The following is a 57671-nucleotide window of genomic DNA, read 5'->3' as shown; positions in this document are numbered from 1 at the left end:
ATCGGTTTTCATTTCCAAATTATATTTAGTCGATTTGTCTGCTGTAGAAACAATTAATATCGAAACTCCTGGAAAAGATTCTTTGATTTTGTTTACGGTTTTTGTCATTCCTTTTTCATACCATGAATAATTTTTGGTACCGTAATTCAAAACGTTTGTTCCGTAGTGCAGAATAATTAAATCGTATTTCAGATTGTTATTAAATGCTCTCATCACATCGGCATTGAACATTGAAATTGGAAGTCCTGAATTTCCTCTTTGTGAAAAATTATCTACGTGAACTCCTATTCCGTTATCAAAATTGAAACCGTAAATCGGAATTGAATCGGCATGCACAAAATTTGCTTTGAATGCCTTTAAACTTCCCGAAGAAACTTTTAAAGTATTCACTAAACTATTTGGTGAAAGACTTTTCTTTAAGGTATCTTTTCCGATAATAAAATTCACTTTCCCTGTTTTAGACGAACGTCCGTAAAACAAAGTAGCATTATCTAAAGTGGTACAATTTTTATTCAATCCTGCTTCGTACTGAACCCAAGTGTTGTTTGATGCATCGTTTGCAAAAAACACATGTCCGTTAACTCCAAAAGGACTGATCGGTTTTTTGACATTTAAATACGATTGCGTTTTCCAGTTTTTAGAATAAGTAGATTTTACAGAACCTCTTGAAGCAGCAGATTCTGAAGTAATCGAAACAAAGCCAACTCCATTACCACCAAAACGCTCCTGATAATTGGCACGAACATCCTGAACGATCAAATCTCCATCGGTCATAGAATCTCCATAATAAGCAATTCTGACTTTGCTCTGCGGATTTTTCTCTAACTGATATAATTTTTCATAGAAAGAAATCAGGTATTGATATCCTTTATAATTTTCGAATGATTCGGCTGGAAACTCAATCCCTTCAGTTTCATCAAAAACAATTTTCTTATTGTTTAAATTTCTTTCACTTGTGGCTATACTATCATCATCCGCAGCAAGCGAATCTTTAGCTACAGATTCTAAAAGCAGACTATCGATTAATATGTTTTTAGAATCTAACTTACTTTCTGAAAATATTTTGTCTGGAAGGATTTGTTTAAATCCAATAAAAGCAACCAATGCCAAAGCAACGATCGAAAAAGACTGAAAAAAATAAGATTTTGTATTCACCTAAATAATTATAAAAGTATAAAACACTGCATTCAAAAATTAAACCAATTAAGTTATTGTTAATTTATTACAGTAAAAATTTGTGCAAAGATAGAATAACATTTTGTTTCTAATTCATTTTAACAAGAAACTAAATAAAAAAAGAGGTTAGAAAAATTCTAACCTCCTTATCAAAAAAAAAATAAAAAAAACAAAGCTAGTGATTAACTAAATCATTGATGCTGTTTAATTGAATATAAGTTTTCCAGATTTTACTTCTTTATTCTCTGAAAGGATTTTATAAAAATAAATTCCTTTTTGGTAGTTGGTTGGAATACTCCAGTTTATTACCTGGTTTGGCGCAACTTTTCCTTTATAAACCGATTTTTCATTTCCTAACTTTTCAGAATATAATATAATCTCAATATTTTTATCTGTCGTGAAATTGGTTGCGAAGTTTATCGATTCTGATGTTGGGTTTGGATAAACTGTTAAATCTGAAGCAAAACTTTCCTTATTTATTTCTTTTGAAGCAATTCTATTACTCTTCATAGAAGGAATAGTTAATACATTACTTGACGAAGGTCTATTTCTAGATTTTACTACTCTGTTAACAGTCATTCCATTATAAACATTTATAGGCAAATTTGAATTATACACCCATGCAGGAAGTACTAAATTTTGCCCAGTCTCTCCTACAAATTCAAATGTTCCTATTTCTTCACTAGTATACTTCCAAACATATTCATAAGTTCCATCTCCACCAGATGGCAAACTACCTGTAATAGTAGATCCGTTTATTGCAATCGTATTATTTACTGTTTCTGGATAAGGTAGAATTGTCACCGTATTACTTGATACCATTCCATTTCTAGATTTTACAACTCTGATAACAGTCATACCATTATAAACATTTATTGGATAATTAGGATTATATACCCATGCAGGAAGTACTAAATTTTGCCCAGTCTCTCCTACAAATTCAAATGTTCCTATTTCTTCACTAGTATACTTCCAAAGATACTCATAAGTCCCATCTCCACCAGATGGCAAACTACCTGTAATAGTAGATCCGTTTATAGCAATTGTATTATTTACTATACCTGGAAGAGGTTGAATTGTCAATATATTACTCGACGAAATACGATTTCCAGATTTTACAGTTCTAGTAACTGTTACACCTTGATAAACATTAATAGGTAAATTGGCATTATATACCCAAGAAGGAAGTACTAAATTTTGTCCTGTCTCTCCTACAAACTCAAATGTTCCTATCTCTTCACTTGTATATTTCCAAACATATTCATAAGTTCCATTTCCGCCTGATGGCAAACTACCTGTAATAGTAGATCCGTTTATAGCAATTGTATTATTTTGTAGAGATTCGGAACGAAAAATCGTTACAACATTACTGTTAGAATACTGATTAGCACTTACGTTACCCGATTCATCCTTTACCCTTCTGTACATAAAAGCTTTTTCTGCCCCTGCATCTTCGATAAATTGATAAACATTAGCTGGAATGGTTAGACTTTTAGTTGTTTCCTGTATCATTAAAGGTTCTTCGCCTTCTAAAATATAAGCATACCAATTATATTCGTATACATTTCGCGCCCCTGTTGGCGTACTTCCTTCAATTACCGAACCTGATAAATTAATCGTATTATTTTCAAGTCTTGGATAAACATAGCAGAAAAGTACATTACTTATATTATAACTCCCTGTTGAGGCTCTGACAATTCTCCTTACATAAAATGACTTTGTCCTATTTTGTATGTGAATATACCGTTCCGTCTCATTAGGTATTGTAATCCATTCACCATTTAAAACATTGTCTTGTATTTGCCATTCGTTAGTATAACCTGACAGTTCACTCCCTATAAACGATACTGCTTGTTCACTACCAACATAAGTTTCAATTGAACCACCATACATAGGGCGTATTGAATTACCTATATTTCCAGGTGGATTTGTCGGATTTGTTGTTGATGTTCCTTTATAATTAACAGTAATTTTAATCATTTTACTTTCGTCCTGAAAACAGCTTCCATTTGTAGAAAACTTATAAACTATCTGTGTATCTGTAGCAACAGTTTTTTTAAATTTGTATCTAATAGTCGTATTTTGTCCTGGAGTAAGTATACTTCCATTAGTATAACTCGAAGATATAACCCCATCATTGTTTCCACAAGATTGCAATGCATCAAGAAAAATAGGATTACTACTAGATCCATAGCAATTCACCAAAACATCTACGGTTCCTTCAACTCCAGAATTAATATTTAAAGTGTTAGTTAACGAGGTATATGTTACTGTGTTTTGAGCAAAAGCTATCTTTGTACAAAAAAGCATCAATATTGATAATAGTAATTTTATTTTCATATTTATGATTGATTACTTTAACATGAAATAATTATTTCGATTTTAAATTAAGAAATTTAATGCAATAAATTTTATCTTAGACCCATATCTGAATTACATGGACTTAAAACAAAACTTACAATAAAACAAAAATATTTCTCTTCATGTTAAAATTAATTATTGATTAAAAATTAACCTCGAATAATAAATTATCCGAGGTTAATTAAGTATTTCTTATTTCAACATAGCATACTCCAAAGTCACATTTCCTCTTTCACTTGCTTCATTAAGCATAGTAAGGAATTTTACTTTATAGTAATTTCCTGCTGCATCTTTTACAACATAAAAACGATCTGTTCTAATACTTGGCAATGTTGTTTGACTACCACCATTTCTCCAGTTTGCACCTATTATCCTTTGGTCTGTTTCTGAAGCTTTAAAACTATCTTCAACAATTTTTGCTTTTGTAAAATCTGCATAAGATCCTCCTGTAGAAACTAAAACTTGATACACTTTAGCTCCTCCTCTTGAATTTGTAGTAATAAAGTCAGAATAACCATAAGTTACTTCACCAGAACCCATGTTCAGATAGTTAGTAAACACTGTAAAATTCAAATCCCATTTAGCTTTTTCTGGCTCAACAGAAACAGTATTTCCTGAAGTTAGACTAAAGAATGTAAAATTAAGAGCTGTATCTTTAGAAACTGTTTTTTCTGTAAAAGTTGTAGAAGTTAAATCTGCATATTGAATTTTATATCCACTACCATTTCTTAAAATTCTAACTTTTTTCCATCCTCTTGGATCCCCGTCAACTTCAACTGCTCCTGTTCCTGCAACTTTAGTACTAACCAAAGCTCCCATATTAACAAGATATACTTTGTTATCAGCATCTGTAGCTGAGATTTCAGCAATAGCAGTACCAAATCCCGCTCCTGCACCAGTTAAAACTCCAGTTGGGTTATCAACAAAACCATTTGAAGCCAATGTTGTTCCTGCACCTACAGTTACGTTAGCATCAATTTCCTGAGGTAAAGTAATATCTGATGTTTCTAATTTTTTAACAGCCATTTTAAGAGATCCATTTATTATAACTCTAAAATCACTTCCTGAATAGAATCCAAAATCCCAAGCAGCTCTATTTACAGATTTAGATGTACCTGAACTTAAATCAAGGTAAAGCTGATTTGGCTGATTTGGTCCACCAACACTTGCAGATACTACACCACCTGTGTAAGCTGTCTCATTAAAGTTAACTTGTACTGTTTTATTTTCACCCAAAATAGCATTGATACTATTAGTAGAAATTGTAAAAACAACATTTTTTACTTCTCCTTCGATAGCTTCTTTTAATTTCTTAAAAGTAAAAGATACTGACGAAACACCTTTTTCAAAAGGCACAACAATTTTTCCAGCAGCAGATGCTGGCAAAGTAGTATAATCAATTCCATTAGCAACTGCTGTTTCAGTATATGTAACTGTTACTGATCCAGCTGAAGCAGTAGCTGCAGCAAAATTAATCACAACAGGGGTTTCTACAGCTGTTAAATTCAATGAAGTAGTTGCAAAAGCCACTCCATTAACTTCAGCCGTATTATTATCATCGCTTGAACAAGATGCCAGTGATAATACGAAAAGTGATAAAAATAATAGTTTTTTCATTTGTATTCTAGTTTATGTTTAAAGATTAAGATTATATGAAAGTCTGACAAAATAAGATCTTCCGTACGCAAGCATAACTTGTGAATCTCCCGCATGGCCCGCAGACTGATTCGTATTTGTTTGGGTTACATTTGTAACATTACAAATGTTTCTGGCTCCTAAAGTAACATCAAGCTGATTCTTGAAAAATGATTTTCTAATACTAGCATCTAGCCAATGGCTTGGATCAATATCAGATATAATATACTCTGAGGATGTTTCAATAAACTGCTGTGATTTTCCGTTATATTTATAATAAGCTGAAAATATTGTACCCCATTTTTGTAGAAAGTAAGAAACACTACTGTTGATATTAAATGAGTATAAAAATTTATCATCTGATGAAAATACCTGATTTTCTATTTTCCTTGAAACACCAACAACTGCAACACCAACATTAAATGTTAAGTCTCTATATCTAAATTGATTCATTGAAGAGAAATTCCACATTTTGTATTTACTAATATTAATATATTGGTATTCCGGATTTCCTGTATCAGGATTAAATCGGGTTAATGCCATATCAATTCTATCATTAACATCCAGATAACTTGCTGCAAATGTGTTAGCAACATTTAAGTCGGAACCTATTAAAGAAGATTTTTTTAAACTGGCTTCAAATGAAGTGCTCGTCTCTGGAATAAGATTTTCATTTCCCACAAAAAAATGTCCATCAAATATTAATTTTGAATATAATTCTTCGAAAGTTGGAGTTCTAAAAGATGAACCATATGAACCTCTTAATTCTAATCCAGAATCAAACAAATATCTTAAATTAAGAGAAGATGCATATTGATCTTTGAATTTAGACTGCGCAGAAAATCTTAACCCTGGACGAATTGAAAATCTTTCTGTTGCCATAATTTCTGAAGAAGCAAAGAAATCATAATTCTCAAGCGTTTTTCTAACAGGATAAAAAAGATTATTTCCTTCCTGAACTAAAGAATATCCCTGATTATTTACAAACTCATAACCTATTTGAAGATCATATTTTTTATTTGTAAAAAAGTTACTTAAAGTCCCTGTTGAATAAAGAACTTCCATTGACTGATCTTTTACAGTAGTATTTTCTTTTTCATTTTTATTTTGAAAATAATATTTAAAACTTTCAACATCACGCTCTTGCTTTTGATGAGAAAGAGAAACATTATAGTTTAATCTAGTAAAAAGTTTTCCCGTTGCATTTAAATTGTGAAAATATCTATTAGTAAAATATCTCATATCATCAGCATATGTATAGGATCCTAATACTGGATTATAACCTGATTGTACTGTAGCATTATAATAATCGACATCTTCATCTAAATATTCAAACTTATAGAAAACTTTAAACGAACCTTTATTGTAAGCAATTAAAGCATTTCCGTTTAACTGTTCTTTTGGTAACCATCTATATCCTCGAGTCTGATCATTAAGATCATAATTCTTTCCGTTTTTACCATCTAAAAAACCCTGAAAATCATTCCTATTAGCCCCAACACTAACAAACCAATTATCGTTAATGGTATGAGCAACTCTTAATGATTGTATATGACGACCTTTATCAAAGAGAGCATATTCATCTTTTATTGTTTCTTCCTGAATAGCCACATTAATATTCCATTTATGCGTTGATGATTTCTTTGTAATAATATTTAAAACTCCGCTTACTGCATTAGCTCCGTAAACCACTCCCATTGAACCTTCTACAATTTCAATTCTCTCCACATCATCAAGATTTATTTGAGATAAATCTATGTTGTTACCTAAACCCGCTTCATTTACCAATGGAATATTATCAACAAGGATTTTAAAATATTGAGCATCCAATCCAAACAAAGAAACAGTAGATCTGCCACTTGTCCCACTGGGTCTAACTGTAATATTTAAATATTGATTTAACACATCAGACAAATTATTAGCAGCCAAATTTTTAATATCCTTATTTGAAATCACTCGAACATTAAAAACTGACTTTTTAATTGACTGAGGCTCAAACTGTCCTGTAACTACAACTTCTGATAATTTTTCCTGCGAGTTTATAGTATCTCTTTGCTGGGCAAAAGAATAAGTACTAAATAACAGCACAGCAAAAAAGGTAATTTTAATTTTCATTATTTTTATTAAGTCTTAATAATCGATGCAAATATATGATTATTTTTAATTGTTCTAAATTAAATTTATATATTTGCAAAAAATTTAAAAACAAAACAATAAGTTATGATTTCCAAAAGTCTTTTAATGTCAGCCGCTTTGGCTTTAACATGCAGTCTTGGTTTTAGTCAGGACAAGAAACAACAAGATATTAAGTCTATTAAATCAATGTGCGGTTGTTATGAAGTGAAATTTAATTTCACCGAAACATTCTCATACCCAAAAGACTCTCTTACTTACAAACCATCTGAGACAAAACACGAGTCGGCTTTGGAATGGGTACAATTATTAGAAGATACTCCTAACAAAATTGTGATGCAGCATTTGCTTATTGTAAGCCCTGATATGATTATCAAACACTGGAGACAAGACTGGCTATACGAAAACACAGACTTATATTCTTTTGACAAAGGAAATTCTTGGAAATACAAAAAATTAGACAAAAAAGCGGTTAAAGGACAGTGGACTCAAAAAGTATATCAAGTAGATGATAGTCCAAGATATGAAGGTTCTTCAACTTGGGTACATGTTGACGGAAAAGATTACTGGGCAAACGTTGCAGATGCTCCACTTCCTAGAAGAGAGCAGACAAAACGTAACGATTACAATGTTTTAAAAAGAAGAAACATTCACGAAATCACAGCTACAGGATGGAATCATGAGCAAGATAACGACAAATTGGTTCGTGACGATGCTGGAAACGATGTTTTGTTAGCACAAGAAAAAGGATTTGACGTTTATACTAAAGTAGATGATTCTAAATGTATCGCTGGACAAAAATGGTGGGCAGCAAACAATGCGCTTTGGAAAAACGTTCGCGATAAATGGCAGACTCTTTTTGACAGACATAAAGACTTAAACTTAGAAGCTAAAGTAGACAGAAAAGCACTTTACTCTTTATTGTTTGATTTAAAACCAGACACTGCAAAAGCAGAAACAGATAAAATCATTGACAAATTTGTTAAGTAATTAGAATTAGTTGTTATAAAAAGGCCGGAAGTTTTGAGACTTCCGGCCTTTTTTTTTGAGTTTATTGCTTTACCATCTTTTACAATACAAAATATCTAAATTCAACAAAAAGTATTCATTTAAGAGCTTACATAAACTAAAAAAAACCGTCTGAAAATTAATTTCAAACGGTTTTCTCAATTTAAGAACTTTATTACTATAAAACTGGATTATTTAAAACCTCAGCTTGAGGAATTACAAATGTCAATCTAGGATCATCATATTGGAAACTTTCTCCTGCCATGAATAAGTGATTAGATCCCCTTGTAGTTGTAGCTTTATTACGCTTCATTGCTAAATAGCTTTTTCCTTCACCCCAAAATTCTATTCGGGTTTGAAGATAAATCTCTTTCTGAAGTGCTGTTCCCGACAATGCATCTAAATATGCAGAGTCTACTTTCCTAATTGCAAACAACTGTTTTAAAATAGTTTTTGCCCCTAAATCATCACCAAGCATTGCTTTAGCCTCAGCATTTAAAAGATACATTTCTTCTATCCTCATATATACATAATCCGTGGTAATAATTCTTTGTCCTCCTGGCACCCTATTTGTGTCAAAAAATTTACCTAAAGGTCGACCCGTTGAATTGAATTGCCCTTTTCTAATATCAGAAGCTGTAATTTTACTTTGAAGTCCACTATCCATAGTTTTAGGATCTCCTGCGTAAGCATAACTATAAGTATAATAATCAATTTGTCCCCACCACGATATTAAATCCAAATCTGTAGCTGTTGTTAAATCAACTCCCCACATCCAGCTTGGTGTAGCAACATTGTTAAATCCAGATTCAGGATTAGTAAGTTTACCTGTTCCATCCAACTTAGCAACTAATTGATTTTCTGTTGTTAGAGGAAAATTATTTTGAGCAATAATATCTGATGTAATATCTCTAACTTTCTGATAGTTTCCTTGAGCACCATATGTATAAGCTAACAATCCCTGAGCAACAGCTTTATTAATACTGCTTTTATTATCTCTATTATATGTTTCTAATAAACTAATAGAATCTGTCAAATCTTTTATGATTAAATCATAAACTTTTGAGGCCGCACTTTTGGGTTGATTAGGTACTTTTGTATCTGTATAAATTGGAAGTATTAATTCATCAGCATTATACCCTTTTTGAAATAACTGTGCTAAATAAAAATATCCATAAGCTCTTAATGCTTTAGCTTGTCCTAGAATATGTTTTCCTTCTTCATTTTCTGGAATTACATCGTTTCCTCCAAAAGCTTCAATAATTTGATTTGCCGAAAAAATCACTCTGTAATAATATCTCCATGGTTTATAATTGTTAAGGTCTGTAAAGTTTACAGTTGATTGATATCTTACAATTGCAGTATAATAACCATAATTAGTTCCTGCTAAAACCATATCTGAACATAACATGTCAGTATAGATATCAAAGCCTTTTTGTCCAAAATCATCGTGACTGGTAGTACCTCCCATTCCTGGAGTATACATTGTAGTATAAATCCCTGATAGAATTGCGTTTAATGCCTCAGGTTTAATCTTTACTATTTCTGCTATTTTACTATCTGTAACAACCTCTGTTGGCTGGCTTTCAAGAAAATCACTGCTACACCCAAAGAATGTAAATACAGTAATTACCCCTAATATTAAATTTAAATTCTTCATTTTTTTTGCATTTTATAATTAAAAATTAGCTTTAACTCCTAATGAAATAGTTGACATTGGGGCATATGTGTAAGTACTTGATTGTCCAGAAAGAGCACCTGCAGGATTAAATCCTTTTCTAGCAGAAAATAACATTAAATTATCACCAGAAGCATAAATATCTAATGAGTTCATACTAATAGTATGAAGAAACTCCTTTGGTAAAGAATATCCAAGTCTAATATTATTTAGCGACAAGTAATTTGCCTTAGTAACAAAACGTGAAGATGTTCCATTAGCGCTAATATCAGAAGTATTAGACAAGCGAGGTACATCGGTAATATCTCCAGGATTCTGCCATCTATTTTTAATATCTGTACTCCAGTTGTTAGAACCAATGTAGCCATTGTGCATTAGAGATTGATAAGCGGAATCATAAGCGTACCCCCCTAAGCTATACAAAAACTGTGTACTCAAGCTAAAAGCTTTATATTTTGTACTCAAGGTAAATGCCCCTCTTACTTTAGGAATAGAAGATTTACCAATAAATTTATTAGCTGCGTTAGCATAAGTAGTCGTTATAGTTTCCACAACATTTCCTACTTTATCAGGATTTTGTTTTTGCCACTCATACAAGGATTTAATGTAAGTTTCTGTACCATCTAATTGTCCATTACCATTTGCATCATAATAATATGCTTTCCATTGAGCAACCCCTGTTTGAGAATCTACACCTACATATTCTGGAACATAGAAATCATAAAGAGAATGCCCATCAGCTCTTCCATATATAGTTGCTATATCAATAATCTTTTCTTGTCCTGTGGCAGGATCAATTGGCATTTTTAACATTTCATTTTTCGGCAACTCTCCATTGACATTAAAATCAACAAAATAATTTTTCCCTTTTAATAAATGAGCAGTAACATCAAACTCCAAACCACTATTTAACAATTGTCCATCATTAACCTTCATAATTGCATACCCTAAAGATGGTCCTACTCTTCGGTCAAAAAGTAAATTAGAAGTGTTCTTCGAATAATAATCTATTGTAGCATCTATATAACTTCCTAAACTAAATTCAACACCCACCTGAAATTGTTTTGATTTTTCCCAAGTTAAATCTGGATTTCCTTTTGTTAAAAATGCTAGCGAAACATCATCATTTAAATTATTAATAGAATATTTATCAACCCCAGGATAATAATCTAAATTTCCATTCGAGTCAGTCACACCTTGTTCTCCTGTGACACCATAACTTGTTTTTAATTTCAATGAACTAAATATCTTTTGATTTTGCATAAATGATTCATTCGAAATTACCCATGAAGCTCCAACAGAACCAAATGTTCCCCATTTATTATTTATAAATTTAGAGCTACCATCTCGTCTCACTGTACCTGATAGAAAATAGGTATCTTTATAATTGTAATTTAATTGACTGAAATAACTTTCTAAAGAGAACCCATATGTATATGAAGATGATGGAGAAGACACTACAGCATTATTTAATTCTAAACCATTAGGATCAAACAAATTATGTCCAGATGCATACATATATGCTTGACTAAATTTATTACTTTCATGAGCCACTAAAGCTTCAATTGAATGAGATCCAATATCTTTTTTAAAACGTAATAGATTTAAAATATTATAGGACAATCTTTCGTTTTTAGTTTTATCAAGACTTCCATTTTGTTGTGCTGAAGAGCCATAAAATGAGTCACCTTTTAAATCACGAGATGAATTAAAATACTGAGACCCTACTCTAGTTTCTAAGTTTAATCCCTTTGTAAATTGTAAATCAAAAGAAACATTAAGATTAAGTTCATGACGACCTGTCCTATCAACTGTCTTGTATGCATCAGAAATAGCATTAGTCAAAGAGCCAAATCTTCTGTTTTGTCCATAATCATATAACCCTCCTCCATAGATTGGATCCTGTAAAATATTACCTTTTGAATCTCTTTGGAAAAGTGGATAAATTGGCGCCATATTGTCAACAAACCAAAATACACTATTGGAGTCAGATGTTTGTCCGTTATTATTAGATTTAGAATAAGTGTATCCCATATTCACAGACCCTTTTAACCAAGTCCTGATTTGATGATTAACATTTAAACGAGTTGACAAACGCTTAAAATCAGAATTTATTGAATATCCTTTATCTTCAAGATAGCCGAAAGATGAATAATAATTTGTTTTTCCTTCTCCTCCACCCATAGTTAAGTTAGTTTCTGATCTTAGAGAAGCTTGGAAAGCATAATCTTCCCAATTTTCTGGAGTGTATTTTTTTGTTACACCTGATCTAACTGTTCTGGTAACAGGATCAATCAACTCGCCGCCATTAGCAACATTCCAAGAATTATAAGCAGGATTTACACCAACAGTCGCATTAAACAAATTTTGATTTGCATAAGCAACAGGATCAGCTTTCTTTGTTATAACTCCTTGATTATATAAACCTTCCCAACCTAATGCTATATACTCATCTGCAGATTTAATAACACTATATCTTGGAATTAATGAAATATTATTACCAATTTTTGTTTCCACCTGAATGTAAGATTTGCTAGACTTACCAGACTTAGTATTAATAATAATAACTCCATTAGCACCTCTGGAACCATAAATAGCTGTAGCTGAAGCATCTTTTAAAACGGTTGTAGATTCAATATCAGAAAAATTAATCGAGCTAATATTACCACTAAACGGAACTCCATCGACAACATATAGAGGATCAGCACTAGCGTTTACTGTTCCTATTCCACGTATACGAATAGTTGCATCTTTTCCCGGCTGTCCAGAAGTATTAATTACTCGAACTCCTGCAATTTCTCCTGCTAGAGCCTGAGATACATTTGTTACATTTTTACGTTCTAAAACATCAGCTTTGATCTGCTTAAATGTTCCTGTAAATGATTTATTTGTTGTAGTACCATAACCAACCACAACAACTTCATTTAAATTAACGCCGTCTTGCATTGATACATTTATTGTATTTGAATTTCCAATTTTAACAACAGAATTTTCCATTCCAACAAAAGAAAAAACTAATACATCTCCTTCTTTTGCATTAATAGAATATTTTCCATCAAAATCAGTTTGAACGCCATTAGCCGTTCCTTTAACAATCACATTCACGCCTGGAATAGGTCCTGTCGTACCAGAAACCGTACCTACTATTTTTTTCACTTGTGCAAATGACAATTGCATTCCAAGTACAAAAAAAAGTACAATCAATCTTTTTAAGTTTTGTTTCATTATTTTTTTGTTTTGAGTTATTAAGGGCGAACTTAAAAATTTAAAATAATTTTAACAAGATTTTTATATACTTTAACATTATTATTTGAAATATTTATACTACAAAAATTAAAGATAAATTATAAAAAAGAAATAAATAACTTACAAATAAGTTAAAATGAGAAGAAAAAGTAACAAAAACGAAAAATCGTTTAACATTCCCATAATTTTTCACGAGTCAATTTCCTGCAACTTAAAAGATGAAAAAAAACCGTCTAAATAAATTTTAGACGGCTTCTTAATCCCTTACCATTTTAGACTAAACAGGGTACTAATTCAAAATAGTTAAAAATGAATATAAGGAAGATATTTTCAGCTGATAGTATTACTTAAAGAAGATAGCTATTATCAATTTTGAAATAGTTTCGAGAATGAATGACTAAAACATCAAAATTGGAAGAAATATACTTTACAATATTTTTTAGGAGTGGTATATTGTTTTCAGAATTCTTAGACAAACCTAAACAAAACAAATGTAGTTTCCTACAAAAAAAAGTCTTAGAACTAAAATATGTCTTATATTGATACTTCTCAATCTTTTAGAGGTAATTTCTAAAAACAAAAAAGCCTGACAATTTCAAAACTGTCAGGCTCTTATATATTGGTTTTAATGAGATTACATTCTCTCGGGAACTGCAATTCCTAATAACTGGAATGCAGATTTTATAACTTCGGCTACTTTTTGAGAAAGCTGTACTCTGAATATTTTTTTAGTCAAATCAACTTCACCTAAAATATGTACCGATTGATAAAATGAGTTATACTCTTTTACCAAATCGTACGTATAATTAGCAATCAAAGCTGGGCTGTGATTTTGTGCCGCATTCTGAATTACTTCTGGGAAAAGCTCGATTTGTTTTACCAATTCTTTTTCTTTTTCGTGAAGTTCTTCAATTTCAATTTTAGCAGAAAAATCAAAATCGGCTTTACGAATTATTGACTGAATTCTGGCATACGTATATTGAATAAATGGACCTGTATTTCCAGCAAAATCAACAGATTCTTCTGGATTAAATAAGATACGCTTTTTAGGATCTACTTTTAAAATGTAATATTTTAAAGCTCCTAAACCAATCGTCTTATATAATTTTGCTTTTTCGTCGTCAGAATAGCTGTCTAGTTTTCCTAAATCTTCAGAGATTTGTTTCGCAGTGTCTGTCATATCCTGCATTAAATCATCTGCGTCTACAACAGTTCCTTCACGGCTTTTCATTTTTCCAGAAGGCAAATCTACCATTCCGTATGACAAATGATATAAACTTGAAGCCCAGTCAAAACCTAATTTTTTAAGAATTAAGAACAACACTTTAAAGTGATAATCCTGTTCATTTCCAACGGTGTAAACCATACCTCCAACATCCGGCATATCTTTTACACGTTGAATTGCAGTTCCAATATCTTGTGTCATGTAAACCGCAGTTCCATCAGAACGTAAAACGATTTTACGATCAAGACCTTCATCAGTTAAATCAATCCAAACAGAACCGTCAGGATCTTTTTCGAAAACCCCTCTATCTAAACCTACCTGAACAACATCTTTTCCTAATAGGTACGTATTGCTTTCGTAATAATATCTGTCAAAATCAACTCCAAGATTGGTGTATGTTGTAGCAAAACCATCATAAACCCATTGGTTCATTTTTTTCCAAAGTGCAATTACTTTTTCGTCTCCGGCTTCCCATTTTTTCAGCATATCCTGCGCTTCTATAATAATCGGCGCTTGTTTTTTAGCTTCTTCTTCTGTTTTACCAGTTTCAATTAAACCGTTAATTTCGTTTTTGTAAGCTTTATCAAACTCTACATAGTATTTACCAACCAATTTATCTCCTTTTAAACCAGAAGTTTCAGGAGTTTCTCCGTCTCCGAATTTCTCCCAAGCCAGCATTGATTTACAGATATGAATTCCTCTATCGTTTATGATTTGTGTCTTATACACTTTTTTACCTGAAGCTTTTAAAATCTCTGCTACAGAATATCCTAATAAATTATTACGAACGTGTCCTAAATGCAAAGGTTTATTGGTGTTTGGAGAAGAATATTCTACCATTACTGCTTTTTCAGCAGGATTTGGCTGAACAAAGCCAAATTGTTTACCGTCTCTTATTTCGTTAAAGAAATTGACATAATAACTATCCGAAATTACAATATTCAAGAAACCAGATACTACATTAAAGCGTGCTACCTCCGAAACATTCTCTACTAAATAGTTTCCTATTTTGTTTCCTAATTCTGCTGGATTGCTTTTTATCACTTTTAACAATGGAAAAATTACCATTGTAATATCGCCTTCAAACTCTTTTCTGGTAGTCTGAAACTCGATTTTTTCAACAGTAACATCAAATAATGCCTGTATTGCTTGTTGTATAGAAGGTGTTAGAATTTGTGCTAATGACATGTAAACTTATTTTAAAGTGAGCAAAGATACTGCTTATTCATCAATTAGAGAAAATCAAAAACATATTAAATTCAAGAAAACAATCTGAATTTGGCAAAAAAGTGGAATTTTTAATTGTTAAAATTATCAAAAAACAAAAAGCCTAATCTCTTATAAAACAAGCAGAGAGAAAGTTTTTATATTTTTTTTTACATTTTATTGTAACATAACAAACACATGAGAGTCTTAATAGAGACATCAATTTTTTATTGAAGCAAGAAAAAAAAATAAAAAGTAACTAACACAATCATCATCAATCAAATCAAAACAATCAATAAGAAAATCATGAAATTAAAATTCTTTCTGTTCGCGTTATTGGGGGTAATCGCGACAGCACAAGCTCAGAATACGGGAACCGTTTCTGGAAAAATTACAGAAAAGTCAAACAGCATGCCGATTTCTTATGCTACTGTTTCTCTTAAAGAAAATGGAAAAGTCGTTTCTGGAGTAAATACAGACGATAATGGAGATTTTTCATTTAAAAATATTGCTTTAAAAAGTTATACCATAGAAATTCAATATATTGGATTTAGAAAATATATTGGTTCTGTTCTTTTAAGCGAAAACAAAAAAAATGCAACCTTAAATATTGCTCTTGAAGAAGAAGCAACACAGCTTAAAGGCGTGAATATTGTGGCAGAACGTTCTACAATCGAACAAAAAATCGATAGAAAAGTAGTAACCGTTGGTAAAGATTTAACCACCGCTGGCGCTTCTGCATCCGATATTATGAACAATATTCCTTCTGTAAATGTGGATCAGGACGGAAAACTTTCGCTTCGCGGCAACGACAATGTTCGTGTATTAATTGACGGACGTCCATCTAATATTGATCCTGCTCAATTATTGAAACAAATTCCGTCAACCTCAATCAAAAAAATTGAGCTGATTACCAATCCAAGTGCCAAATACAATCCGGAAGGAATGTCTGGAATCATTAATATTATTTTGCATAAAAATGCTAATACTGGTTTTAATGGAACATACAGCGGCGGTATCACTTTTGGAGAAACGGCTAAATTTAACCAATCTCTAGATTTAAATTACAAAACCGGAAAAGTGAACTTTTTTGGAAACGCAGGTAATAACTCTGGAAAATATTTTAATGATGGTTTTATCAAAAAATTGGACCAAAGCCTTACTCAAAGATTAGACATTGTCAATGACGATGAATCCTATTTGTACAAAATTGGAATGGATTATTTAATAGACGACCATAATACCTTGTCTATCTATACTAACCAGAATAAATCGACTGGTGTTGGTTTGGTGAATACTGATATTGATTATATCAATTCTCCAGAAAATATCGCTAATATGTATCAAAAATCAAGATACCAGGGACCAAATACGACTGGCACTTACAATTTAGCATACAAACATATCTTTAAAAAAGAGGGACATACTTTAGATTTTGAAGGAAACTACAGCGATACAAAAGAAAGTCAAAATGCCAATTTTGACAATACAATTACAATGACGAACAATGCTGTAAGTTCAGAAATTTATAATGATTTCTTGAGATATGACCGAAAGCTAAGTACTTTGAATGTCGATTATGTTAATCCCTTAAACGAAAAAACGACTCTTGAAGCTGGGGCTGAAGCTCGATTAACAAGAACAGATAACGATTACAATAGAGTAAACGATCAAGATCCTACACAAAATCTAGTTTCTAATTATACCTATGATACTGATATTTATTCTGCTTATGTGACTTTTGGGCAGAAATTCAAAAAAATCAGTTACCAAGTGGGTGCTCGTTTTGAAAGTTATAAAATGCAGGCAGACTTAAATCATGGTGAAGTGAAGTATGATGATGATTATCTTACTTTATATCCGTCAGCTTATTTAACCTATAACTTAAATGATAAAAATACTTTACAATTTAGCTACAGCCGTCGTGTAGATCGTCCTAGTTTAGAACAGACAAAACCAATCCGTGAGTTTTCTACTCCACTGGTAACTTCTTATGGAAATCCAGATTTAAGACCTCAGTTTACCAATTCAGTAGAAGTAAATTATACTAAAACTCTTGAAAAAGGAAGTTTTACTGCTGGTGTTTTTGTGAGAAGTATTAATGATCAAATCAGTAGAATTTTATACCCAGACGACACAGATCCAAGCGGAAATAAACAAATTATGTCTTTCACGAACTTTGATCATAATACAGCTTATGGATTTGAAGTTTCATTGAACTATAAAATTACAAAATGGTGGGATATCCAGCCATCTATTGATTTTTCAAGTATCAACCAAGAAGGAGTTGTGTCTAAATATCATGAGGATAGAAATCAATTTATTTCAGAAAACAGAACCGTTACTGTTGCCGCTTTCAACGGACGTATGAACTCTAACTTTAAAGCAAACAAACGTTTAAGTTTCTTACTTTTTGGTTTCTACAGAGGTGCAGTTGACGGCGTTCAGAACAATAGTCACGAAATGTATAAAATGGATATTGGTTCACGCTATACTTTGCTAGACAACAAAATGAACATCAGTGTACGTTTTAATGACGTTTTCAATACTATGAAATATGCGTTTGATACTAATTATCCTTATCCTCAAGCAGGTCAGTTTACATGGGAGAGCCAAACGGTTTATTTAGGTTTAACTTACAACTTTGGAGGCGGGAAAATCAAAAATTTACAACGTAAACAAAGAGACGATAATACTAATAAAGGCGGAGGCGGTATGTTCTAATCACCGCTTTTATTAGATCTATTTTAATATTTTAAATAAGTTCTTGTAGAAAAAAGCCTGGAGTATGCCAACTCCAGGCTTTTCTATTTTTGGAACTATAGAAAGTTTTTAAGTTCTTTTATTTCTTCTGGATTTGCAGTTTCAGAATTATTTGTAACGGCAGATGAATGATAAAAAGTCAAATTTAATTTATCTTGCAGTAATTTTATATTTGAAGATCGCAGACCTCCTCCAGGCATAATCTCAATTCTATCTCCAGCCAATTCCTGAATTCGCTGCAAAGCCAAAATTCCTTCTTCTACATTTACAGCTTGACCCGAAGTAAGAATTGTTTTGAAACCGCAGTCTATAACATCTTCTAATGATTTTTCGACATCTTTAACCACATCAAAAGCGCGGTGAAAAGTGCAAGAAAGCGGGTGAGCCAAATGCACCAGTTCCTTATTCTGTTTCTTATTTACTTTTCCGTTATCTTTCAAAATTCCGAAAACAAAACCGTCTACACCCAGTTTTTTAAACTGCTTGATATCTTGTTTCATTTCTGTCAATTCTTCATCCGAATAAACAAAATCACCACCTCTAGGCCTTATAATTACGTGCATTTTAATCTTTAAATCTTCACGGACTTTTACCACTAAAATCGAATTTGGCGTTGTACCGCCAAGCTTCATGTTTTCGCAAAGTTCGATTCTGTCCGCTCCATTTTCCTGTGCAATTATTGCCGATTCGTAATTAAAACAAGCTATTTCTAGTTGATTTTTTTTCATTGTGATAAATTCAAAATATTTCAAAACACGAATGTATAAAAAAACCTGCTCAGCAAAAACTGAACAGGTTTAAAAAATATAATGTAAGATGATTATTTTACCATTTGATAATAGCGCTTGCCCAAGTAAATCCGCTACCAAAAGCAGCTAAAACTACTGTATCTCCGGATTTGATTTTTCCTTGTTCCCAAGCTTCTGTCAAAGCAATCGGAATAGAGGCAGCCGTTGTATTTCCGTATTTCTGAATATTGTTATGAACTTGATCATCTGTCAATTTGAATTTGTTTTGAATAAACTGCGAAATCCTCAAGTTGGCTTGATGCGGAATCAGCATATCAATATCTGAAACCTGCAAACCATTTGCTTCTAATCCTTCGTTGATTACTTCTGCAAAACGAACTACAGCATTTTTAAACACAAATTGACCATTCATATACGGATAATAACTTTCATCGTTTGGATCGTTGTCTGCAATAATATCGGTTACCCAGCGTGCTCCCATTCCTGGTGCCTGCAAAGCCAATTCTTCCGCATGTTCTCCTTCAGAATGTAAATGAGTAGAAAGAATTCCTTTAGTCAAATCTTCTTCACGGCTCAAAACTGCCGCTCCTGCCCCATCTCCAAAAATTACGGAAACCCCGCGTCCGCGAGTGGTCATGTCTAATCCTGTAGAATGTACTTCAGAACCGATCACCAAAATATTTTTATACATTCCGGTTTTAATATATTGATCTGCCACTGAAAGTGCATAAACAAATCCAGAACATTGGTTTCTAACATCTAAAGCACCAACAGTTCTTAACCCCAAATCTCTCTGCACCAAAACTCCTGGCCCTGGAAAATAGTAATCTGGGCTCAATGTAGCAAAAACTACAAAATCAATATCTTCTTTGGCAACGCCAGAACGCTCGATTGCAATTTTAGCTGCTTTCACTCCCATTGAAGTTGTGGTATCTTCTCCACGAATAATGTGCCTTCTCTCCTGAATTCCAGTTCTTTCCTGAATCCATTCGTCATTGGTATCCATTATCTTAGACAAATCATCGTTAGTCACCACATTAGAAGGAACATAATATCCTAAACCAGCTATTTTTGAATGATACATACTCTATTATTATTTATTAAAAATTTGGATTGCAAATTTACGCATACTTTAAAATATACGTACACAAAATACTATTTTTTTCGTAATTAGCAATTTAATATCATCTAATTATACATTGCTTTGATTGGTTTTATATTTTGATAAAGCAACATTTTGTGTGATTCTCTGAAAAAAATTAAAAATAAGACCTAAAATGTAACAAGACAAAAGTATTTTAGACAAACATTTTTGAATACCAATTTTTCAAACCCATAAAACTCAAATTATGAAATTAAAGATTACCTTATTCTTACTTTTAAGTTTTGGATCTTATTCTTTCGCTCAAGAAAATCTAACCTATCAAAAACCTTCAAAGTCAATTCTGGATTTAGCCGATTATCAAAGAGCTCCAAGTGTATTTATGGATACAAAAAAAGAGAATATGCTCTTAATGTACCGAAACACATACAAAACATTAGACGATCTAAATCAGGACGAAGTTCGTCTGGCTGGTTTAAGAATTAATCCGGTAACCAACATTTCAAGTACTGCAACTTATTTCAACAATCTTAAACTTAGAAAAGTAACAGGAAAAGAAGAAATTCAGGTTTCAGGTTTACCAAATAATCCAAAAATTGCCAATATCCTTTGGTCTCCAAACGATAAAAAAATTCTTTTTTCTAATACTGCCGCTACAGGTGTAGAACTTTGGGTTATAGATGTTGAATCTGCAAAAGCTACAAAACTTACTGAAGCAAAAGTAAATGCTAATTTAGGAAATCCGTTCAGCTGGTTTTCAGACAATGAAACGATTTTGGTAAAAATGCTTCCCAAAAACAAACCAGCTCTTTTGGATTCTAAAAAAGATTTACCAACAGGACCAATTGTATCCACTACTTCTGGAGAAAAATCTCAAAACAGAACCTATCCTGATATGTTAAAAAACAAAAATGATGAAGTTAATTTTGAAAACAGCATTACTTCTGAATTGTATAAAATTAAATTAAACGGAGATGCTGTTTTGTTTAAAGAAGCTGCAATGTTTGCCGGCGAAAGAATCTCGCCAGATGGTAATTATATCATGCTGACTACAATTCACAAACCATTTTCTTATGTCGTTCCTTTAAACCGTTTTCCGTCTAAAACTGTTGTTTATGATCTTAGAGGAAAAGAAATTAAAACAGTTAATGAAGTACCTTTAAACGAAATCATGCCTAAAGGTTTTATGGCTGTTCGAAAAGGAAAAAGAGAAATGGCTTGGAGAAATGACAAACCTGCAACTCTTTCTTATGTAGTAGCATTAGACGAAGGTGATCCTGCCAATAAAGTTGATTTTAGAGATGAGGTTTTTCTTTGGGATGCTCCTTTCGACAAAGACGCTTCTTCATTAGTAAAAACACCACAGCGTTTTAGTGGTATTACTTGGGGGAATGATAATCTTGCTGTTCTTTCCGACGAATGGTATGACACTAGAAATACTAAAACGTATTTAATAAATCCATCGAATCCAAGTCAGCAGCCAAAATTAATTACGGATAGAAACTCGCAGGATGTTTATTCTGATCCAGGTTTTTTTGAAACCAAAAAAAATGAATACAACAAACCAGTTCTGGCTATCGAAAAAGATAATCTTTACAGAATTGGAGAAGGATATACAAAAGAAGGGCAATTTCCTTTTATAGATGAATTTAACTTTAAAACGTTACAAACCAAACGAATTTATACTTCACCTTACAAAGACAAAAAAGAAGACATTTATGAAATCCAAGATTTTAAAACTGGTAAAGTTTTGGTTTTAATTCAGTCCAAAACGGAGTATCCTAATTACTACTTTAGAAACATTAAAAAGCAGAATAGTTTAACCCCAATTACGACATTTAAAAATCCATTTGAAAGCATTAAAAATGTCAGCAAAGAAGTTATCAAATACAAACGTAAAGACGGATTAGAACTTTCCGGAACATTATATCTTCCTGCTGGTTATGATAAAACGAAAAAAGAAAAACTGCCGCTTTTAATCTGGGCTTATCCAGCGGAATATAAAGACAGAAATAGTGCTTCTCAGTCTACTCAAAACTCAAACGAATTTACATTTCCATATTATGGATCTTTTGTTTATTGGGTCACCAAAGGTTATGTGGTTTTAGATGATGCGGCTTTTCCAATTATCGGAGAAGGAACTACAGAACCAAATGATAATTTTATTTCTCAGTTAGTAGACAATGCCGCAGCTGCAATTGATGCTGTAGATGCTTTAGGCTATATTAACCGTAAAAAAGTGGCTGTGGGAGGACATTCGTATGGTGCTTTTATGACAGCAAACTTGTTAACGCATTCTAATCTTTTTGCCTGTGGAATTGCACGAAGCGGTGCTTATAACAGAACGCTAACGCCATTTGGTTTCCAAACCGAGCAGAGAAATTACTGGGAAGTTCCTGAAGTTTACAATACAATGTCGCCTTTTATGAATGCTGACAAAATGAAAACCCCAATTTTATTGGTTCACGGAGAAGCCGATAATAATCCAGGAACTTTTACACTGCAGACAGAACGTTACTTCCAAGCTTTAAAAGGTTTAGGCGCGCCTGCAAGAATGGTTATTTTACCAAAAGAATCTCATGGTTATGTAGCAAAAGAAAACATCTTACACCTACTTTGGGAGCAAGATCAGTTTTTGGAGAAATATTTGAAAAACTAATTTCAATCACATCCTAAAAAAAACAAACCCGACAGTTTTAGAAATCTGTCGGGTTATTTTTTTATAAATAGTTTAAAGCTAAAAATACTTCTTGTTCAATTGGTAAATCTATTTCGCTTTCAAAAAAGATTAACTGTCTTTTATAAACGGTTTCAATTAAATAATGACTTCCTCTAAAATACGTTCTTCTAATTTTTACCATTAATTTAGATTCTGAAACCATTTTAAACTGGTGAGGATAAACTAATGTCTTATGACTTTCATCTTCGTATGATAATAATAAGTGAGTTGGAATTTCATTTACCTCTCCAAACAGCGAAGCTACGTATTTTATTTTTGGATCTTCGTAAATCTTAGAAGGGTTGTCTTTTACAAGCACTTCTCCATTTCGCATTACAATCGCTTGATCTGCAAAAGACAAAGCATCTGTACTGTCATGCGTTGCAATGATGCATGTAATTCCTTTTTGCTTTAAATAACGGAACAAATTACGACGAAGTGCATTTTTTCTAAAAGCATCAATCTGGCTGAATGGTTCATCTAATAAAATCACTTCCGGCTCTAAGGCTAAAACTCTAACTAATGCCACTCTCTGTTGCTGTCCACCACTTAAAAACTTTGTTTTTACATTAGCGAATTGATCCATTTCGACCATTTCGAGTAATTCTTGAACACGAAGTTTTTTCATATTGGCAAAACCATTCGAAAGAAACTTACCTACGTTTTCTGCCACAGTTTCATACGGAGACAAATCAAAATCCTGCGCCAGATATTTCATATACGGCATTCCGGGAATCAAATTAAACTTTGGCCCAAAAATAGGTTTGCCTTCGTAAGAGATACTCCCTTCATCTAAATCATACAAACCGTATATAAGTTTAAGCAATGTACTTTTTCCACAGCCACTTTCTCCAATAATAGCAATGTTCTGTCCTTTCTCAATAGAAAAAGAAATGTTTTTTATAACGGGGCTGTCGGTATAAGTAAAAGATATATTTTGAATGTCAAGCATGAGTTGTAATATGAGAGGTCAAATTTACAATGTTTAATTTCTAAAGTCAAAAAAAAGCTGCGCCAATACATAGTTTTGTTTTTTGTACTATTATTTCTATATATTTAACAAAAAATTAATCAGTCTTTATCCTAAAAACCATGAATCAATTATTTAAAAAAATTCTAAGCTTTTTATTATTATTTATATTTATTCCTTTCAGCAGCTGTGAGAAAGATTCTGAGCAAGATTCTTCCAAAACAAAAACAAAATACAATTTTACTGTACGTGAGGTTTCATTAAGCAGTTTATCACACGATACAGAACTTTTAAACATAGCTGGTAAAATAAAACCTAAAAAGTCAAATCTTAGCGGTAAACTAATATATGATCCGTTAAATGATTTCTACTTTGATGACACTTCAGGAAAAGAAATTGTAGCTGAGAATGGACAAAAGTCTTACACATTTCAGATAATCACTGATGATGATAACTCTAAGGTAGAAAATTTATTATTTACTCAAAAAGAAAATGGTGAGTATGATGCCTATAGAGTACAATACAATTTTACAGAAGAAGAGTTAAAAACGATGACAATAGAAGATATAGCTGTACAAAAGGCCAACTATACACTTATAACATCTAGCAAACCTAATTTCACTGGAAAACCAACTGCAACATGCTGGTCTATAGAAGTATGGGTAGATATTACTCCTGACCAGGGAGAAAATGTAGGATTCTATCAATCAAACCCCTATTCGGGGGGCTACATATCTATTGCAAAAGTATGCTCACAAACTAGCACAGAAATAGAAACAGGTACAGATCTTGACGGAGGCAATAGTGGCTGGGGAACAGGTACTTTTAGCGGTAATCAAAGTCCAGTATCTGGAAGTGGTATATATACAACACCAGTAGTAACACCTGGAACTAAATTTATAAAAAGTATATATCCAAAAATCTTAAGAAGTGATTTTTTTAATTTATCTGAAAAAGCGCATGAATTAAGTTTTAATTATCTCAACCTGCATAATTTTGATGTAATATCTCAAAGTAAAGTTAGAGGGGCTTTGACTAAACTAAATGTCTTTAATCTTTCTGAACTGCCTTATGAAATTCATACTGGAATTTTTGATAATTTAGTGAAAAATGATTTCTCCTTTGAAAGTATATATTTTGGAAATTATATCATCAGTTTAGGCTATGAGGCAGTAAATCTAGACATTCCAGCTTCATTTAAATCTCCAATGAATATTGATCGAACAGCTATTACAAATGCTACACCTGAGGGAGAAAAATTTAATGCAATTTATGACATTCTAAAAGAATCTCCAGAGTTTAAAGAGTTATTCATTAAAATATTCAATAATAACGAAAGATTTAATGTTAAGTTTGAAATTGGAAATATTGGTGGAGGCGCAAATGGAGATACCAAAACTGACTTACTAAATCCAACAAATAATAAAATTATTATTGATGCTAATTTTATAAAAAACAATAGTAAATTAGTTGTGGCAAAAACCATTCTTCATGAATGTATACATGCTTTTTTAAATGTAAAACTATGTGATGGCGAATTAGGGAATATACCTAACATTAATAATAATGATTTCTATAACATTGTAAATCAAAGTTACGATGGCTTTAATAACAATCAAGCTCAACATAACTTTATCTACAATTACATGTTACCAACTATGGAAAAAGTTCTTGCAGAAATAAAGGATAAATTGGTATCTACTGCCGAATCAACCTTTTTGCAAGATCTTGTTTTCCATCCTGAATCTCCAAGTGTGGATGTGAAATTTACATGGACAGATTTTTATCACAATTTAGCTTTAAGTGGATTACAAGATTGTACGTTTTTTAAAAATGAAATAGCAACATTGATTAAAGATTCACAAACAGGTGAAATAAAATCTATAAATGTAAAAGATCAAGTTAAATTAAATTATTACAACCAATACCAAACCCGTATAAATGGTCTTAGCAAAAATTAAAAAATATTATTTATTTATAATTGTTTTTTGTTTTTCAATAAACATAAGTCGATCTCAAAGTTTTGAAAAAATTCAAAGCACAGATACTTTATATATTTATTTCAAAAATGACAATATCAATCAAATAAAAGCGAGAAATAATGTTGTCAACAGAGATAATTATGACTACTATTTCTATTTTTCAATTGAAACTACTACTGTAAGGCAGTATTATGTCTTATTTAACCATTATTTGATAACTCCTGAGGTAAAATGGGAAAAAAGATCCTTTTTAAAAGAGAAAAAAGACATAATAGTTGATTATGAATTACTTAAAAAATTAGGCTATTACAAAAGTGAAAAACTGCTTTTGCAGAAGAAAAAAATATATATTATAGATCGAGATAATTTTTGCAAATCAAAAATAAAATTGGTCGAAGCAAAAATAACAGAACGTACATTATCTATAGAATAAGGATATTATTACAAACCAAAGATCAAATGAAAAAGCATACAATCATAACATTCTTACTTATAACTCAAATAGGCGCGGCGTCAACATGGTTTACCTCTTTTGAAGAAGCGCAAAAAATCGCTTTGGGAACTAATAAATTGATGATTGTCGATTTTTGGGCATCATGGTGTCGCCCATGTAAGGAAATGGATAAGAGATCTTGGAATAACGAAGAAGTCGAAATGATATTAGAAGATTTTGTAAAAGTCAAAATAAATGTTGATGCCAATAAAGATTTAGCGAATAAATATGGCATTAGAGGAATCCCAAATATGATTATAATGGATGGAAATGGAAAAGTGGTACACAGCTTTACTGGGTATCTTGATCCGAAACCGTTAAGAAATGAATTAGACAGATTTGCGTTATCAACTGAATTTTTATCTTTAGAATTAATCAATTTTTACAAAAACAAGAATTTTTATCCCGCGCTTAAAGTATCGCAAAAATATTATGAATACTCCTTGTTAGTAGATAAAAACATTAAAGGTAAAATATTAAAAACAAGCATTGAATATTTAGAAGAAGCGCAAAACTTACTCAATAAAAAAGATCTCAATTATGAACGAGACAAACAGCGCCTAGAATTGTATAAATTGTATTCACTTGCCTACAGTTTTGATTTTAAAAAACTAAAAGACAAGCTTTCTGAAATTAAATCAGAACAAATAAACACCACAAATGAATATCCGTATTGGTTTCTAGTTTATATTGCAGAAAAAGGACTTGGAAAAGAAACTAAAGAAACGGAAGAAATGTTATTAGGAAAAGATTTAGAAGAGGTCATTACTAAGGGAAACCAATTATATTCTTTTCATGAAAAAGCTGCAAACCAATAATTCATTTGATTTTCTTTCGCACAAAAAAAGCTGCTTCATTTAAGAAACAGCTTTTTTTATATTTTATTTTGGTCTTAAATTATTTTCCAGCTTCTGCTTTTGCGTCATTTACCATTTTGTCGTTTGCAGTAATTGAGAATTCAACACGACGGTTTTGAGCTCTTCCTTCTGGAGTATCATTTGTTGCGATTGGATCTGCAATTCCTAAACCTGAAGTTTTGAAACGGCTAGATTTTAATCCTTTTGCCACCAAATAAGCTTGCACTGAAGCTGCTCTTTGTCCAGAAAGTGTTAAGTTATATTCTGGTTTTCCTGTGTTATCAGTGTAACCAAAAATCTGAATATCAGTATCTCCATATTCATTAAATACTGGAACCAATTTATCTAAATTCGCTTTTGCTGTAGAAGTCAAAGTCGATTTATTAGTATCAAAACGAACTGAATTTTCATTCAGAGTCAAGTGAATACCTTCTCCAACTCTTTCTACAGAAGCACCTGGTAAAGCCTGATCGATTTCGCGAGCTTGCTTATCCATTTTGTTTCCAATAAGTGCTCCAGTTCCACCACCAACGGCGGCACCAATTGCAGCACCCAAAGCCGCGTTTCCACCACGACCAATATTATTTCCTAAAACTGCACCAATTACACCTCCAGCAACAGCACCAATTCCGGCACCTTTTTGAGTATTATTGGCATTCTTTACTGAATCACAACTAGTAAAAAAACTAGTTAATACCAATAAACTACATAAACCTAAAACAGTTATCTTTCTCATCTTTTATCTCTTTAAAATATTAATTAGCTCTTTGAAATTGGTAAACAACATCTTTTACCTGACCACCAACATTGATATTATCAATTAATTGGAATGAACTTTCAGTTACACCAGCAACTTTAAGTAAATAGCCATCTCTTACTTTCTTTGCTTTTTCACCAGCATCAAGAATTTTCAGAATGAACATCCCTTGATTGTTGATACTCCATACAATTGGTGAAGAAAACCCAGTACAACTTGGCGATGTTAAAGCCATTGTTCCTTTATTGTTGTTTGAAATAAAACTCCAAGTACTTCCGATAAAACATTTTGAATCTGCAAGATCAAATGAATTTACTTTGATGTAGTCTGAACCTGGATAAGACACATTGGTAAGCACCCAATTTCCTTTTAACGCTACTTGAGTAGGTCTGTCTAATTTTTTTGAAAGTGTTGTGTCTGTTGAAGACGTTGACGAAGCTGACTTACACGCGAAAAACATCACGGCAATCAAGCATATAAAAATACCCTTCTTCATTTTATACAATTTTTTATAGATTAATATTTTGCCTTTTTAACAATTATTGTACCACAAATATACGATTCGTCGAGATAATTTTCATTCTACAATCTATTTATTTTCTTTCAAAATTAACACTTCCGACATTTTGTCACCCTAAAAACAATTGGTATTTTATTTGAAGAAATGAAAATCATCAAGTTAAATCAAAAAATAAATAAAAATATGACAACAGGTAAAATTAATGTTTCGGTAGAAAACATCTTTCCCTTAATCAAAAAGTTCTTATACAGTGACCACGAAATCTTTCTTAGAGAGTTAATTTCAAATGGAACTGATGCTACTTTAAAATTAAAACACCTTATCAGTATTGGTGAAGCTAAAGTTGAATACGGAAACCCAATTATTGAGGTTAAAGTTGACAAAGAAGGTAAAAAAATCCACATTATCGACCAAGGTTTGGGGATGACTGCTGATGAAGTTGAAAAGTACATCAACCAAGTGGCTTTTTCTGGGGCTGAAGAATTCCTAGACAAATACAAAGATTCTGCAAAAGATTCTGGAATTATTGGTCACTTTGGTCTTGGTTTCTATTCTGCTTTTATGGTGGCTGAAAAAGTAGAAATTATCACTAAATCATACAAAGATGAGCCAGCTGCACATTGGACTTGCGACGGAAGCCCTGAATTTACTTTAGAGCCAGCTGACAAAACTTCACGTGGCACAGAAATCATTCTTCACATTGCAGAAGATTCTCTAGAATTTTTAGAAGATTCTAAAATCAGCGGATTATTGAATAAGTATAATAAATTTATGCCTATTCCAATTAAATTCGGAACAAGAACAGAAACACTTCCAAAACCAGAAGATGCTCCAGAAGATTATGTTAATGAAACTGTTGAAACTGACAATATCATCAACAACCCAAATCCAGCTTGGACAAAACAACCTTCTGAATTATCTGATGAAGATTACAAAAACTTCTACAGAGAATTGTATCCAATGCAATTTGAAGATCCGTTATTCCACATTCACTTAAATGTTGATTATCCGTTTAACTTAACTGGAATTTTATATTTCCCTAAGTTAGGATCTGATATGCAAATTCAGAAAGACAAAATTCAGCTGTACCAAAACCAAGTTTACGTTACTGATAACGTAGAAGGAATTGTTCCTGAATTCTTGACAATGCTAAAAGGTGTTATCGATTCTCCAGATATTCCATTAAACGTTTCTCGTTCTGGTTTACAAGCAGACGGAGCGGTTAAGAAAATATCAAACTATATTACTCGTAAAGTAGCTGATAAATTGAAAGCTTTATTTAACGAAAACCGTGCTGATTTTGAAGCAAAATGGAATGATATTAAAATCGTTCTAGAGTACGGAATGCTTTCTGAAGATAAATTTTACGAAAAAGCAGGTGCATTTGTTTTATACCCAACTGTAGACGATACTTATTTCACTTTAGAGGAATTAAAAGAAAAGCTAAAAGAAAATCAAACAGATAAAGATGGCAAATTAGTTGTTCTTTACGCTGGAAATAAAGATGCACAGCACTCTTACATTGAAGCAGCAAAAGATAAAGGATACGAAGTATTGCTTTTAGATTCTCCAATTATCTCACATTTAATTCAGAAAATTGAAAACGATAATAAAGATGTAACTTTTGTGCGTGTTGACTCTGATCATATTGATAATTTGATCAAAAAAGACGAAAACACGATATCAAAATTATCTGAAGATGAAAAAGCAACTTTAAAAACTTCATTAGAAGCTTATATTCCAAAAGCATACAGCGTACAACTAGAAGCAATGGATTCTCAAGCAGCTCCATTCTTAATCACGCAACCAGAATTTATGCGTAGAATGAAAGAAATGAGCCAGACAGGTGGAGGCATGTTCGGAATGGGCAATATGCCAGAAATGTACAATTTGGTTGTAAACACAAATTCTGATTTAGCTTCAAGCATCTTGAATACTGAAGATAAAGTACATCAAGAGCATTTGGTAAAACAAGCTTTAGACTTGGCTAAATTATCTCAAAACTTATTAAAAGGTGAAGCTTTAACTGCTTTTGTAAAAAGAAGTTTTGAAATGATTAAATAATCATTCAAAAAGAATATTTTTCAAAATCCTGCAAATTCAGTTTTGCAGGATTTTTTTTGTTCTTAAAACACCCTTCAAAAAAAGGGGAATTCTCCCCTATCCTCAAAATAGTAGTTTGTATAATTTTGAAAACCAACAAATTAAAATCAAAATTCTAGAAATCATGGATAAGAAGAAATTTACAGAAAATGGAACAGTTCTAGCAATTATTAACGATTTAAGAGACAATATTAGAAACAAGAAATTCTCAGATATCACAGACAATAATAATTATCAATATGTCGATCTTGTTCAAGAAGGCGGCGGTGTTCTCGGAATTGCCTTAATTGGCTATGTTTACGTTTTAGAAAAAATGGGGATTCGCTTTCTAAGTCTAGCCGGAACTTCTGCAGGAAGCATCAATACCATGCTAATGGCTGCCGCAGGAACTTGTGACATCGAAAAATCAGAATGGATTTTAGACTGCCTCTGCAATAAGAACCTATATGATTTTGTTGATGGCGATCGTGACGCCCGTCAGTTTATCGATGCATTATTAAGTGATGCCGGAAATTTAAAATTGATTATGAGAGGCGTTCAGGTTGTAGACAACTTTAAAGATGATTTAGGCCTGAATCCGGGAAATAATTTTCACCAATGGATGACTAATTTACTTTCGCAGAAAGGAATAAAAAATTATGGCGATTTAAAAGCTTTAAGGAAAAAAGGCGTTTCGGATAAAAATAAATTATTTCGAATAAACGATCAAGGCAAAAGAGAAGAATACAAAAGAGTAGATCATTGGAGCGAAATGGCCATTATCGCGGCGGATATAACTACCGAAAGTAAAATCGTTTTTCCAAAAATGGTCGATTTATTTTACTCGAATCCAGATGTTCAAAATCCAGCCGATTTTGTTAGGGCTTCTATGTCGATTCCATTATTTTTTACCCCCTTCAAAATCAAAAATATTCCTGGCGGAGTAGATTCTTGGAACAGATGGAATGAAGCCACTTGTCTTAGAACCTCAGTCCCATCTGAAGTTATGTTTATGGATGGCGGTATTATCTCTAACTTCCCGATTGATATTTTTCATGAAAACTTAAACGTTCCCGCATCTCCCACTTTTGGAATTAAATTAGGTTATGATAAAAATGAAATCAATACAAATGAAAAATTCTCGAATCTAATCAGCTCTATGTTTGATACAGCAAGATATGGCTATGACGCAGAATTTTTAAGAAAAAATCCCGATTTTAAACACTTGATAGGCTACATCGACACAGGAACGCATAACTGGCTCAATTTTAATCTGACCGAAGATGCTAAAATTGATTTATTTATCCGCGGAGCACAAAACGCTGCCGATTTTTTAAACCGATTTAACTGGGAAGAATACAAGAAAATCCGTAAGGCAAAAAGCGATTATTACAAATCCGTATAAGATTTTCAACAATAAAACAACATTTTATTCGTTACTCATACTTTTTTCTTCAAAAAGACGTTATAATATCCTGTAACAAAAGCTTACAGGATTTTTTATTTAGGATTCATTTTTTTAGTAAATTTGATTGCCTTTTTATCTAACACAAAACCGCAAATACCACTATGAAAAAAACCGCTATATTATTAACTACGATTTGTTTAGCAGCATTTCTATTTTTTTCTTGCTCGAACGATAGCAATGAAGGCGCTGCTTCAACAGATTTAACCAGTATTGGTGCATCAATCGCAATTGACACTTCTAACGAAATGGATCTTAATACTGGCTTAGCAGTGGCAACCTCTACTGCAACAGCAAAAATGACTGAAACTGTTGTTGGAGTCTGTGCCGCTATTACTATAACTACACCAAACGGAGGAGAATACCCTAAAGTAATTTTAATAGATTTCGGAACTGGCTGTAAAGACGACAACAATCTTACACGAAAAGGAAAACTTGAAGTAACCCTTACTGGCCCGCTTACTACAACTGGAAGCAAGATGACAATTAAAAGAGTAGATTATTCTATTAATAATCTTAAATTAGAAGGAACCATTGAATACACAAACACTACAAATGTTGCAACAGTACCACAATGGACCCGAAAAGTAACAAACGGAAAATTAACGGACTTACAAGGAGGCATTTACACCAATTCTGGAACTTACACCACAAAACAAACTGCTGGAGTTGAGACGCCTTACGTATTATCTGACAATGTTTACGAAATAACTGAAGGAACCCACACTGTTACGGCATCAAATGGCACAACGCTTACTTTGACAGTAAAAGAACCCTTAACTAAAAAGTATTCTTGCACTTTCATCTCTAAAGGTCAGTTAAAAATCCAAGGAGGTATTTTAAATGGAATTATAGATTATGGCAATAATGACTGTGACTCCCTTTACACTTATACACACGAAAACGGTGCTTCATTCAATTTATCAATGTAAAACCTTTTCACACTATATTTTAAATCCCAATTTAGAAATAGATTGGGATTTATTTTTTTTACAAAAATAAAACTGCCACCTCTTTACATTTAAACTATTTTCTTTATTTTGCACCCAAATCTAATAAACCACCAATGAAAAAAACATTAATTGCTTTTGTTACGCTTGCCCTGCTGGCATCATGCAGCAAAAAAGAAACTACTGGTAATGTACATATTACCGGAAATGTTAAAGGATTAAAAAAAGGAACGCTGTATATCCAGAAAATCGTTGATACCGCACTTGTTGCAATCGACAGTATTAAAATAGATGGAAATTCAGCATTTGAAAGCAATATCACATTGGATTCACCACAAGTTTTGTATTTATTTTTAGATCGTGGTGTTACAAATTCGTTAGACAATAACATTTTGTTTTTTGCAGAACCTGGAAACATCAACATCCAAACGAATTTAGATCGTTACATTTCTGATGCTAAAATCACTGGTTCAAAAAACCACGAGCTATACGAGCAATATTCAAAAATTAACAGCCGTTTTACAGACGAAAACCTTTCACTGGTAGAACCACGTTTTAGAGCATTAAAAAGACAAGATCAAAAAGCAGTAGACAGTATTACCAAAATACAAGAGTCTAACATCAAAAGAAAATACTTGTATGCTACAAACTTTGCTTTAAACAATAAAGACTACGAAGTTGCTCCATACATTGCATTAGCGGAAATTTACGACATTAATTTAAAGTTTCTAGACACTATTCAAAAATCGATGACTCCTAAAGTAGCCCAATCATTTTACGGAAAGAAACTAACAAAGTATGTTACTGATCTTAAAAAAGAGCAACAGACACCACAAACCGCAGAATAATTTCTGTGCAATCTCAAATAAAAAATGCCCTGAAAATTTCAGGGCATTTTTTATTTATAATTATTGCTTTTAAACGACTATCTCGCCATTAAGCCTCCAAGAATTGCAAAGACAAAGAAAAGCGCGTAAATCGCCAATAAAACCACCATAAGAATTCCAATGAACTTATAATGCGATTTTAAATAACCAAACGAAGATGTTAAAGCTTCTGAATCATTATCTCTAAAAGCTTTTTTTGCGTTTGAACTAAATTTAAACAAATAATAAACAGGAAAGAAGTAAAAAGCTGCCATCAAAAAATAAACAGCTCCCATTGCTGCTCCAAAAGAACCTCCGTAAGCCCCCATTCCTGGCATAGTACTTCCCATTGCTGAAAAAATAGCGCCTGCAAAAACTGCAATAATAAGTAAAAGTCCGATTCCGATAAAACCAAGAATAGATAGGAAATAAGCCCATTTAGCTATTTCTTTAATAAAATCCTTTGCTGTGGTATCCAGCTGTAATTCAAATTTCTCAAATGCAGAAGTTTCTTCCATTAGTAATAGAGTTTATAGGTTATCTAACAAACATAGGAAAAATATTCTTAAATGGAAATACCAATTAAAAAATTCCAAATCCCAACCTGAAACCTTAAACTTGGAATTTGGATTTTTTTGATTGGAATTTGACCAAAAAAAAACCATTCACTTAGTGAATGGTTTTTGAGCCGATAGAGGGACTCGAACCCACGACCTGCTGATTACAAATCAGCTGCTCTAGCCAGCTGAGCTACATCGGCCTATTTTGCGAGTGCAAAGATAAAAATGTTTTTTAATATTCCAAAAAAAAAATCACACTGCCCTCTATAATTAAAAAAACCATCACATTTCTGTGATGGTTTCCGTTTGAGCCGATAGAGGGACTCGAACCCACGACCTGCTGATTACAAATCAGCTGCTCTAGCCAGCTGAGCTACATCGGCCTCATTACGGGTGCAAATATAAAGCGGTTTTTCAATTTCCCAAAATAATTTTGCACTTTTTTACACTTTTTTTTGCTTATAGTGCGTTGATTTTTTCAACCAATTGATTAGCAGTTTGTTCTAATTCAATATTAATTTGCTTGAAATGTGCTTTTTTATTTTCAACGTTCTTTGCGTTCACTTTTGTAATCAAAGTATCGAATGCAGCAATAGCTTCATCGATCAAAGCATTCGTTTCTGGAGTTGGATTTCCTGTTGTTGACATCTCGAACAAGTAAACTGCCTCAATAATATCTCCTAATACGAAGTTGATGTCTTTCTTTAAATTTTTAACGTTTGCCATTTTTATTTATAATTTTAATTTGCGTTTGCAAAAGTACATATTATCTTTAAAATATGTGTTAAGAAATGTAAATTTCTAAAATTGAAGCATTTCCAGTTAAACTAAATGCATTAATCGCAGCTGGAACCAAAACGGTATCTCCTTTTTTATACGAATTTTTAAATCCGTTATATTCAATTTCAAAATTACCTTCAATACACATATACACTGTAAAAGTTTCTCCAGTTTTAGAAACTTCCAATTTATTCTCTAATGGAAGGAAATTAGTTGTAAAATAAGGGCAATCTACGACTGTATTTGAAGTATTGACTTTAGATTCGTATTTCTTCTGTGTATCAACTTTATTATAGTTTATAGCATCAAGTGCTAAATCTACATGCAGTTCTCTTTTATTTCCTTGCGCATCTATACGGTCAAAATCGTATAGTCTATACGTAATATCAGAAGTTTGCTGAATTTCGGCAACAACCAAACCAGCTCCAATTGCATGAACTGTTCCTGTTTCTAAAAAGAAAACATCTCCAGATTTTGCTTTCACATCATCTAAGATCGAAATCAAAGTATTATCATTTAAGTGTTTCAAATATTCTTCTTTACTAGAATCTTCTTTAAAACCTACAATAATTCTTGCGTCTGCATCTGCTTGCATTACATACCACATTTCAGTTTTACCAAATGAATTGTGACGTTCTTTTGCTAATTTATCGTTTGGGTGAACTTGAATCGAAAGATCTTCTCTAGCATCAAGATATTTAAAAAGCAATGGAAACTGTTTCCCAAAACGCTCATAAACTTTAGTTCCTAAAACGGCGTCTGGTGTTTCATCGATAAGTTCCATCAAAGATTTTCCTTTTAGAACTCCATTTGCCACCACACTTACATCTCCTTCTACAGTAGATAATTCCCAGCTTTCGCCAGTAATTTTAGAAACGATTGGTTTGTTCAGAATTGTTTTTAGTTTTTCTCCTCCCCAAATTCTTTCTTTTAAGATTGGTTCAAATTGCAAAGGGTATAAGTTTTGGTTCATGTTTTTAGGCTAATATATTTGTTTAATTAATTTTGTTCTATGTTATTTTATAATACTAATTCTTTGACAGTTTCTAAAGCTTTCGGTATATGTTTAGCAGCATTTACACTGTCAAATATCGAAATCACCAAGCCGTTCTTATCAATAATATAAGTAACACGGCCAGGAAGAAGTCCAAATAAATTATTTCGGACACCGAAAAGCTTTCTTAATTTTTTATCTTGATCTGAGAGCAAAATAAAAGGTAATTGATGTTTAGCTGCAAACTTGTGATGTGACTTTACACTATCACTGCTAATTCCGATTACCTCAGCACCCAAATCTTTGAAATCTTCATATTGATCCCGAAAACTGCAGGCTTCTGTTGTACAGCCAGGCGTATTATCTTTTGGGTAAAAATAAATTACCAATGGTTTTCTTCCTAAAACACTTTGGCTTTCGAAAGTTTCTCCGTTATTGTCTTTCGCAGTAAAATTCGGAACTATATCTCCTATTTTTAATGACATTTTTTATTCTCCTTTATAAGTTACAAAATTGCGTTCGGTTTCATTCAGCACAACTTCCAAATCAAAATCGGGATGAATTCTTTTTCTAATTTTATTCCATATCACAACAGCAATATTTTCTGCGGTTGGATTTAAATCTAAAAATTCTGGAACATCCAGATTTAAATTTTTGTGATCAAACGGAATTTCTACTTCTTCGCGTATAATATCCGCTAATACTTTCACATCTAAAACAAAACCAGTTTCCGGATCAATCTTTCCTGTAACACTTACTGTTAAACCATAATTATGACCATGGAAATTAGGATTGTTGCATTTTCCAAAAACAGCATCGTTTTTTTCAAATGACCAATCTTTTCGATGTAGTCGATGTGCAGCATTAAAATGTGCTTTTCTTGATATGGTTACTCTCATTTAGGCTTTTGGTTTGTTTGGGTTAAAGTTTATGATCTTCTAAATAATGATAAAATTCATCAAAAATTATTTTAAACCAAACCGTATATATTTCGGGCTGTTTTTCTATATCTGCCTTTACCTCTTCAATTTTCATCCATTTCCAATCTTCGACTTCTTCGGTATTAATATTTGGATCTTCGTTGTAATATCCAATCATTACATGATCTAGTTCATGTTCTGTCAAGCCGTTGTCAAAAGGTGCTTTATAAATAAAATGAAACAGCTCTTTTAAATCTGTTTTAAATCCCATTTCTTCAAACAACCTTCTGCTTCCTGCTTCGATGTTGGTTTCGCCTTCACGCTGATGACTGCAGCAAGTGTTTGTCCACAGCAAAGGAGAATGATATTTTTGATGTGCACGCTGCTGCAGCATGATTTCATTTTGCTCATTTAAAACAAAGACTGAAAATGCACGATGCAAAAGCGCTTTTTCATGTGCTTCTAATTTTGGCATTAAGCCAATCTGCTCATCATTTTGATTAACTAATATTACGTTTTCTTCTGTCATAAGTCTTCTTAAGCAAACAAAAATACGAAAAAAGAAATGGCTTAAAAATCCTAATTATAATTGTAAAAAATCCAATTCTTGACTCATTTTCTATTTTTCTGATTTACAACATTATAAATCACATTAAAAATTAAAAGCTGTTAAAATTAAGACATAAAAACTACATTCACTTTATTTACGTAACTAATAAAAAGTTAAAACACACTTAAAAAAATCTCAATTATTTTAAACTCAGTATTTCGAGGTAAATCTCAGCGTATCTTTGATTGGTAAATTCAAAATCCTAAAGAATACTGATTTAACACAAAATCCATTATTTGTTTATGAAATCTAAAACTCAATTTCTCAGTCTTTGTTTTTTAATACCGCTTTTCATTTTGCAGGCGTGTGGACAAAACAATAAAAAATACAGTAAACCAACTTCTATGAAAAATGTCATCGAAAAACCCGGCAATCCTTATTACTCTAATACAGATACTACAAAACTAAATGTGACGGATGCCGAATGGAAAAAAGTACTACCAGAAGATGTTTATGCCGTTATGCGTGAAGCCGACACCGAAAGAGCTTTTACAGGAAAATATTGGAATACAGATGAAAAAGGAACTTACTATTGTGCTTCGTGCGGCAACAAACTTTTTAGATCTACTGCAAAGTTCTCAAGCAGCTGTGGATGGCCAAGTTTTTTTGAGCAGGATAACAAAAAAAGCATTGTTTTTAAAGAAGATAATTCAATTGGAATGGAGAGAATTGAAACACTTTGCGGTCGTTGTGGCGGTCATTTAGGTCATATTTTTGACGACGGCCCTGAACCAACAGGAAAACGCTATTGCATGAACTCTATTGCTCTTGATTTTATTCCTGATTCTAAATAATCTATTTATGAAAAATATACTTTTAATATGTTTCCTGGCGCTATCGCTAAAGGGAATTTCACAGAATAAAAAAGCTTCCAATCTAGAAACCATTACGCTTGGCGGAGGATGTTATTGGTGTGTTGAAGCAGTTTATGAAAATCTGGATGGTGTAAAATCGGTTGTTTCTGGATTTTCTGGAGGGAATGTTGCCAATCCTACTTACGAAGAAGTCTGCACAGGTGAGACGGGACACGCTGAAGTAGTTCAGATTACGTATGATAAAACAGTAACTGATATTAATGAAATTTTCAAAGTCTTTTTTACCGTTCATGATCCAACGACTTTAAACCGTCAGGGAGCAGATGTAGGAACACAGTACCGTTCTGTAATTTTCTACAGAAATGCTGAACAGAAAAAAGCAGCTGAAAGCATTATAGCCGATTTGAATAAAGCCAAAGTTTACAAAAGTCCCATTGTAACGAAAGTAGAACCTTTTAAAGTTTTCTACAAAGCCGAAGATTATCATCAGAACTATTATGCAAACAACAAAAATCAGCCATATTGTAAAATGGTGATCCAGCCAAAACTGGAAAAATTTGAAAAGGTTTTTAAGGATAAACTTAAAAAGCATTAAATGTCAAAAAAGGGAAATGAATTTGATTTCATTTCCCTTTTTTTGTACTGTGGCTGAACTTTGACAAAGTTCAATCTGTATAAATTATTCTTTCGCTACTTTTTTGAATCGCATTACTGGAACATCTCCATTAATTAAATTCAGTTTTCCATCTTTATCAATTGAATAACTGGTAACTTGTTTTATCTGTTTCAAAAACTCTTGCTCTCCTCCGCCTTCACAAAACATCATAGTTGTTGGCCCAGCTTCTCCAAAACTTAAAGATTTTCCTTTTAGAGTATATGGCGCACTGTAACCATTACATCCGTTATTTCCATAAACCCTTGTTTCTTTTTGATCAAAAGTAAGCTGTGGTTTTTTATTTGGATACAATCCATCAAAAGCAATTCTAGGCCCAGAAATATATTCTAATTGCCAGGTTGTATCAAATAGATTTCCTGCATTTGAAGCTTCTTTTGATGCATTACATGAAGCAAAAAATAAAGTCAAAACCGAAACGACTGCGAGTGTGTATTTTTTCATTTTTTTTGTTTTTGAAGATTAATATTGCGTTCTCAATATTCGTGCCCGATTGATTTAACGGGTTCAATTTTCTTAATTCAAATATCTTAATGGTATATTTTTTTGCCAATCTAATTTACGGTTTTAATTTTAGATTATTATTAATCAAAACTTTACAAAAGAAATAAAAATTGTTCCTCTTGAAATAATTTTTTTGACAAGGATTTAGATTGCGGAGCTACTTGTGAGGATCCTTCGTTTCTCAGAATGACAAGATTGTGGCTACGGCATCGTTAGTTTCTATTTTTAATCAAATGATTAAAATATTTGTTTAACCTGAAAATAATTTTATAACTTTGTCACGGAATTTAATTCAAGATGGCTAAAAAGAAAATAGACGCTAGTACAGAGGAAAAAATAATTGAAGCGGCCCGTAAAGTTTTTACAGAAAAAGGGTACGCTGCAACCCGTACGCGCGATATTGCCGAAGAAGCTGGTTTAAATCTGGCTTTATTAAATTATTATTTCAGAAGTAAAGAAAAACTTTTCAGTCTGGTTATGGCTGAAAAAATCGGGCAATTGTTTGGCGTGATTGCTCCAATTGTCAATGATGACAAAACTTCTCTGCAGGAAAAAATAGAACTTATTGTTCCTGCCTATTTAAATGTTTTATTACAAAATCCGGGACTTCCACTTTTTGTTTTAAGCGAAATACGAAATAACCCAGAACATTTCAGTAATAGAGTTCAAGCCGGAAAAATATTAACACAATCAATTTTGGTCAAACAACTTTTAGAGAAACAACCTAATGTTAATCCGCTTCAATTTATATTAAACTTACTTGGAATGTGTATTTTCCCGTTTGTGACCAAACCTGTTTTTGAAGCTTCAGGATTGTTAAACAATGCTTCTTTTAACCAATTAATCGAAGAAAGAAAAACATTAATTGTAAAATGGGTCAACCTAATGCTCGATAATTAATTTTTTTTGGTGTAAATTTAATCAAATGATTAAAACAAAATAATAAACATAAAAATCTATATATGAACATTCTATATGAATAAATATCAAAAAACAAATAAAAAAAATTGAACATGAAAAGATTACTAATACTTTTTCTCATTTTATCAGCAGCAGGGTATTCGCAGCAAAGCGAAAAACTCTTAACGCTTGATAATTGCTATCAACTGGCAGAAGAAAATTATCCTTTATCCAAGAAAAGAGAGCTTATCGCCAAAAGCAATGAATTTACGATTGAAAATATTGCAAAAGGGTATTATCCAAAGTTCGACATATTGGCACAGGCTACTTACCAATCTGATGTTACCAAGCTTCCCGTAAGCATTCCGGGAACTTCTATGCCGATATTAAATAATGACCAGTATAAAGCTTACGGCGAACTGAACCAGATTATTTATGATGGTGGCAATATCAAACAGCAAAAAGAAGTTGTCAATTCTCAAACTAAAGTACAGCAACAACAGCTTCAGGTAGATTTATATGCTGTTAAACAAAGAGTGACAGATATTTATTTCGGAATTTTAATTTACAACGAACAATTACGCCAAAATGAGCTGTTGAAAAACGATATTTCAATTGGAATAAAAACTGTTGAAGCACAGCTTAAAAACGGAACAGCTTACAGAAGCAGTCTGGATTTACTAAAAGCAGAATACTTAAAAGCCGATCAACAAGCTATAAGTATTAGAAGTTATCGAAAAGGATATCTTGATATGCTCGCCCTTTTTATAAATCAGGAATTAAATACTGAAACAAAATTAGAAACGCCGCAAACCAGTATCTCTCGATTAGATATTAATCGTCCGGAATTGGCTCTTTTCAATTTTAGAAATGAAAGTTTTGAACTCAACAAAGAAACTATCGATGCCGGAAACAGACCCAAACTTAACTTTTTTGTACAAGGTGGTATTGCCAATCCTGCACTCAATTTTTTAAAAGAAGGTTTTGAATGGTACTACATTGGTGGACTTCGTTTAAATTGGTCTTTGACGGGTTTATATACTTCTAAAAAACAGAAAGAAATCATTGACATTAACAAATTAGAAGTTGATGCCGATAAGGAAACTTTTCTTTTCAATACCAATCAATCTTTAAAACAACAAAATGCTGAAATCACTAAACTTCAGGAATATTTAATTTCTGACGGACAGATTGTTGATTTAAGAAGTAATGTTAAAAAAGCAGGTTTAGCTCAATTAGAAAACGGCGTTATCAATCCTGACGATTATCTCAAGTTTGTTAATGATGAAAACGAAGCCAAACAAAATAAAATCATTCACGAAACTGAATTGCTTCTGGCGCAATACAGACAAAAATTAATAACCGGAAACTAACACAAAATGAAAAAGATACTTTACATAGCAATTACCTCAATTCTAATTTCATGTTCCAGCAACAAAAATGATTTTGATGCCACAGGAACTTTTGAAGCCGTTGAAACCATTATTCCAGCTGAGGCTTCCGGAATTATTAAAGAATTAAACGTAGAAGAAGGAAATAACCTAAAAGAAGGACAGGTTGTAGGCTATATTGATACAATCCAACTGAAACTAAAAAAAGAACAGCTTCTGGCACAAATAAAAGCAACTCAAAGTCGAAAACCAGATGCTAAAACACAACTCGACGTTTATCGCGAAGAATTGAAACAAGCCAAAATAGATCAGCAACGTATGCAAAATTTGGTTAAAGCAGATGCTGCAACGAGAAAACAATTGGATGATGCCAATTCTAAAGTTTCGGTTATTCAGAAACAAATCACCGCTTTACAAACTTCTTTAAATATCAGCACAACAGGAATTGACGATGAAACACAAACTTTAAAGGTGCAGATAAGACAGATTGACGATCAATTGGCAAAATCTAAGATTGTCAATAAAGTGAATGGAACGGTTTTAACCAAATATGCTGAAACCGGCGAAATGGCAACGAATGGAAAACCGCTTTACAAAATTGCAGATTTGTCTTCTATCATCTTGCGTGTTTATGTAACAGGATATCAGCTTCCGCAGATTAAAATCAATCAGAAAGTAAAAGTTTTTACTGATGCTACTAAAGATACTTACAAAGAACATGAAGGCATCATAGAATGGATTAGTGATAAAGCTGAATTTACTCCAAAAACAATTCAGACAAAAGAAGAGCGTGCCAATTTGGTTTATGCAGTAAAGATCAAAGTCAAAAACGACGGTTACTTAAAAATCGGAATGTACGGCGAAATAAAATTCTAAGTCATGGAATCTGTAATTGTAAAAAATATCACGAAAGTTTACGGCAAAGAGAAAAAAATAGCTGTTGACCATGTTTCTTTTTCGGTAAGCAAAGGCGAACTTTTTGGGCTTATCGGTCCTGATGGTGCGGGTAAAACCAGTATTTTCAGAATCCTGACTACGGTTTTATTACCTGACGGCGGCGAGGCTTCGATTGACGGGTTGGATGTAGTAAAAAATTATAAAGAAATCAGAAGCACCATTGGCTACATGCCGGGGAAATTTTCTTTGTATCAGGATTTAACTATTGAAGAAAACCTCAACTTTTTTGCCACTTTGTTTGGGACCACCATTCAGGAAAATTACGATTTGATTAAAGATATTTATATTCAGATTGAACCATTTAAAGACCGAAGAGCAGGAAAACTTTCGGGCGGAATGAAACAAAAACTGGCATTGTGCTGTGCTTTAATTCATAAACCGAATGTATTATTCCTGGACGAACCTACAACCGGAGTGGATCCCGTTTCCAGAAAGGAATTTTGGGAAATGCTGAAACGTCTAAAACAGCAAAATATCACGATTATAGTTTCGACACCTTACATGGACGAAGCCAATTTATGTGACAGAATTGCACTTATTCAGGGCGGTAAAATTTTACAAATGGATACGCCTCAAAATATTATAAAAAGTTATCCTGATTCTTTATTTGCTGTTAAAGCCAACAACATGCATAAACTATTGCCTTTTTTAACGGAATATCCCGAACGAAAAGGAAGTTATGCTTTTGGTGAATATGCTCATTTTTCATTCAACGGAAATCCAGATGTTTCTGCCTTAGAAAAATACTTAAAAGAAAAAGGATTGGAAAACATCGAAATTAAAAATGCAGAAGTAACAATAGAAGACAGTTTTATAAAACTATTGAGTTGATGGAAAACAAAGTAATTATTTGCAAAGGATTAACAAAGCGTTTTGGAGATTTTATCGCCGTTGACAATATTACGTTTGAAGTCCAAAAGGGAGAAATATTTGGATTTCTAGGAGCCAACGGTGCGGGAAAAACGACTGCCATGCGAATGCTTTGCGGTTTGTCTAAACCAACTTCCGGAGAAGCTAATATTGCAGGTTTTGATGTTTATAAAGAAACGGAGAAAATCAAAAAGAATATTGGTTATATGAGTCAGAAATTCTCCTTGTATGATGATTTAACCGTTTTGGAAAACATTAATTTTTTCGCTGGAATTTATGGCTTATCAGATGCTGAAATTAAATCGAATAGTCAATCCTTAATAGAAAGTTTAGGAATGCAGGATTTGGCAGATAAACGTGTGGGCTCACTCCCGTTAGGATGGAAACAAAAACTGGCATTTTCAACAGCCATTATCCATAAACCTGAAATTGTGTTCTTAGACGAACCAACGGGCGGAGTTGATCCGCTTACACGAAGACAATTTTGGGATTTAATTTATGAAGCTTCCGGCAACGGAATTACCATTTTTGTGACCACACACTATATGGACGAAGCCGAATATTGCGACCGTGTTTCGATTATGGTCGATGGCAGAGTCGAAGCTTTAGAAAGTCCTTCAAACCTAAAAAAACAATTTAATGTCGGCAGTATGGATGAGGTGTTTTATCATCTTGCCCGAGAAGCAAAACGCGGCGAATAACAAACGAATATGAAACAGTTTTTTACCTTCATCAATAAAGAATTTCTGCATGTACTGCGGGACAGAAAGACACTGCTTATACTTTTCGGAATGCCGGTGGTTCAAATTTTAATTTTTGGTTTTGCGCTTACCAATGAAGTAAAAAACTCAAAAATTGTAGTGGTTGATTATGCAAAAGATGTGGCATCTAAAGAAATTATCAATAAAATTGAAGCCAGCAGATACTTTGAAATCGATCATATTTTATCTGGAACAAACGAGCTTGAAACTGCCTTTAAAACTGGAAAAATAAAAATGGCTGTTGTTTTCCCTGAAAACTTCAACAGCAATCTGTTACATCAAAACAAAGCCCAAATCCAAATAATTGCCGACGCTTCAGATCCAAATCAGGCGACAACCCTGACCAATTATGCGTCCTCTATTATTGCCGATTATCAATCCCAAATGAATCAGCTTAATTTGGCTCCTTATCGCATTCAGCCACAAATCAAAATGCTTTATAATCCACAGTTAAAAGGCGCTCCGAATTTTGTTCCCGGCGTTATGGCATTAATTTTAATGCTGATCTGCGTAATGATGACAGCGATCTCTATTGTAAAAGAAAAAGAAATGGGAACTATGGAAATTCTCTTGGTTTCTCCGTTTAAATCTATTTTGGTTATTCTTTCTAAAGCGGTTCCTTATCTTATCTTGTCTACCATAAATGTAGCTTCCATCTTATTATTAAGCTTCTTTGTTTTAGAACTTCCGATAAAAGGAAATCTATTTTTACTTTTTTCAGAAAGTATTTTATTTATCATAACTTGTTTAACATTGGGCATTTTCATTTCAGTCAAAACCGATTCCATGCAGACTGCGATGTTACTTTCTCTTATGGGAATGCTCCTTCCTACTTTATTGTTCAGCGGTTTTATGTTTCCCGTTGAAAATATGCCGATTCCGCTGCAGATTTTTTCCAACATTGTTCCTGCAAAATGGTATTACATTATTGTAAAAAGAATTATGATTGAAGGTCTTGGTTTTGCTGCGGTTTGGAAAGAAACTTTAATTCTTATCGGAACTACCATTTTTTTACTATTCATAAGCCTCAAAAGCTTTAAAATCCGAATGTCATGAGAATATTACGTTTTTTACTAATCAAAGAATTCAAACAGATATTCCGTAATCGGGCTATTTTGGCCATCATTTTAGCCATGCCGGTTATCCAGCTTATTATCTTACCATTGGCAGCTAATTATGAAGTTAAAAATATCAATCTGGCGGTTATAGACAACAATCATTCCGACTATTCTAGAGATTTAATTACTAAAGTTACTTCATCGGGATATTTCAGACTTACAGGATATTCGCAATCCTATCGTAAAGCACTGCATTTGGTTGAAGAAGATAAGGCTGATATTATACTGGAGATTCCTAAAAACTTTGAAAAAGAATTACTGACCGAAAACCAGCAACAGCTTTTTATCACCATAAATGCTGTAAACGGTACAAAAGCAGGACTTGGAGGCGGTTACATTTCTTCGATAATTCAGGAATACAACAATCAAATTCGGGTAAAAAATATTGTTCCGGATAAATTCAATCCAATGCCTGCTATTGAGATTACCTCTTCAAACTGGTATAATCCTAATTTAAATTATCAGCTTTATATGGTGCCAGGCGTTTTAGCAATGTTGGTAACACTTGTTGGCGGATTTCTTTCTGCATTAAATATTGTAAAAGAAAAAGAAGGCGGAACCATCGAACAGATTAATGTTTCTCCCATAAAAAAATATCATTTTATATTAGGGAAATTAATTCCGTTTTGGATTTTAGGAAATGTAGTTTTTGGTTTAGGCTTGATTGTTTCGTGGATTTTTTATGGCATTGTGCCTCTCGGAAGCATCTTGCTTTTATATGGATTTGTTGTACTATATCTTTTAGCCATTTTGGGCTTTGGTCTTTTGGTTTCCACTTTTTGTGAGACACAGCAACAAGCCATGCTGATTATGTTTTTCTTTATTATGATTTTTGTTTTAATGGGTGGCCTTTTTACTTCGATAGACAGCATGCCGGAATGGGCTAAAACGGTTTCCAGATTTAATCCTGTAAGTTATTTTATCGATGTCATGCGAATGGTTATTATTAAAGGAAGTACTTTTCAGGATATAAAACCTCACATGCTTATTATTATCTGTTTTGCAATTGTTCTAAATTTTGCTGCGGTTTTGAATTATAGAAAAACATCTTGATCGTTTTGCTTCACTTTTTTTGTAATTTGCATAGATTTAAAAATCAAAAATCATCAACCAAAAATCAAAAAAATGAAGCAATTTCTATTATTGTTTGTCTTTATTATTAGCTTTTCCGGAATTCATTCACAGGAAAATTTGCCAACAGATTTCCTATCAAAAGAATTTCACAAAGGCCGCCGTGAAGCTTTTAGAAATTTAATGCCCGCCAATTCGGTTGCCGTAGTTTTTTCTTATCCCGAAAGAGTATTTTCAAAAGACATTAATTATACGTATCACGCAAATCCTGATCTATATTACTTAACTGGTTACAAAGAACCAGATGCCGTTTTATTGCTTTTTAAAGAACCGCAAGGGGATGAAAAATATACTGAAGTTCTTTTTGTGAGAGAAAGAAATGCTGCGCAGGAAACCTGGACAGGTAGACGTTTAGGTGTTGAAGGTGCAAAATCTAAATTAGGTTTTACCACTGTTTATAACGGAAAAGATTTTAATACTTTCGTCATTGACTTCAAAAAATTTGATAAAATTATCTACGATAAAATTCCAACAGACCTCGGGAAAAATAAAACAGGTTTTGATCTTTTTGGCTTAATTGAATCGTTCAAATCTAAAGCTTCCATTAAAACTGATGATGAAGCACCTGTAATGCTTTTTAATACGATCACTAATTCTTTAAGAGAAATAAAAACTCCTGAAGAAATAGACTTAATGCGAAAATCGGTTAAACTTTCCTGCATTGCACATAATGAAGTAATGAAAGCGGTTGGGCCAGACATGAGCGAAAACGAAGCAGACGGAATCCACAGATACATTCACAGACATTATGGAGCCGAAGATGAAGGTTATCCACCGATTGTTGGCGCTGGAGCAAATGGCTGTATTTTACACTACGGAGAAAACAATGCAACCAAAATGGACAATCAATTATTGCTGATGGATGTTGGTTCTGAATACCACGGTTATTCTGCCGATGTGACCCGAACTGTTCCTGCTAACGGAAAATTTAGCGAAGAACAAAAAGCAATCTACCACTTGGTTTATGAAGCTCAGGAAGAGGTTTTTAAAATTTGCAAAGTCGGAACCCCCTTTCAGGATTTAAATAAAAAAGCAAGAGAAGTGATTACAACCGGATTAATCAAATTAGGAATTATTACAGATCCAAAAGACGTTAAAATTTATTATCCGCACAGCTGTTCGCACTTTCTTGGTTTAGATGTTCACGATAAAGGAAATTATATGAGCACCTTAAAAGAAAACATGATTTTTACTGTTGAACCAGGAATTTATATTCCAGCAAACAGTAAATGTGATAAAAAATGGTGGAACATCGGTGTTCGAATAGAAGATGATATTTTAATCACCAAAAATTCATACGAAAACCTTTCTGCAGAATCACCAAGAAAATGGCAAGATGTTGAAGCTTTAGCTAAACAGAAAAGCACTTTTAATGAGATGAAGTTTCCTAAAATCTAGTTTTTTATAGCCACGAATTCACGAATTATTTTTTTTCAATATTTATTATATGATAATTCGTGAATTCGTGGCTATAAAAACTTTTCAATCTGAAAATGAATTTTCACGTACTTTGTATTCTTAAACACATTACAAAATGAAAGCACTTACCTTCTCTACTTTTGGAGATTCAGATGTTTTAGAATATATAGAAATTCCAAATCCGCAATTGAAAAACGACGAGATTCTGGTCGAAATGAAAGCCATAGGGTTAAATTTTGCAGATGTTTACCGCCGAAAAGGAAATTATCACTTAAAAGGAAATCCACCTTTTATTGCCGGTTACGAAGGTGCCGGAATTGTAATTGATGCAAATAACCATCCGGAATATAAAATTGGTGATCGTGTGGCTTTCGCCGATGTTCCTTTTGCTAATGCAGAATTGGTTGCCGTTAATGTAAATCATGTTTTGCCTTTACCCGAAAGTATTTCGTTTGAAACTGCTTCTTCGGTTTTATTACAAGGTTTGACCGCTCATTATTTAGCTACTGACAGTCACAAAACAGCAAAAGGAGAAACCGTTTTAATTCATGCCGTTGCCGGCGGAGTTGGACAGATTCTAACGCAAATCAGCAATCTTTTAGGCGCAACTGTTATCGGTTTAACCTCATCTGCTGATAAAGCTAAAATCGGATTTGAACAAGGCGCGGATTATGTTTTTCTTTATAATGAGGATTGGAAAGCTGAGGTTTTCAAAATTACTCCAAAAGGCGTTGACGCTGTCTATGACAGTATTGGAAGTACGTTAATGGAAAGTTTCGAAGTAACCAAAGAATGCGGACAAGTGATTTTCTTCGGAATGGCGGGCGGAGATCCTGCACCAGTCGATCCAAGAATGTTAATGGACGGTTCCAAAACTTTAACAGGAGGCGATTTATGGAGTTATTTAACTTCTAAAGAAGAAAGAATCAAAAGAGCAACTCAGCTATTCCATTGGATTAGCGAAGGTAAAATCAAACTTTCAGAACCCACTTCTTTCAAATTATCCGAAGGAAAACTGGCACATGATTTTCTGGAAAGCAGAAAAAGCACAGGGAAAATAATTTTGATACCCTAAATTTTTCTGCCACGAATTCACGAATTTTATTTTTAAAATCTATGCGCAAAGTTTTCAAATAAATTCGTGAATTGCTTCGCCAGTTCGCTATCGCTCGGGTCGTAGCTATTTCTCTTAAAGCTGGTTAATTTCAATCTTTGTCAATTCAGACAATTCTAAAATTCTTTCCACTTCATCTTTATTGGCTATAAAAAACAGATAATTATCACCAAAAGTCTCATAAGTCAATAGTTCCAGATTGGATTTTGCTAGCTCTGATTGAATGTATGGAAACAAATCGTGGCTGTAGGTTTCTTCGGGATAATCGAATTTGAAATCTTCACCAAGCATTTCAGAAATGAAATATTCGGCATCTTCAGGATCAAACTTCCAGTCGCTGTTCCAGGCATCAATACTTTCAAAAAAAGCAAAGTGTTGTTCTGTACTTTCGTAATCTTCTTTGGTATCATCGTTGAAATTTTCAAAAAGATTTTCAGCATATTCATTAAGTGCCTCTTCTTCAATAGTGCCTCTCGAAACCAGATTAACAAACTCTTTAAAATCTTCGATAGTTGCATTTTCATCCAACAATACGCTTTCAGAAGAAGGAAGTTCTACCGTTTTGGGAATTTCAAGATTTAGATATTCACAGATCCCCTGTAAAACCAATTTAAAATCTTTAATGCCGATTTCCTGAGTTTCATTTTTAGGCGTGTTAAAATCAAGAAATTCAGAGTCTAATAATCCTTTTGTATAATCTAAAAAATGACTGCTGGAGTATAAAATCCTAATATCGTTTATTTCTAAACTATTGGTACAACAAAAGAAAATCATGAAGTTATTGATAACACGATTAAAGTGTTTCTTCATTTCCTGACTCGGCTGAGAATAAAAGTGAATATGAATAAAATCATACTCTAATCCTTCCTGAATCATTTCCTCCGTTAAAGTTCCAATATTCAGTTTTTTATAAAGTTCATTTAAAACCTCATAAACATTATTAAATCCTGATTTTTTAACTTCTGCTCTTCCCACTTCATGATCTAATGAATACGGAATGGAATACAAATTGACAAAAACGGAATCCGGAATTCCTTTTACTTTAAATTCTAAACTATTCGACTCATTATATAAATAATTGTAAATCGGATTTATAACATCAAAAGAAATGATGGATTGCGGATCGTTATTTCTATTAAATATATTAGCAAAGAAATTTTTCATGAAAGGTTTATTCGTTCGAATATTTAAAACTTTTATTCATTTTATCAAAAGGAATCACTTCATTAACGATAGATTCTAATTCATGATCCGTTAACAAACCTCTTGCCGTTTCTACTATTTTGGGAGAAACATTAATTTCGTAATCGATAATTTCGCGTTTTAGAATAGACTCTAAAATCTCGTTCTGACGCTCTGTTAAATATTTTTTATGAGATTTAAAAACCGATTCTAAGTCACTTCTAAATTCTTCGTCACTCAGTTCATTATACAAATCCTGTTGTGACATATCGATCAATAAAACTTTAAAAATAAAATCCTGAAGGTTTTTAGCTAGATAATTGACTTCATTAGAATCGTGCCATACAAAAACAATTGGTACATCTCCATTTTCTTCTTCGTTTAGAAAAAAGCAATAATGATCTCCACCACCACTTTTTGCAAACGGAATAAATTTAAATTCGGGATTTATATTTCGATAATCTTCTGGATCTCTCAGTTCTTCTATTTCCTCAGCAACCGATTTCAAATTGAGAGATTCAAAATCGTAAGAATGCAAAAGTAAAGGCGGATTATCTTTTAAAGTTGGATAAACTTCTGTAAACCAATTTGGGCCGTATTCTCCAACATCCAGCATACCATCGGCATCTAGTTGTTTGTATAGAAGTGGATATTCGAATCCGTATTTTGTTTCAATGTCTTTTATAGTCATCTTTGGGGCAATTTCTATTAGAATCAAACCACTAAGATAACAATCTTTTTACTACATGAAAAATCCTGAGGTCAATTATTTCAAGGACTCCGCAATCATCAAGGCACATTTTTCGCCATCAATGGCCGCAGAAATGATTCCACCGGCATAACCAGCACCTTCTCCGCAAGGATATAATCCTTTGATTTGCAAATGCTCGTAAGTCATAGGATCTCGCGGAATTCTAACTGGCGATGAGGTTCTGCTTTCCGGCGCATGTAAAATTGCTTCATTGGTTAAATACCCTTTCATTGATTTACCAAAATCCTGAAATCCCTGACGCATAATCTGAGTTAAGAAACCCGGGAAAACCTGTCCCAATTCTACTGAAGTAGTTCCTGGAACATAAGAGGTTTTTGGAATATCTGCCGAAACTTTGCTTTTTGTAAAATCGATCATTCGTTGTGCTGGAACTTTTTGAGTTTCCCCAGCCAAATGCCATGCTTTTTGTTCGATACTTTTTTGAAATTCCATTCCGGCCAAAGCACCAAATTTGGCAAAAGGTTTGAAATCTTCCAATTTCAATTCGACCACAATTCCTGAATTGGCTGTAGACTGATCACGTTTAGATGGCGACCAACCGTTTGTAACCACTTCACCCGGACTTGTAGCACAAGGCGCAATTACACCACCCGGACACATACAGAACGAATACATCCCGCGACCGTTTACTTGTTTTACAATCGAGTATGGAGCCGGAGGTAAATGTTCTCCACGGAAATCACAGCTGTATTGAATACTGTCAATAAGTTCTTGCGCATGTTCTGCACGAACGCCTAAAGCAAAAGGTTTTGCTTCTATTAAAATTTTCTTTTTATCTAATAATTCAAAAATATCACGCGCCGAATGTCCTGTTGCTAAAATCAATTTATTCGCATGAATCTTATCTCCATTCTGCTTTACAATTCCTTCGACTTCATTATTTTTTACTAAAATATCATCCACACGGGTTTCAAATAAAACCTGCCCGCCAAATTCTCTAATTTTTTCGCGGATATCTTCGATAATTTTAGGTAATTTATTTGTTCCAATATGCGGATGGGCTTCAACCAAAATATCTTCTGAAGCACCAAAAGCAACCAAAAGCTCTAAAATTCTGGTTACATCACCTCGCTTTTTAGAACGAGTGTATAATTTACCGTCAGAATACGTTCCTGCTCCACCTTCCCCAAAACAATAATTAGAATCTTCATTTACTATATGTTCACGATTAATTGCTTTTAAGTCACGTCGGCGTCCTCGAACGTCTTTTCCTCTTTCGAGTACAATTGGCTTTAAGCCTAATTCAACCAATTGTAAAGCAGCAAAAAGTCCCGCTGGACCAGCACCGACTACAATTACTTCTTGTGCGTTTGAGACGTCTTTATATTTTGGAAGTTCAATTTTCGTTTCCTGAAAAGGTTCGCCTTTCAAATAAATAACTACTTTCAAGTTGATTTTAATCGCTTTCTGACGTGCATCAATTGAGCGTTTTAAAATAGAAACATGCTGAATTTCTTTTGGAGAAACTTTAATCTGCTTAGACAAATGGTCTTTTAGCAATGATTCGTTTGCAGCAATTTCGGGTGTAACTTGAAGTAAAAGTTCTTTAGGCATTTTTTCGTTTTTATTCTATTAGCTTTTCTTTCTATGAAAAGAAGATGCAAAAGTACTATTTTGAACTGACTTTATGTAATTAACCGCAAAGTACGCTAAGTTTTTTGAGCATGGTTTTCTAAAAACATAAAGTTCGCAAAGCTTTGTGTTGATTTAGCTTTGCGAACTTTGTCTTTTCTATGCGTAATGAAAAATTAAATCTTAGCGTACTTTGCGGTTAATTATGCCACAAATTTTCTCCTCTTAAAATCTTTACTATTCTTTTTTTGCCACTGATTATTTGGATTAAAAAGTTAGACGCACTGCGGTGCGTCTCTACAGCAAAAATCTAAGAATCTTAGAAACTCAGAATCTTTAAGAAACACTTTGTACCTTTACAACTTTAAACCTTTTGCACCTTTAAAAAAAATGTCTAGAAAAATAAAACTAATTTGGGATTTCCGAGGACCTGCTTCAGCTAAAACTGCTGAACATCATGAAATCCATTTGAAAGAATATATTGTAATCGAAAAACTACCTTTAAATATCACAGGTTTTTCAATCGTAAATGATATGCATGCAACCGCTTTTATGGTGGTTACTGACGAAAATATGATTCAGGTTAGAGATGCTTTGAAACCGCATCGAGGGGAAATTTATACTGAGTAAAATTCCAAAAAAATAAATTCTTTAAAAAGAAAATTCCAAATTCCAAGTTTTCTATAGCATTGGAATTTGGAATTTTTATTTTGAATATCACCCTAAAGGATTGGAATTTGGAATTTCTAAAATTGGAATTTAGTTCGCTACTTCGCTAATAAACTTAATACGCATTAAACGTAATTCATCAATATCATAATCGCCATCGAATTCTTTTAGAGCATCTTCGATTTTATCCGATTCTGATTCCATAAAGTAATCATGAATTTCTTCCTGCTGATCATCATCAAGCATATCATCAATCCAATATTTGATATTTAATTTAGTTCCGGAATACACGATTTGCTCCATTTCTTTAATTAAAGCATCCATTGTTAATCCTTTTGCAGAAGCAATGTCGTTCAATGGTAATTTTCGGTCGATATTCTGAATGATATATAATTTATTGGCAGAATTTACTCCAGTAGATTTAACAACTAAATCGTCTGGACGAATGATATCATTATCTTCTACATAACGAGCAATTAAAGCCACAAATTCGCTTCCGTATTTTTTAGCTTTTCCTTCACCAACACCATGAATATTATATAATTCTTGTATGGTTATCGGATATTTCAAAGCCATATCTTCAAGAGAAGGATCCTGAAAAACCACGAAAGGAGGAACTCCCAATTTTTTGGCGACTTTTTTACGAAGCTCGCGAAGCATTCCTGTCAGAACTTCATCGGCTGTACCGGAAGATTTACCGCCAGTGACAATAGTTTCATCGTCAGCTTCAGTATATTCATGATCTTCAGACATCATGAACGAAGATGGATTTTTGATAAAATCTAAACCTTCCTGAGTAATTTTAATCACTCCATATGTTTCGATGTCTTTTGACAATAGTCCCGTTACCAAAACCTGTCTCAACAACGCCATCCAGTATTTTTCGTCATGATCTGAACCTGAACCAAAATAAGGTTGTGTATCGGTTTTGTGTGCTTTAATAACCGCGTTAATACGACCTATTAAAGTAAACACAATTTCTTTTGATTTGTAAATGTGTTTGGTGTCGCGAACAATTTCGAGTAATTTAACCACTTGTTCTTTTGCTTCCACCTTATGTTTCGGATTACGAACGTTGTCATCCATATCGGCTCCTTCACCGGTTTCGCTGTCAAATTCTTCTCCGAAATAATGAAGAAGAAACTTTCTGCGTGACATCGACGTTTCGGCATAGGCCACCACCTCTTGTAAAAGCGCAAAACCAATTTCCTGCTCCGCAACTGGTTTTCCGGACATAAATTTCTCTAACTTTTCTACATCCTTATAAGAGTAATAAGCTAAACAATGTCCTTCTCCTCCGTCACGGCCTGCACGACCTGTTTCCTGATAGTAACTCTCTAACGATTTAGGAATATCATGATGAATTACAAAACGAACGTCTGGTTTATCAATTCCCATCCCGAAAGCGATTGTTGCTACAACGACATCTACATCTTCCATCAAAAACATATCCTGATGTTTGGCACGGGTTTTAGCATCCAATCCTGCGTGATAAGGAACAGCGCTGATTCCGTTTACTTGTAAAACTTCGGCAATCGATTCTACTTTTTTACGGCTTAAGCAGTAAATAATTCCGGATTTGCCTTTATGCTGTTTGATAAATCGAATAATATCCGATTCAATATTTTTAGTTTTTGTACGAACTTCATAATACAAGTTCGGTCTGTTGAATGATGCTTTAAAAGTGTTGGCATCAGACATATCAAGGTTTTTCAGGATATCTTCCTGAACTTTTGGAGTCGCAGTTGCAGTTAAACCAATAATTGGCACTTTACCCAATTGCTTGATAATATGTCTCAGATTTCGATATTCAGGTCTAAAATCATGACCCCATTCTGAAATACAGTGGGCTTCATCGATTGCAACAAAAGAAATAGGCACACTTTGCAGGAAAGAGACATATTCTTCTTTAGTTAAAGATTCAGGGGCTACATACAAAAGCTTAGTTAATCCAGAAGTAATATCTTTTTTAACCTGAGCAATTTCTGTTTTGGTAAGAGATGAATTTAATACGTGTGCAATTCCATTTTCAGACGAAAGACTTCGAATGGCATCAACCTGGTTTTTCATCAAGGCAATCAGAGGAGAAACAACAATTGCTGTTCCATCCTGAATTAAAGCGGGTAATTGATAACAAAGAGACTTTCCACCGCCGGTTGGCATAATTACGAAAGTATTCGTTTTACCTAAAATACTCGTAATGACTTGCTCCTGCAAGCCTTTAAATTGGCTAAAGCCGAAATACTTCTTTAATTCTTTATGTATTTCAATTTCGTTTGAATTCATTCTCTATATTAACTGTATTTTGTATAAATTTGCAACACATAAAGATACAACTTTCTTTTATACATACAAATTTTAAATATTCTGATTTGATCTCAAAAGAAAATATATTGGCGATAGCTAAAAAAACAATACTCTCTGAAAGTGAAGCAATTACAAAACTAATTGATTTTCTGGACGAAAATTTCTACGAAGCAGTTCAGCGTATCTATGAAACCAAAGGCCGTCTAATCGTTACCGGCATCGGAAAAAGCGCCATCATTGCTCAAAAAATGGTTGCGACTTTTAACTCTACGGGAACACCATCAATGTTTCTGCATGCCGCAGAGGCCATTCATGGTGATTTGGGAATGATTCAAAACGAAGACATTATTATATGTATTTCTAAAAGCGGCAACAGTCCTGAAATTAAGGTCTTAGTCCCGTTATTAAAACGATTTGGAAATACCCTGATCGCTATTACAGGAAATACCACTTCATTTCTGGCAAAAGGTTCTGATTTCGTTTTAAATACAACTGTTAATACCGAAGCCTGCCCTATCAATTTAGCTCCAACAAACAGCACAACAGCACAGCTTGTTATGGGTGATGCATTGGCAGTTTGCTTAATGGAAATGCGAGATTTTAAACCTGAAGATTTTGCGGTTTATCATCCTGGAGGTGCTTTAGGAAAAAAACTTTTGCTTCGTGTAAAAGATATGATCGAGCATTCCTTAAAACCAGCTGTTACTCCGGATACTTCAATCAAAAAAGCAATTTTCGAAATTTCTGAAAAAAGATTAGGAGTTACTGCTGTAATTGAAGACAATAAAATTATCGGAATTATTACAGATGGAGACATCCGAAGAATGCTAAACGACGTAGATACTATAGCAGATTTAACAGCAAAAGATATTATGTCTAAGAATCCAAAAATAGTTTCGTCTGAAACTATGGCAGTGGATGCTTTAAACATTTTAGAAGACTTTTCGATTACACAATTAATCGTTGCGGATAATGGAGAATACAAAGGCGTATTACATTTACATGACATTTTAAAAGAAGGAATAGTATAATGGCAAAGAAAAATCTTGGCGAAATGTCATTTTTGGATCATCTTGAAGAATTAAGATGGTTATTGGTTAGAAGTACACTTGCAACAATTATTATGGCAATTGTTACTTATTTTATTAGTGATTATTTATTTGATCAAATTATTTTAGGTCCAATCAGACCAACGTTTTTTACTTACGTTTGGTTTTGCGACTTATCGCATTCATTGGGATTTGCAGACAGTATTTGCATTACGGAACTGAATTTCATTATTCAGAATACTGAAATGGAAGGTCAGGTTAATATCTTCGTATGGATGTGTATCCTGGCAGGTTTTATCCTAAGTTTTCCTTATATTTTATGGGAAATCTGGAAATTTATCAGTCCCGCTCTTTATGAGAAAGAAAGAAAAAATGCGAAATTATTCATTTTCGTTTCTTCTTTACTTTTCTTTTTAGGAGTATTATTTGGGTATTTCGTAGTAATTCCAATGTCTGTAAACTTCGTGGCAACCTTCTCTGTAAGTGATGTTGTAAAAAATCAATTCACGCTTGAGTCTTATATGGGAATGGTAAAAACGAGCGTTCTTGGAAGTGCTATATTTTTTGAACTTCCGATTGCTATTTATTTCTTAACTAAATTAGGATTAGTAACTCCTGAATTCTTAAGAAAATATTGGAAATATGCCGTTGTACTTATTT

Annotated in this window: 47 protein-coding genes and 2 tRNA genes (2 of these 49 only partly in view); 24 read left to right on the top strand and 25 right to left on the bottom strand. The window is 33.0% G+C overall.

What is annotated here, in order from left to right:
• The 4 genes from GSY47_RS20595 to GSY47_RS20580 all read right to left on the bottom strand — a co-directional run.
• A protein-coding gene (locus tag GSY47_RS20595; RefSeq protein ID WP_179007898.1) for an SGNH/GDSL hydrolase family protein crosses the window boundary here: on the bottom strand, nt 1–1155 show its 5' portion. Its footprint begins 324 nt before the window's first position; 1155 of the gene's 1479 nt are visible here — the first part of the coding sequence; the start codon lies at nt 1153–1155; its stop codon lies off the left edge, out of view.
• Between the two features lie 225 nt (nt 1156–1380).
• A complete protein-coding gene (locus GSY47_RS20590; RefSeq protein ID WP_179007896.1) occupies nt 1381–3486 on the bottom strand; it encodes a hypothetical protein in 2106 nt (701 codons plus the stop codon).
• Nucleotides 3487–3729: 243 nt separating this feature from the next.
• Nucleotides 3730–5154 (bottom strand): HmuY family protein, encoded by a 1425-nt coding sequence (locus tag GSY47_RS20585; protein ID WP_179007894.1) that lies wholly within the window; start codon nt 5152–5154, stop codon nt 3730–3732.
• 18 nt (nt 5155–5172) lie between these two features.
• Nucleotides 5173–7287, bottom strand: a complete 2115-nt coding sequence (locus GSY47_RS20580; RefSeq protein WP_179007892.1) for a TonB-dependent receptor plug domain-containing protein — start codon at nt 7285–7287, stop codon at nt 5173–5175.
• A 105-nt stretch (nt 7288–7392) separates the two neighbouring features.
• Here GSY47_RS20580 and GSY47_RS20575 point away from each other — a divergent pair, with 105 nt between their 5' ends.
• The gene (locus GSY47_RS20575; protein ID WP_091496414.1) at nt 7393–8295 is read left to right on the top strand and encodes a DUF6607 family protein; all 903 of its coding nucleotides are present in this window, start codon (nt 7393–7395) and stop codon (nt 8293–8295) included.
• A gap of 196 nt (nt 8296–8491) precedes the next feature.
• Here GSY47_RS20575 and GSY47_RS20570 read toward each other — a convergent pair whose 3' ends face one another.
• The 3 genes from GSY47_RS20570 to argS all read right to left on the bottom strand — a co-directional run bounded on the left by GSY47_RS20570 (nt 8492) and on the right by argS (nt 15650).
• The gene (locus tag GSY47_RS20570) at nt 8492–9973 is read right to left on the bottom strand and encodes a RagB/SusD family nutrient uptake outer membrane protein (protein WP_179007890.1); all 1482 of its coding nucleotides are present in this window, start codon (nt 9971–9973) and stop codon (nt 8492–8494) included.
• A gap of 18 nt (nt 9974–9991) precedes the next feature.
• Nucleotides 9992–13216 carry a SusC/RagA family TonB-linked outer membrane protein gene (locus tag GSY47_RS20565; RefSeq protein WP_179007888.1) on the bottom strand — a complete coding sequence of 1075 codons (3225 nt, stop codon included), beginning with the start codon at nt 13214–13216 and terminating at the stop codon, nt 9992–9994.
• A gap of 655 nt (nt 13217–13871) precedes the next feature.
• On the bottom strand, nt 13872–15650 hold the full coding sequence (argS, locus tag GSY47_RS20560) for an arginine--tRNA ligase (protein WP_179007886.1): 1779 nt from the start codon (nt 15648–15650) through the stop codon (nt 13872–13874).
• A gap of 324 nt (nt 15651–15974) precedes the next feature.
• On the opposite strand from argS, the gene GSY47_RS20555 reads away from it, so the two are divergent.
• The gene (locus tag GSY47_RS20555; protein ID WP_219071520.1) at nt 15975–18392 is read left to right on the top strand and encodes a TonB-dependent receptor domain-containing protein; all 2418 of its coding nucleotides are present in this window, start codon (nt 15975–15977) and stop codon (nt 18390–18392) included.
• 95 nt (nt 18393–18487) lie between these two features.
• On the opposite strand, the gene GSY47_RS20550 is transcribed toward GSY47_RS20555, so the two are convergent.
• Nucleotides 18488–19159: a copper homeostasis protein CutC gene (locus GSY47_RS20550; RefSeq protein WP_179007882.1), complete on the bottom strand. Its 672-nt coding sequence runs from the start codon at nt 19157–19159 to the stop codon at nt 18488–18490.
• Nucleotides 19160–19256: 97 nt separating this feature from the next.
• Nucleotides 19257–20264 (bottom strand): 3-oxoacyl-ACP synthase III family protein, encoded by a 1008-nt coding sequence (locus tag GSY47_RS20545; protein WP_008464493.1) that lies wholly within the window; start codon nt 20262–20264, stop codon nt 19257–19259.
• Nucleotides 20265–20529: 265 nt separating this feature from the next.
• Here GSY47_RS20545 and GSY47_RS20540 point away from each other — a divergent pair, with 265 nt between their 5' ends.
• Nucleotides 20530–22941 carry an alpha/beta hydrolase family protein gene (locus GSY47_RS20540; RefSeq protein WP_179007879.1) on the top strand — a complete coding sequence of 804 codons (2412 nt, stop codon included), beginning with the start codon at nt 20530–20532 and terminating at the stop codon, nt 22939–22941.
• Between the two features lie 61 nt (nt 22942–23002).
• On the opposite strand, the gene GSY47_RS20535 is transcribed toward GSY47_RS20540, so the two are convergent.
• On the bottom strand, nt 23003–23953 hold the full coding sequence (locus GSY47_RS20535) for an ABC transporter ATP-binding protein (protein ID WP_179007877.1): 951 nt from the start codon (nt 23951–23953) through the stop codon (nt 23003–23005).
• A gap of 140 nt (nt 23954–24093) precedes the next feature.
• Between GSY47_RS20535 and GSY47_RS20530 the strand changes: the two genes are divergently transcribed.
• The 3 genes from GSY47_RS20530 to GSY47_RS20520 are packed head-to-tail and all read left to right on the top strand — an operon-like array spanning nt 24094 to nt 27264.
• Nucleotides 24094–25932 (top strand): hypothetical protein, encoded by a 1839-nt coding sequence (locus tag GSY47_RS20530; protein ID WP_179007875.1) that lies wholly within the window; start codon nt 24094–24096, stop codon nt 25930–25932.
• Nucleotides 25913–26386, top strand: coding sequence for a hypothetical protein (locus GSY47_RS20525; RefSeq protein WP_179007873.1), 474 nt, complete (start codon nt 25913–25915; stop codon nt 26384–26386). The genes GSY47_RS20530 and GSY47_RS20525 overlap by 20 nt, the downstream gene beginning before the upstream one ends.
• A gap of 26 nt (nt 26387–26412) precedes the next feature.
• Nucleotides 26413–27264, top strand: coding sequence for a thioredoxin family protein (locus GSY47_RS20520; RefSeq protein WP_179007870.1), 852 nt, complete (start codon nt 26413–26415; stop codon nt 27262–27264).
• A gap of 79 nt (nt 27265–27343) precedes the next feature.
• Here the strand turns inward: GSY47_RS20520 and GSY47_RS20515 are convergent, their stop codons facing one another.
• Both GSY47_RS20515 and GSY47_RS20510 read right to left on the bottom strand, forming a co-directional pair.
• On the bottom strand, nt 27344–28039 hold the full coding sequence (locus tag GSY47_RS20515) for an OmpA family protein (protein WP_091496441.1): 696 nt from the start codon (nt 28037–28039) through the stop codon (nt 27344–27346).
• A 19-nt stretch (nt 28040–28058) separates the two neighbouring features.
• Complete coding sequence (locus GSY47_RS20510) at nt 28059–28556, bottom strand: lipocalin family protein (protein ID WP_091496443.1); 498 nt, start codon at nt 28554–28556, stop codon at nt 28059–28061.
• 207 nt (nt 28557–28763) lie between these two features.
• Between GSY47_RS20510 and htpG the strand changes: the two genes are divergently transcribed.
• The 4 genes from htpG to GSY47_RS20490 all read left to right on the top strand — a co-directional run bounded on the left by htpG (nt 28764) and on the right by GSY47_RS20490 (nt 33925).
• Nucleotides 28764–30644, top strand: a complete 1881-nt coding sequence (gene htpG, locus GSY47_RS20505; protein WP_179007868.1) for a molecular chaperone HtpG — start codon at nt 28764–28766, stop codon at nt 30642–30644.
• A gap of 163 nt (nt 30645–30807) precedes the next feature.
• Nucleotides 30808–32067, top strand: coding sequence for a patatin-like phospholipase family protein (locus GSY47_RS20500; protein ID WP_179007866.1), 1260 nt, complete (start codon nt 30808–30810; stop codon nt 32065–32067).
• 164 nt (nt 32068–32231) lie between these two features.
• Nucleotides 32232–33059, top strand: a complete 828-nt coding sequence (locus GSY47_RS20495) for a hypothetical protein (protein ID WP_179007864.1) — start codon at nt 32232–32234, stop codon at nt 33057–33059.
• Nucleotides 33060–33193: 134 nt separating this feature from the next.
• Nucleotides 33194–33925, top strand: a complete 732-nt coding sequence (locus tag GSY47_RS20490; protein ID WP_179007862.1) for a DUF4369 domain-containing protein — start codon at nt 33194–33196, stop codon at nt 33923–33925.
• A gap of 77 nt (nt 33926–34002) precedes the next feature.
• Here the strand turns inward: GSY47_RS20490 and GSY47_RS20485 are convergent, their stop codons facing one another.
• From GSY47_RS20485 to idi, 8 genes are all read right to left on the bottom strand, one after another.
• Nucleotides 34003–34461: a DUF5362 family protein gene (locus GSY47_RS20485; protein WP_179007860.1), complete on the bottom strand. Its 459-nt coding sequence runs from the start codon at nt 34459–34461 to the stop codon at nt 34003–34005.
• A 168-nt stretch (nt 34462–34629) separates the two neighbouring features.
• Nucleotides 34630–34703: transfer RNA gene (locus GSY47_RS20480), tRNA-Thr, on the bottom strand.
• Nucleotides 34704–34812: 109 nt separating this feature from the next.
• A tRNA-Thr gene (locus GSY47_RS20475) sits at nt 34813–34886 on the bottom strand.
• 76 nt (nt 34887–34962) lie between these two features.
• Nucleotides 34963–35229, bottom strand: coding sequence for a hypothetical protein (locus tag GSY47_RS20470; RefSeq protein ID WP_091496454.1), 267 nt, complete (start codon nt 35227–35229; stop codon nt 34963–34965).
• Nucleotides 35230–35287: 58 nt separating this feature from the next.
• Nucleotides 35288–36256, bottom strand: a complete 969-nt coding sequence (locus GSY47_RS20465) for a type I phosphomannose isomerase catalytic subunit (protein WP_179007858.1) — start codon at nt 36254–36256, stop codon at nt 35288–35290.
• A 47-nt stretch (nt 36257–36303) separates the two neighbouring features.
• A complete protein-coding gene (locus tag GSY47_RS20460) occupies nt 36304–36762 on the bottom strand; it encodes a peroxiredoxin (protein ID WP_179007856.1) in 459 nt (152 codons plus the stop codon).
• A gap of 3 nt (nt 36763–36765) precedes the next feature.
• A complete protein-coding gene (locus GSY47_RS20455) occupies nt 36766–37176 on the bottom strand; it encodes a 6-carboxytetrahydropterin synthase (RefSeq protein ID WP_179007854.1) in 411 nt (136 codons plus the stop codon).
• Nucleotides 37177–37198: 22 nt separating this feature from the next.
• Nucleotides 37199–37726, bottom strand: coding sequence for an isopentenyl-diphosphate Delta-isomerase (idi, locus tag GSY47_RS20450; protein ID WP_179007852.1), 528 nt, complete (start codon nt 37724–37726; stop codon nt 37199–37201).
• A 323-nt stretch (nt 37727–38049) separates the two neighbouring features.
• Between idi and msrB the strand changes: the two genes are divergently transcribed.
• On the top strand, nt 38050–38601 hold the full coding sequence (gene msrB / locus GSY47_RS20445; protein ID WP_219071519.1) for a peptide-methionine (R)-S-oxide reductase MsrB: 552 nt from the start codon (nt 38050–38052) through the stop codon (nt 38599–38601).
• 7 nt (nt 38602–38608) lie between these two features.
• Nucleotides 38609–39217, top strand: a complete 609-nt coding sequence (msrA, locus tag GSY47_RS20440) for a peptide-methionine (S)-S-oxide reductase MsrA (RefSeq protein ID WP_179007848.1) — start codon at nt 38609–38611, stop codon at nt 39215–39217.
• 84 nt (nt 39218–39301) lie between these two features.
• Here msrA and GSY47_RS20435 read toward each other — a convergent pair whose 3' ends face one another.
• A complete protein-coding gene (locus tag GSY47_RS20435) occupies nt 39302–39739 on the bottom strand; it encodes an META domain-containing protein (protein ID WP_179007846.1) in 438 nt (145 codons plus the stop codon).
• A 357-nt stretch (nt 39740–40096) separates the two neighbouring features.
• Between GSY47_RS20435 and GSY47_RS20430 the strand changes: the two genes are divergently transcribed.
• The 9 genes from GSY47_RS20430 (at nt 40097) to GSY47_RS20390 (ending at nt 49421) form a co-directional block, all read left to right on the top strand.
• Nucleotides 40097–40699 carry a TetR/AcrR family transcriptional regulator gene (locus GSY47_RS20430; RefSeq protein ID WP_179007844.1) on the top strand — a complete coding sequence of 201 codons (603 nt, stop codon included), beginning with the start codon at nt 40097–40099 and terminating at the stop codon, nt 40697–40699.
• A 113-nt stretch (nt 40700–40812) separates the two neighbouring features.
• Nucleotides 40813–42072: a TolC family protein gene (locus GSY47_RS20425; RefSeq protein WP_179007842.1), complete on the top strand. Its 1260-nt coding sequence runs from the start codon at nt 40813–40815 to the stop codon at nt 42070–42072.
• A 6-nt stretch (nt 42073–42078) separates the two neighbouring features.
• A complete protein-coding gene (locus GSY47_RS20420) occupies nt 42079–42966 on the top strand; it encodes an HlyD family secretion protein (protein ID WP_179007840.1) in 888 nt (295 codons plus the stop codon).
• Between the two features lie 3 nt (nt 42967–42969).
• A complete protein-coding gene (locus GSY47_RS20415) occupies nt 42970–43878 on the top strand; it encodes an ABC transporter ATP-binding protein (RefSeq protein WP_179007838.1) in 909 nt (302 codons plus the stop codon).
• Complete coding sequence (locus GSY47_RS20410) at nt 43878–44618, top strand: ABC transporter ATP-binding protein (RefSeq protein ID WP_179007836.1); 741 nt, start codon at nt 43878–43880, stop codon at nt 44616–44618. The genes GSY47_RS20415 and GSY47_RS20410 overlap by 1 nt, the downstream gene beginning before the upstream one ends.
• 9 nt (nt 44619–44627) lie before the next feature.
• The gene (locus GSY47_RS20405) at nt 44628–45734 is read left to right on the top strand and encodes an ABC transporter permease (protein ID WP_179007834.1); all 1107 of its coding nucleotides are present in this window, start codon (nt 44628–44630) and stop codon (nt 45732–45734) included.
• Nucleotides 45731–46849: an ABC transporter permease gene (locus GSY47_RS20400; protein WP_179007832.1), complete on the top strand. Its 1119-nt coding sequence runs from the start codon at nt 45731–45733 to the stop codon at nt 46847–46849. The genes GSY47_RS20405 and GSY47_RS20400 overlap by 4 nt, the downstream gene beginning before the upstream one ends.
• A gap of 72 nt (nt 46850–46921) precedes the next feature.
• Nucleotides 46922–48325, top strand: coding sequence for an aminopeptidase P N-terminal domain-containing protein (locus tag GSY47_RS20395; protein WP_179007830.1), 1404 nt, complete (start codon nt 46922–46924; stop codon nt 48323–48325).
• Between the two features lie 136 nt (nt 48326–48461).
• A complete protein-coding gene (locus GSY47_RS20390) occupies nt 48462–49421 on the top strand; it encodes a quinone oxidoreductase family protein (protein ID WP_179007828.1) in 960 nt (319 codons plus the stop codon).
• Between the two features lie 114 nt (nt 49422–49535).
• On the opposite strand, the gene GSY47_RS20385 is transcribed toward GSY47_RS20390, so the two are convergent.
• The 3 genes from GSY47_RS20385 to GSY47_RS20375 all read right to left on the bottom strand — a co-directional run bounded on the left by GSY47_RS20385 (nt 49536) and on the right by GSY47_RS20375 (nt 52968).
• On the bottom strand, nt 49536–50624 hold the full coding sequence (locus GSY47_RS20385; RefSeq protein ID WP_179007826.1) for a DUF6630 family protein: 1089 nt from the start codon (nt 50622–50624) through the stop codon (nt 49536–49538).
• Between the two features lie 7 nt (nt 50625–50631).
• Complete coding sequence (locus GSY47_RS20380) at nt 50632–51333, bottom strand: SMI1/KNR4 family protein (protein WP_179007824.1); 702 nt, start codon at nt 51331–51333, stop codon at nt 50632–50634.
• 75 nt (nt 51334–51408) lie between these two features.
• Nucleotides 51409–52968 carry an NAD(P)/FAD-dependent oxidoreductase gene (locus tag GSY47_RS20375; RefSeq protein ID WP_179007822.1) on the bottom strand — a complete coding sequence of 520 codons (1560 nt, stop codon included), beginning with the start codon at nt 52966–52968 and terminating at the stop codon, nt 51409–51411.
• Between the two features lie 408 nt (nt 52969–53376).
• Here GSY47_RS20375 and GSY47_RS20370 point away from each other — a divergent pair, with 408 nt between their 5' ends.
• Complete coding sequence (locus GSY47_RS20370; RefSeq protein ID WP_179007820.1) at nt 53377–53616, top strand: hypothetical protein; 240 nt, start codon at nt 53377–53379, stop codon at nt 53614–53616.
• Between the two features lie 129 nt (nt 53617–53745).
• On the opposite strand, the gene recQ is transcribed toward GSY47_RS20370, so the two are convergent.
• Nucleotides 53746–55941 (bottom strand): DNA helicase RecQ, encoded by a 2196-nt coding sequence (recQ, locus tag GSY47_RS20365; protein ID WP_109190573.1) that lies wholly within the window; start codon nt 55939–55941, stop codon nt 53746–53748.
• A gap of 86 nt (nt 55942–56027) precedes the next feature.
• On the opposite strand from recQ, the gene GSY47_RS20360 reads away from it, so the two are divergent.
• Nucleotides 56028–56993 carry a KpsF/GutQ family sugar-phosphate isomerase gene (locus GSY47_RS20360; protein ID WP_179007818.1) on the top strand — a complete coding sequence of 322 codons (966 nt, stop codon included), beginning with the start codon at nt 56028–56030 and terminating at the stop codon, nt 56991–56993.
• On the top strand, nt 56993–57671 hold the 5' portion of the coding sequence (gene tatC, locus GSY47_RS20355; RefSeq protein ID WP_179007816.1) for a twin-arginine translocase subunit TatC. The gene runs 137 nt beyond the window's last position; the window shows 679 of its 816 coding nt (coding positions 1–679); the start codon lies at nt 56993–56995; its stop codon lies off the right edge, out of view. Before GSY47_RS20360 ends, tatC begins: the two co-directional genes overlap by 1 nt.

The sequence above is a fragment of the Flavobacterium quisquiliarum genome (assembly GCF_019308285.1).
GTDB lineage: Bacteria > Bacteroidota > Bacteroidia > Flavobacteriales > Flavobacteriaceae > Flavobacterium > Flavobacterium quisquiliarum.
This window is presented reverse-complemented; position numbering and strand designations above follow the sequence as displayed.

Bases quoted from the DNA above. Each gene is read 5' to 3' on its own strand.
- GSY47_RS20420 (WP_179007840.1), top strand. From the start codon at position 42,079: ATGAAAAAGATACTTTACATAGCAATTACCTCAATTCTAATTTCATGT.
- GSY47_RS20470 (WP_091496454.1), bottom strand. From the start codon at position 35,229: ATGGCAAACGTTAAAAATTTAAAGAAAGACATCAACTTCGTATTAGGA.
- GSY47_RS20415 (WP_179007838.1), top strand. From the start codon at position 42,970: ATGGAATCTGTAATTGTAAAAAATATCACGAAAGTTTACGGCAAAGAG.
- GSY47_RS20425 (WP_179007842.1), top strand. From the start codon at position 40,813: ATGAAAAGATTACTAATACTTTTTCTCATTTTATCAGCAGCAGGGTAT.
- GSY47_RS20520 (WP_179007870.1), top strand. From the start codon at position 26,413: ATGAAAAAGCATACAATCATAACATTCTTACTTATAACTCAAATAGGC.
- GSY47_RS20510 (WP_091496443.1), bottom strand. From the start codon at position 28,556: ATGAAGAAGGGTATTTTTATATGCTTGATTGCCGTGATGTTTTTCGCG.
- GSY47_RS20590 (WP_179007896.1), bottom strand. From the start codon at position 3,486: ATGCTTTTTTGTACAAAGATAGCTTTTGCTCAAAACACAGTAACATAT.
- GSY47_RS20395 (WP_179007830.1), top strand. From the start codon at position 46,922: ATGAAGCAATTTCTATTATTGTTTGTCTTTATTATTAGCTTTTCCGGA.
- GSY47_RS20430 (WP_179007844.1), top strand. From the start codon at position 40,097: ATGGCTAAAAAGAAAATAGACGCTAGTACAGAGGAAAAAATAATTGAA.
- GSY47_RS20390 (WP_179007828.1), top strand. From the start codon at position 48,462: ATGAAAGCACTTACCTTCTCTACTTTTGGAGATTCAGATGTTTTAGAA.
- GSY47_RS20535 (WP_179007877.1), bottom strand. From the start codon at position 23,953: ATGCTTGACATTCAAAATATATCTTTTACTTATACCGACAGCCCCGTT.
- GSY47_RS20375 (WP_179007822.1), bottom strand. From the start codon at position 52,968: ATGCCTAAAGAACTTTTACTTCAAGTTACACCCGAAATTGCTGCAAAC.
- recQ (WP_109190573.1), bottom strand. From the start codon at position 55,941: ATGAATTCAAACGAAATTGAAATACATAAAGAATTAAAGAAGTATTTC.
- GSY47_RS20530 (WP_179007875.1), top strand. From the start codon at position 24,094: ATGAATCAATTATTTAAAAAAATTCTAAGCTTTTTATTATTATTTATA.
- GSY47_RS20575 (WP_091496414.1), top strand. From the start codon at position 7,393: ATGATTTCCAAAAGTCTTTTAATGTCAGCCGCTTTGGCTTTAACATGC.
- GSY47_RS20385 (WP_179007826.1), bottom strand. From the start codon at position 50,624: ATGAAAAATTTCTTTGCTAATATATTTAATAGAAATAACGATCCGCAA.
- GSY47_RS20565 (WP_179007888.1), bottom strand. From the start codon at position 13,216: ATGAAACAAAACTTAAAAAGATTGATTGTACTTTTTTTTGTACTTGGA.
- GSY47_RS20370 (WP_179007820.1), top strand. From the start codon at position 53,377: ATGTCTAGAAAAATAAAACTAATTTGGGATTTCCGAGGACCTGCTTCA.
- GSY47_RS20585 (WP_179007894.1), bottom strand. From the start codon at position 5,154: ATGAAAAAACTATTATTTTTATCACTTTTCGTATTATCACTGGCATCT.
- GSY47_RS20380 (WP_179007824.1), bottom strand. From the start codon at position 51,333: ATGACTATAAAAGACATTGAAACAAAATACGGATTCGAATATCCACTT.
- GSY47_RS20555 (WP_219071520.1), top strand. From the start codon at position 15,975: ATGAAATTAAAATTCTTTCTGTTCGCGTTATTGGGGGTAATCGCGACA.
- GSY47_RS20580 (WP_179007892.1), bottom strand. From the start codon at position 7,287: ATGAAAATTAAAATTACCTTTTTTGCTGTGCTGTTATTTAGTACTTAT.
- GSY47_RS20525 (WP_179007873.1), top strand. From the start codon at position 25,913: ATGGTCTTAGCAAAAATTAAAAAATATTATTTATTTATAATTGTTTTT.
- GSY47_RS20495 (WP_179007864.1), top strand. From the start codon at position 32,232: ATGAAAAAAACCGCTATATTATTAACTACGATTTGTTTAGCAGCATTT.
- GSY47_RS20540 (WP_179007879.1), top strand. From the start codon at position 20,530: ATGAAATTAAAGATTACCTTATTCTTACTTTTAAGTTTTGGATCTTAT.
- GSY47_RS20545 (WP_008464493.1), bottom strand. From the start codon at position 20,264: ATGTATCATTCAAAAATAGCTGGTTTAGGATATTATGTTCCTTCTAAT.
- argS (WP_179007886.1), bottom strand. From the start codon at position 15,650: ATGTCATTAGCACAAATTCTAACACCTTCTATACAACAAGCAATACAG.
- GSY47_RS20485 (WP_179007860.1), bottom strand. From the start codon at position 34,461: ATGGAAGAAACTTCTGCATTTGAGAAATTTGAATTACAGCTGGATACC.
- GSY47_RS20570 (WP_179007890.1), bottom strand. From the start codon at position 9,973: ATGAAGAATTTAAATTTAATATTAGGGGTAATTACTGTATTTACATTC.
- GSY47_RS20515 (WP_091496441.1), bottom strand. From the start codon at position 28,039: ATGAGAAAGATAACTGTTTTAGGTTTATGTAGTTTATTGGTATTAACT.
- GSY47_RS20455 (WP_179007854.1), bottom strand. From the start codon at position 37,176: ATGAGAGTAACCATATCAAGAAAAGCACATTTTAATGCTGCACATCGA.
- GSY47_RS20490 (WP_179007862.1), top strand. From the start codon at position 33,194: ATGAAAAAAACATTAATTGCTTTTGTTACGCTTGCCCTGCTGGCATCA.
- GSY47_RS20550 (WP_179007882.1), bottom strand. From the start codon at position 19,159: ATGAAAAAAAATCAACTAGAAATAGCTTGTTTTAATTACGAATCGGCA.
- GSY47_RS20410 (WP_179007836.1), top strand. From the start codon at position 43,878: ATGGAAAACAAAGTAATTATTTGCAAAGGATTAACAAAGCGTTTTGGA.
- GSY47_RS20405 (WP_179007834.1), top strand. From the start codon at position 44,628: ATGAAACAGTTTTTTACCTTCATCAATAAAGAATTTCTGCATGTACTG.
- idi (WP_179007852.1), bottom strand. From the start codon at position 37,726: ATGACAGAAGAAAACGTAATATTAGTTAATCAAAATGATGAGCAGATT.
- msrA (WP_179007848.1), top strand. From the start codon at position 38,609: ATGAAAAATATACTTTTAATATGTTTCCTGGCGCTATCGCTAAAGGGA.
- GSY47_RS20435 (WP_179007846.1), bottom strand. From the start codon at position 39,739: ATGAAAAAATACACACTCGCAGTCGTTTCGGTTTTGACTTTATTTTTT.
- htpG (WP_179007868.1), top strand. From the start codon at position 28,764: ATGACAACAGGTAAAATTAATGTTTCGGTAGAAAACATCTTTCCCTTA.
- GSY47_RS20400 (WP_179007832.1), top strand. From the start codon at position 45,731: ATGAGAATATTACGTTTTTTACTAATCAAAGAATTCAAACAGATATTC.
- GSY47_RS20465 (WP_179007858.1), bottom strand. From the start codon at position 36,256: ATGAACCAAAACTTATACCCTTTGCAATTTGAACCAATCTTAAAAGAA.
- GSY47_RS20500 (WP_179007866.1), top strand. From the start codon at position 30,808: ATGGATAAGAAGAAATTTACAGAAAATGGAACAGTTCTAGCAATTATT.
- GSY47_RS20460 (WP_179007856.1), bottom strand. From the start codon at position 36,762: ATGTCATTAAAAATAGGAGATATAGTTCCGAATTTTACTGCGAAAGAC.
- msrB (WP_219071519.1), top strand. From the start codon at position 38,050: ATGAAATCTAAAACTCAATTTCTCAGTCTTTGTTTTTTAATACCGCTT.